51 protein-coding genes and 5 pseudogenes (2 of these 56 cut by a window edge) are annotated in these 56,022 nt (G+C 63.5%); 25 read left to right on the top strand and 31 right to left on the bottom strand.

Annotated elements, in window-relative coordinates:
* The 5 genes and pseudogenes from ACQ858_RS13365 to merR form a co-directional block, all read right to left on the bottom strand.
* A pseudogene (locus ACQ858_RS13365) lies at positions 1-452 on the bottom strand (efflux RND transporter permease subunit) (it extends 2,718 nt beyond the left edge of the window).
* Positions 449-2,107 carry an efflux RND transporter periplasmic adaptor subunit gene (locus ACQ858_RS13360; protein WP_431273210.1) on the bottom strand — a complete coding sequence of 553 codons (1,659 nt, stop codon included), beginning with the start codon at positions 2,105-2,107 and terminating at the stop codon, positions 449-451. The pseudogene ACQ858_RS13365 and the gene ACQ858_RS13360 overlap by 4 nt, the downstream one beginning before the upstream one ends.
* Positions 2,108-2,109: 2 nt before the next feature.
* Positions 2,110-3,432 (bottom strand): TolC family protein, encoded by a 1,323-nt coding sequence (locus ACQ858_RS13355; RefSeq protein WP_431273209.1) that lies wholly within the window; start codon positions 3,430-3,432, stop codon positions 2,110-2,112.
* Positions 3,433-3,573: 141 nt separating this feature from the next.
* Complete coding sequence (locus ACQ858_RS13350; protein WP_431273208.1) at positions 3,574-4,014, bottom strand: hypothetical protein; 441 nt, start codon at positions 4,012-4,014, stop codon at positions 3,574-3,576.
* 375 nt (positions 4,015-4,389) lie between these two features.
* Positions 4,390-4,800 (bottom strand): Hg(II)-responsive transcriptional regulator, encoded by a 411-nt coding sequence (gene merR, locus ACQ858_RS13345; RefSeq protein ID WP_431273207.1) that lies wholly within the window; start codon positions 4,798-4,800, stop codon positions 4,390-4,392.
* A 70-nt stretch (positions 4,801-4,870) separates the two neighbouring features.
* On the opposite strand from merR, the pseudogene merP reads away from it, so the two are divergent.
* A pseudogene (merP, locus tag ACQ858_RS13340) lies at positions 4,871-5,508 on the top strand (mercury resistance system periplasmic binding protein MerP).
* Complete coding sequence (locus ACQ858_RS13335; RefSeq protein ID WP_431273206.1) at positions 5,505-5,732, top strand: GDCCVxC domain-containing (seleno)protein; 228 nt, start codon at positions 5,505-5,507, stop codon at positions 5,730-5,732. Before merP ends, ACQ858_RS13335 begins: the two are co-directional and overlap by 4 nt.
* Before the next feature lie 237 nt (positions 5,733-5,969).
* Here ACQ858_RS13335 and ACQ858_RS13330 read toward each other — a convergent pair whose 3' ends face one another.
* Positions 5,970-6,722, bottom strand: coding sequence for a DUF4336 domain-containing protein (locus ACQ858_RS13330; RefSeq protein WP_431273205.1), 753 nt, complete (start codon positions 6,720-6,722; stop codon positions 5,970-5,972).
* A 469-nt stretch (positions 6,723-7,191) separates the two neighbouring features.
* Between ACQ858_RS13330 and ACQ858_RS13325 the strand changes: the two genes are divergently transcribed.
* The 4 genes from ACQ858_RS13325 (at position 7,192) to ACQ858_RS13310 (ending at position 13,786) form a co-directional block, all read left to right on the top strand.
* Positions 7,192-8,409: a tyrosine-type recombinase/integrase gene (locus ACQ858_RS13325; protein WP_431273204.1), complete on the top strand. Its 1,218-nt coding sequence runs from the start codon at positions 7,192-7,194 to the stop codon at positions 8,407-8,409.
* Positions 8,406-9,365, top strand: coding sequence for a tyrosine-type recombinase/integrase (locus ACQ858_RS13320; protein ID WP_431273203.1), 960 nt, complete (start codon positions 8,406-8,408; stop codon positions 9,363-9,365). Before ACQ858_RS13325 ends, ACQ858_RS13320 begins: the two co-directional genes overlap by 4 nt.
* Positions 9,358-10,353: a tyrosine-type recombinase/integrase gene (locus ACQ858_RS13315; RefSeq protein WP_431273202.1), complete on the top strand. Its 996-nt coding sequence runs from the start codon at positions 9,358-9,360 to the stop codon at positions 10,351-10,353. The genes ACQ858_RS13320 and ACQ858_RS13315 overlap by 8 nt, the downstream gene beginning before the upstream one ends.
* A 250-nt stretch (positions 10,354-10,603) precedes the next feature.
* Positions 10,604-13,786 carry an error-prone DNA polymerase gene (locus tag ACQ858_RS13310; RefSeq protein ID WP_431273201.1) on the top strand — a complete coding sequence of 1,061 codons (3,183 nt, stop codon included), beginning with the start codon at positions 10,604-10,606 and terminating at the stop codon, positions 13,784-13,786.
* Between the two features lie 29 nt (positions 13,787-13,815).
* On the opposite strand, the gene ACQ858_RS13305 is transcribed toward ACQ858_RS13310, so the two are convergent.
* Entirely contained in the window at positions 13,816-14,301 is a 486-nt protein-coding gene (locus ACQ858_RS13305; protein WP_431273200.1) for a hypothetical protein, read from the bottom strand.
* A 321-nt stretch (positions 14,302-14,622) separates the two neighbouring features.
* Between ACQ858_RS13305 and ACQ858_RS13300 the strand changes: the two genes are divergently transcribed.
* Positions 14,623-15,639: a hypothetical protein gene (locus ACQ858_RS13300; RefSeq protein ID WP_431273199.1), complete on the top strand. Its 1,017-nt coding sequence runs from the start codon at positions 14,623-14,625 to the stop codon at positions 15,637-15,639.
* Between the two features lie 162 nt (positions 15,640-15,801).
* On the opposite strand, the gene ACQ858_RS13295 is transcribed toward ACQ858_RS13300, so the two are convergent.
* On the bottom strand, positions 15,802-16,557 hold the full coding sequence (locus tag ACQ858_RS13295; RefSeq protein ID WP_431273198.1) for a hypothetical protein: 756 nt from the start codon (positions 16,555-16,557) through the stop codon (positions 15,802-15,804).
* 284 nt (positions 16,558-16,841) lie between these two features.
* On the bottom strand, positions 16,842-17,738 hold the full coding sequence (locus ACQ858_RS13290) for a type II toxin-antitoxin system prevent-host-death family antitoxin (protein WP_431273197.1): 897 nt from the start codon (positions 17,736-17,738) through the stop codon (positions 16,842-16,844).
* A 176-nt stretch (positions 17,739-17,914) separates the two neighbouring features.
* Here ACQ858_RS13290 and ACQ858_RS13285 point away from each other — a divergent pair, with 176 nt between their 5' ends.
* Positions 17,915-19,612: a phage integrase family protein gene (locus ACQ858_RS13285; RefSeq protein WP_431273196.1), complete on the top strand. Its 1,698-nt coding sequence runs from the start codon at positions 17,915-17,917 to the stop codon at positions 19,610-19,612.
* Between the two features lie 168 nt (positions 19,613-19,780).
* Here ACQ858_RS13285 and ACQ858_RS13280 read toward each other — a convergent pair whose 3' ends face one another.
* On the bottom strand, positions 19,781-22,507 hold the full coding sequence (locus ACQ858_RS13280) for a phosphoribosyltransferase-like protein (RefSeq protein WP_431273195.1): 2,727 nt from the start codon (positions 22,505-22,507) through the stop codon (positions 19,781-19,783).
* Between the two features lie 5 nt (positions 22,508-22,512).
* Positions 22,513-22,914: a hypothetical protein gene (locus tag ACQ858_RS13275; RefSeq protein ID WP_431273194.1), complete on the bottom strand. Its 402-nt coding sequence runs from the start codon at positions 22,912-22,914 to the stop codon at positions 22,513-22,515.
* Between the two features lie 517 nt (positions 22,915-23,431).
* Between ACQ858_RS13275 and ACQ858_RS13270 the strand changes: the two are divergent.
* The 4 genes and pseudogenes from ACQ858_RS13270 to ACQ858_RS13255 form a co-directional block, all read left to right on the top strand.
* Positions 23,432-24,136: pseudogene (locus ACQ858_RS13270) on the top strand (PfkB family carbohydrate kinase); the annotation flags it as partial.
* A gap of 80 nt (positions 24,137-24,216) precedes the next feature.
* Entirely contained in the window at positions 24,217-24,660 is a 444-nt protein-coding gene (locus ACQ858_RS13265) for a nucleoside 2-deoxyribosyltransferase (protein WP_431273193.1), read from the top strand.
* A 138-nt stretch (positions 24,661-24,798) separates the two neighbouring features.
* Positions 24,799-25,476, top strand: a complete 678-nt coding sequence (locus ACQ858_RS13260) for a DNA adenine methylase (RefSeq protein ID WP_431273192.1) — start codon at positions 24,799-24,801, stop codon at positions 25,474-25,476.
* The gene (locus tag ACQ858_RS13255; RefSeq protein ID WP_431273191.1) at positions 25,473-26,324 is read left to right on the top strand and encodes a hypothetical protein; all 852 of its coding nucleotides are present in this window, start codon (positions 25,473-25,475) and stop codon (positions 26,322-26,324) included. Before ACQ858_RS13260 ends, ACQ858_RS13255 begins: the two co-directional genes overlap by 4 nt.
* Here ACQ858_RS13255 and ACQ858_RS13250 read toward each other — a convergent pair.
* From ACQ858_RS13250 to ACQ858_RS13235, 4 genes are all read right to left on the bottom strand, one after another.
* Positions 26,256-26,945: a nitroreductase family protein gene (locus tag ACQ858_RS13250; protein ID WP_431273190.1), complete on the bottom strand. Its 690-nt coding sequence runs from the start codon at positions 26,943-26,945 to the stop codon at positions 26,256-26,258. The two genes, ACQ858_RS13255 and ACQ858_RS13250, sit on opposite strands and share 69 nt — an antisense overlap.
* Complete coding sequence (locus ACQ858_RS13245; RefSeq protein ID WP_431273189.1) at positions 26,929-27,606, bottom strand: 7-cyano-7-deazaguanine synthase; 678 nt, start codon at positions 27,604-27,606, stop codon at positions 26,929-26,931. Before ACQ858_RS13245 ends, ACQ858_RS13250 begins: the two co-directional genes overlap by 17 nt.
* A gap of 258 nt (positions 27,607-27,864) precedes the next feature.
* Positions 27,865-28,752 carry a hypothetical protein gene (locus ACQ858_RS13240; RefSeq protein WP_431273188.1) on the bottom strand — a complete coding sequence of 296 codons (888 nt, stop codon included), beginning with the start codon at positions 28,750-28,752 and terminating at the stop codon, positions 27,865-27,867.
* Positions 28,752-29,267 carry a hypothetical protein gene (locus ACQ858_RS13235; RefSeq protein WP_431273187.1) on the bottom strand — a complete coding sequence of 172 codons (516 nt, stop codon included), beginning with the start codon at positions 29,265-29,267 and terminating at the stop codon, positions 28,752-28,754. The genes ACQ858_RS13240 and ACQ858_RS13235 overlap by 1 nt, the downstream gene beginning before the upstream one ends.
* Positions 29,268-29,599: 332 nt before the next feature.
* On the opposite strand from ACQ858_RS13235, the gene ACQ858_RS13230 reads away from it, so the two are divergent.
* On the top strand, positions 29,600-30,451 hold the full coding sequence (locus ACQ858_RS13230; protein WP_431273186.1) for a metallophosphoesterase: 852 nt from the start codon (positions 29,600-29,602) through the stop codon (positions 30,449-30,451).
* 422 nt (positions 30,452-30,873) lie between these two features.
* Positions 30,874-31,395 (top strand): MltR family transcriptional regulator, encoded by a 522-nt coding sequence (locus tag ACQ858_RS13225; RefSeq protein WP_431273185.1) that lies wholly within the window; start codon positions 30,874-30,876, stop codon positions 31,393-31,395.
* 222 nt (positions 31,396-31,617) lie between these two features.
* On the opposite strand, the gene ACQ858_RS13220 is transcribed toward ACQ858_RS13225, so the two are convergent.
* From ACQ858_RS13220 to ACQ858_RS13180, 9 genes and pseudogenes are all read right to left on the bottom strand, one after another.
* On the bottom strand, positions 31,618-32,169 hold the full coding sequence (locus tag ACQ858_RS13220) for a hypothetical protein (protein WP_431273184.1): 552 nt from the start codon (positions 32,167-32,169) through the stop codon (positions 31,618-31,620).
* Between the two features lie 1,756 nt (positions 32,170-33,925).
* Positions 33,926-34,642: a cysteine hydrolase family protein gene (locus ACQ858_RS13215; RefSeq protein ID WP_431273183.1), complete on the bottom strand. Its 717-nt coding sequence runs from the start codon at positions 34,640-34,642 to the stop codon at positions 33,926-33,928.
* On the bottom strand, positions 34,639-35,571 hold the full coding sequence (locus ACQ858_RS13210) for an ABC transporter permease (protein WP_431273182.1): 933 nt from the start codon (positions 35,569-35,571) through the stop codon (positions 34,639-34,641). Before ACQ858_RS13210 ends, ACQ858_RS13215 begins: the two co-directional genes overlap by 4 nt.
* Positions 35,568-36,702 (bottom strand): annotated as a pseudogene (locus tag ACQ858_RS13205) (ABC transporter permease). Before ACQ858_RS13205 ends, ACQ858_RS13210 begins: the two are co-directional and overlap by 4 nt.
* A complete protein-coding gene (locus tag ACQ858_RS13200; protein WP_431273181.1) occupies positions 36,695-38,221 on the bottom strand; it encodes an ABC transporter ATP-binding protein in 1,527 nt (508 codons plus the stop codon). Before ACQ858_RS13200 ends, ACQ858_RS13205 begins: the two are co-directional and overlap by 8 nt.
* A 19-nt stretch (positions 38,222-38,240) precedes the next feature.
* Positions 38,241-39,344: a BMP family ABC transporter substrate-binding protein gene (locus ACQ858_RS13195; protein ID WP_431273180.1), complete on the bottom strand. Its 1,104-nt coding sequence runs from the start codon at positions 39,342-39,344 to the stop codon at positions 38,241-38,243.
* Positions 39,345-39,422: 78 nt separating this feature from the next.
* A complete protein-coding gene (locus tag ACQ858_RS13190; RefSeq protein ID WP_431273179.1) occupies positions 39,423-39,809 on the bottom strand; it encodes a VOC family protein in 387 nt (128 codons plus the stop codon).
* Between the two features lie 4 nt (positions 39,810-39,813).
* Entirely contained in the window at positions 39,814-40,815 is a 1,002-nt protein-coding gene (locus ACQ858_RS13185; protein WP_431273178.1) for an isopenicillin N synthase family dioxygenase, read from the bottom strand.
* A gap of 214 nt (positions 40,816-41,029) precedes the next feature.
* On the bottom strand, positions 41,030-41,263 hold the full coding sequence (locus ACQ858_RS13180) for a hypothetical protein (RefSeq protein WP_431273177.1): 234 nt from the start codon (positions 41,261-41,263) through the stop codon (positions 41,030-41,032).
* A 202-nt stretch (positions 41,264-41,465) separates the two neighbouring features.
* Between ACQ858_RS13180 and ACQ858_RS13175 the strand changes: the two genes are divergently transcribed.
* On the top strand, positions 41,466-41,903 hold the full coding sequence (locus ACQ858_RS13175) for a DUF1810 domain-containing protein (RefSeq protein WP_431273176.1): 438 nt from the start codon (positions 41,466-41,468) through the stop codon (positions 41,901-41,903).
* A gap of 9 nt (positions 41,904-41,912) precedes the next feature.
* Here the strand turns inward: ACQ858_RS13175 and ACQ858_RS13170 are convergent, their stop codons facing one another.
* The 4 genes from ACQ858_RS13170 to ACQ858_RS13155 form a co-directional block, all read right to left on the bottom strand.
* Positions 41,913-42,446 carry a murein hydrolase activator EnvC family protein gene (locus ACQ858_RS13170; RefSeq protein WP_431273175.1) on the bottom strand — a complete coding sequence of 178 codons (534 nt, stop codon included), beginning with the start codon at positions 42,444-42,446 and terminating at the stop codon, positions 41,913-41,915.
* A 119-nt stretch (positions 42,447-42,565) separates the two neighbouring features.
* On the bottom strand, positions 42,566-43,042 hold the full coding sequence (locus ACQ858_RS13165) for a CreA family protein (RefSeq protein ID WP_431273174.1): 477 nt from the start codon (positions 43,040-43,042) through the stop codon (positions 42,566-42,568).
* Entirely contained in the window at positions 43,039-43,590 is a 552-nt protein-coding gene (locus tag ACQ858_RS13160; protein WP_431273173.1) for an NUDIX hydrolase, read from the bottom strand. The genes ACQ858_RS13165 and ACQ858_RS13160 overlap by 4 nt, the downstream gene beginning before the upstream one ends.
* Positions 43,591-43,610: 20 nt before the next feature.
* The gene (locus tag ACQ858_RS13155) at positions 43,611-44,312 is read right to left on the bottom strand and encodes a fumarylacetoacetate hydrolase family protein (protein ID WP_431273172.1); all 702 of its coding nucleotides are present in this window, start codon (positions 44,310-44,312) and stop codon (positions 43,611-43,613) included.
* Between the two features lie 133 nt (positions 44,313-44,445).
* Between ACQ858_RS13155 and maiA the strand changes: the two genes are divergently transcribed.
* Complete coding sequence (gene maiA / locus ACQ858_RS13150) at positions 44,446-45,084, top strand: maleylacetoacetate isomerase (protein WP_431273171.1); 639 nt, start codon at positions 44,446-44,448, stop codon at positions 45,082-45,084.
* 11 nt (positions 45,085-45,095) lie between these two features.
* A pseudogene (gene pgeF, locus ACQ858_RS13145) lies at positions 45,096-45,847 on the top strand (peptidoglycan editing factor PgeF).
* Here pgeF and ACQ858_RS13140 read toward each other — a convergent pair.
* Entirely contained in the window at positions 45,779-46,075 is a 297-nt protein-coding gene (locus tag ACQ858_RS13140; protein WP_431273170.1) for a hypothetical protein, read from the bottom strand. The pseudogene pgeF and the gene ACQ858_RS13140 overlap by 69 nt on opposite strands.
* A gap of 103 nt (positions 46,076-46,178) precedes the next feature.
* Here ACQ858_RS13140 and phaC point away from each other — a divergent pair, with 103 nt between their 5' ends.
* The 4 genes from phaC (at position 46,179) to ACQ858_RS13120 (ending at position 51,030) form a co-directional block, all read left to right on the top strand.
* Positions 46,179-47,903, top strand: a complete 1,725-nt coding sequence (gene phaC / locus ACQ858_RS13135) for a class I poly(R)-hydroxyalkanoic acid synthase (protein ID WP_431273169.1) — start codon at positions 46,179-46,181, stop codon at positions 47,901-47,903.
* Positions 47,904-47,961: 58 nt separating this feature from the next.
* Positions 47,962-49,140 (top strand): acetyl-CoA C-acetyltransferase, encoded by a 1,179-nt coding sequence (locus tag ACQ858_RS13130; protein ID WP_431273168.1) that lies wholly within the window; start codon positions 47,962-47,964, stop codon positions 49,138-49,140.
* Between the two features lie 94 nt (positions 49,141-49,234).
* On the top strand, positions 49,235-49,918 hold the full coding sequence (locus tag ACQ858_RS13125; protein WP_431273167.1) for an RraA family protein: 684 nt from the start codon (positions 49,235-49,237) through the stop codon (positions 49,916-49,918).
* Positions 49,919-50,031: 113 nt separating this feature from the next.
* A complete protein-coding gene (locus ACQ858_RS13120; protein ID WP_431273166.1) occupies positions 50,032-51,030 on the top strand; it encodes a tripartite tricarboxylate transporter substrate-binding protein in 999 nt (332 codons plus the stop codon).
* 99 nt (positions 51,031-51,129) lie between these two features.
* Here ACQ858_RS13120 and ACQ858_RS13115 read toward each other — a convergent pair whose 3' ends face one another.
* Positions 51,130-52,005 (bottom strand): endonuclease/exonuclease/phosphatase family protein, encoded by an 876-nt coding sequence (locus ACQ858_RS13115; RefSeq protein ID WP_431273165.1) that lies wholly within the window; start codon positions 52,003-52,005, stop codon positions 51,130-51,132.
* On the bottom strand, positions 52,002-52,982 hold the full coding sequence (locus ACQ858_RS13110; RefSeq protein WP_431273164.1) for a LysR family transcriptional regulator: 981 nt from the start codon (positions 52,980-52,982) through the stop codon (positions 52,002-52,004). Before ACQ858_RS13110 ends, ACQ858_RS13115 begins: the two co-directional genes overlap by 4 nt.
* A 71-nt stretch (positions 52,983-53,053) precedes the next feature.
* On the opposite strand from ACQ858_RS13110, the gene ACQ858_RS13105 reads away from it, so the two are divergent.
* The 4 genes in view from ACQ858_RS13105 to ACQ858_RS13090 are tightly spaced (at most 14 nt apart) and all read left to right on the top strand, a layout consistent with a single transcriptional unit that may run on beyond the window.
* A complete protein-coding gene (locus tag ACQ858_RS13105; RefSeq protein ID WP_431276850.1) occupies positions 53,054-54,058 on the top strand; it encodes a Bug family tripartite tricarboxylate transporter substrate binding protein in 1,005 nt (334 codons plus the stop codon).
* A 2-nt stretch (positions 54,059-54,060) separates the two neighbouring features.
* Positions 54,061-55,305 (top strand): CaiB/BaiF CoA transferase family protein, encoded by a 1,245-nt coding sequence (locus tag ACQ858_RS13100; RefSeq protein WP_431273163.1) that lies wholly within the window; start codon positions 54,061-54,063, stop codon positions 55,303-55,305.
* Between the two features lie 2 nt (positions 55,306-55,307).
* Entirely contained in the window at positions 55,308-55,697 is a 390-nt protein-coding gene (locus ACQ858_RS13095; protein WP_431273162.1) for a cupin domain-containing protein, read from the top strand.
* Positions 55,698-55,711: 14 nt separating this feature from the next.
* On the top strand, positions 55,712-56,022 hold the beginning of the coding sequence (locus ACQ858_RS13090) for an acyl-CoA dehydrogenase family protein (protein ID WP_431273161.1). It continues 853 nt past the right edge of the window; the window shows 311 of its 1,164 coding nt (coding positions 1-311); it begins with the start codon at positions 55,712-55,714; the stop codon falls past the right edge of the window.

Below are 56,022 nucleotides of genomic sequence, written 5' to 3'. Positions count from 1 at the left end.
TGGGTTCCGCTGCGGTCGACCAGGGCGTACTGGTAGATCCAGCCGACACCGGTGGCGTCGGGGCCAAGTGACGCCTTGGCGCCAGCCGGCAGCCGCGACTGCACCTGGTTGAGGTATTCGAGCACGCGCGAACGAGCCCAGTACAGGTCGGTGCCATCCTCGAACAGCACGTAGACGAAGGAATCGCCGAAAAACGAATAGCCGCGCACCGTCTTCGCGCCCGGCACCGACAGCATCGTGGTGGTCAACGGGTAGGTGACCTGGTTTTCGACGATGCGCGGCGCCTGGCCCGGATAGGTGGTGCGGATGATCACCTGGACGTCCGAGAGATCCGGCAAGGCATCCAATGGCGTCCTGAGCACCGAGTACACGCCCCAGGCGCTCACCATCACGGTGGCCAGCAGCACCAGGAAGCGGTTGGAGATGGACCAGCGAATGAGCTTGGCGATCATTGCTTGCTTCCAGGTGCGGCGGTCGTCGCCGCCTTGGGCTCGGGCGCCATCGGGGTCACGCGGGTGAGCTGCGGCAGGTCGTCCTTGTCCATGAAGAACTCAAAGGTCACTCGGTCGCCGACCTGGACGTTGCGCGGCGCACCGCCGGGCGGCAGCTTGAAGTCCATCGTCATGGGGCCCCATTTCAGCGTCGGGATCGGGCCGTGCGACAAGGTCAGTGCGTCCTTCCCTATGCTTTCCACCGTGGCTTCACCTACATGCCTTGGAGCGCTCGCCGCCGCTGCGCCAGCCGGCGTGGCGGTCGCGGCCGGTACAGCGTTCAGGCGCGCCTCGACGCCTTTCAGGCTGGCCTCCGAGTCGATCAGGAATTGCGAGGACACCACGACACGCTGGCCGGCCTGCAGACCGCGCTTGACCTCGGTCTGGCCGCCGCTCTCGATGCCGATCTCGACGTCCACCGGGCGGAAGCGGCCGTTCTCCTCGGCCAGCATGACGACGGTGCGCTTGCCTGTCTGGATCACTGCCTCGGTCGGGATCAGCAACACCTTGTCGGCGCGCATGTCCATGAACTGCATGGAAACGAACATGCCCGGCACCAGCCTTCCTCCCGGGTTCGCCAGCTCCAATCGCGCCTTCAGGGTCCGCGTTGCCGGATTGACGTCGGGCAGGATGGCCTGCACTTTGCCGTCGAAGGTTTCGCCGGGCGCGGCCGGCGTCCTGGCCTGCACCCTGGCGCCCGGTCGCAGCAAGGCCGACTGACTCTCAGGCACCTCGGCGTTGGCCCAGACGGTGGAGAGGCCGTTGATGCGGAACAGCGTCGTTCCGGCCATCACTGTCATGCCTTCTCGTGCCGCCAGCTCGGTGATGACGCCGCCGATCGGCGCGACCAGCGTGATGCGAGGCTGTGTACGTCCGCTGCGCGCCACGAGCTCGATCTGTCCTTCGCTCATGCCAACCTGCCGCATGCGCTGGCGAGCGCCATCGATCAGTGGAGCCATGTCGGTTCCGCGCATACGCTGCACAGACAGGAACTCTTCCTGAGCCGCAATCCAGTCGGGAACGTAGAGTTCGGCGAGCGCCTGTCCCTTGGCCACCCGGTCAAGCGTGGCGCGCACATGCAACCGCTCGACGTAGCCGGTTGCCCGCGCCTGCACGATGACCTGGTCACGCTCGTTGAAGGCGATGCTGCCGACCGCTGCAACCTGCGGGGACAGCGTGCCCTCCGACACGACCGCGGTGCGCACACCGAGGTTCTGCTGCACGCGCGGGCTCACGGTCACATTGTTCTGGTCGCCGTCGCCACCGGCATAGACCGGGGACATCATCATGTCCATGAAGGGCGACTTGGCCGGCTTGTCGAACCTGTTTCCCGGCACCATGGGGTCTTGGTAGTAGAGGATCTTCTTGCCGTTCGCGGGGTCGATGTCGCCGGCCTTGAGGCCGGCGGCAATGTGCCGCCGGGTCGCGTCCTCGCCCGACTCGTTCGCCGGTGCGGGGGCGGCTGCGGCCGCAGGAGACGACTCGCTGCCCGCAGCCGTTGTGTTCGGCCCGGCCATGTTCATGCCACGCTGCAGGCCGATGGCGTAGATGCCGTAGCCGGCTGCGCCGAGCACGCCGGCAGCGGCCGGGCCGATCAGGAGGGGTTTGAGCTTCATGTTCATTTCTCCGTGCCGGTGGCAATGTGATCCTGCGCGGCGGCGTCGTGCCCGGCCGGGATCAGGTAGTTCAACCGGGCCCACAGGCCAGCCGTCTCCATCTCGAGCCGCACGCGATCCATGCGGGTGTCGATTTCCATCCGGCGTGCCTCCAGCACCGCGCTCAACGGGCCGCCGCCGCGGTAAGCCGCGATGGCCGCGCGCGTTCGCTCGGCGGCAAGAGGAATCAGGGCGCTGTCGTAGCGAGCCAGTCGATCGCGGTTGCCCTGCCACGTCTGCAGCCAGCCACGCGTTTCAGCGACGTGTTCTCGCGTGGCTTCCTCAAGTTGTGCGCGCATTTGTTCTGCGACCGCGAGCTTGGCTGCGACTTCGCGGTCTTGCCGATTCTTTTGGTCCAACTGCAGCGGGATCGAGACATTGAGCGAGACCATGTTGGAGTAGGCCGGCCCGCGTTGGCTGTACATCAGCTCCACGCTCCAGTCGGCGTGCTTGTTGCTCTGCGCGACGTCGGCATCGGCACGCGCGACCTCCTCTTGCTTGGCCATCAATGCCAGCTCCGGGTGGTGCGCCAACTGGGTGTCTAACCTGCTTGCGTCAACATGGACCTCTGTGAGATTGGGTGGCTCGCCGAGAGCCCTTTGAGCGTCTTCGCCGACCCAGCGCCCGAGCTTTGTCTTCGCGGTCGCAATCTGGCTGTCGGCTTGCCGGATGCGGTCATCGATCAGCGCGACGGCGGAACGGGCCGCGAAGGCGTCGGCCTGCGAACCGCGACCCCCACGGTAGGCGGCATCCGCGGCCTCCACTTGCAAGGCGGCCTCGTCTCGTTGAGTGACCAGCAGCTCGCGGATGCGTTCCTGGTAGTGGAGGTCCAGCCGGGCCGTGGCCGTATCTCGCTGCAGGCTCGCGAGTGCGACCGCGCGTGCGGCCCCGGCCGCTTCCGCCTCCCGGTCGAAACGGGCCGCCCTGGCCCTGCGCTTGTCATCCCGGGTGAACTCCTGCGTCACGCCGATCGAGCGCATGGTCATGAAGTCGCGCGTCGTGCTGAAGCTGTCTGGCCCGGTGACGGGGAGATTGTTGATCCCGGCCTTGAGCGTCGGATCGGGCAGTTGCGCGGCCGCAACCGCCATCTCGCGCGAGGCTGAGGCGGACGCGTCCTGCGCAACGAGTTGGCGCGACCGCTCCTGCGCCAAGCGAAGGGCGCGATCGAATGTCAGTATGGGTTCGGCGTGCGCGCTCAGGCCGGCGACGGCCAGGCACAGTCCAGCTACTGTGCTCGATAGGCGGGTTCGCCTTCCTCTACGTGCGGTTGGCAAAAGAGCAAACATGGAATCTCCAGACAACGAAACGATGGCTTCGTGTCGGGCTCGGTCCACAGGGGCGAGCAGATGCTCGCACGCGCAGACGAGCGCGACCGATACGCCGAGTCGACCTGATAGGGGTCGGTCAGCGCAGCGTCGTCGGAGGGATCAAGTTCGCAGGCAACAGTGCAGGATGGCGTGCGGTGGGTCCACCGAAGCCAATGCACCCAATACGGTGGCCGCAGGGCGCGGCGGCGTCGCTACATCGGTCGCGTAGGGCGTGATGAAGAGAGTTGTGAGCAGCACGACCGGCACCGTCAGCGTCGGCACATGGTCGCTTTGCTGATTGTGGCGGCAATGCTCGGCACAGAGATTGGCGGACGAGGAATCCATCGCTCCGGCCATGTCCATGTCGGCACAGGGGGTGGCCTGCTGATCCGACTGAAGCAGTGCAGCATTGCTCGCTGGCACCGTGCTCGAAATCATCTGCAATTCCGTAGCGGAGCCCGCGACAAGTCCGGGGCACGCGTAGGCGGCGATCGCCATCTGCGCAAAAAGCAGGGTGCCGATGAGCGCGCTGCCCACCATTCGCAGGATGCGGCGCGTCACGGATGCGCCTCCAGAACGGTCAGGCCAGCCAACGGCAGCAGGGGTTCGGAGGAAGTCGATCGCCGAATCACTGGCAGCAAGACATCACCCGCACAGGATGTGCTGACGAGCGTTCTGCAAGTGATCGAGCTGGCAAGCATGTGAAAGTGAGTGATTCCCGGATTGGGCTTGGGTTTCAGGTAATTCTAGTAGTTCCGCTCTGATGTCAGATGCCACGCTTCAGCCAGGCAGCCCGCTTGCCCGCAGGACGGTCGGCGATTCTGTACTTCAAGGGGATGGATGCCCAATATGTCGCAATGTGCACTCCGCCCGGCCTTCGGCGGCAAAGAATGCCTGACCGCCCGTGAAAGGGACGCGTACCTCCTTGACACCGAATCAGTCAGCGGCCAGTGCGTGGATGATCGGGCAGGTGCCCTTGGTCGACCCCGTAGCGCGTTGGGTATCGCATTGGTGCAGCAGCGCCGTCAGCGCTTTGCGCATCGCCTTCAGATCGGCGAGCTTTTCATCGATGACCTGAAGTTTGTGCGCAGCCAGGTCACGCGTTTCGGCGCAGGCGTGAGCCTCTTCGAGCTCGAGCAGGCTGCCGATCTCGTCCAAGGTGAAGCCGAGCACTTGCGCCCGCTTGATGAAGCGCACACGTTTGACCGCATCCGGGGCATAGTGGCGATGCCCGTTCATCGGCTTGTCCGGTTCAGCCATCAATCCGCGTCGCTGGTAATAGCGGATCGTCTCGACGTTCACACTGGCCTCGTCGGCCAGGCGCCCTATCGTTAGGTCAGTTTTCATCTGCACCCCTTGACTCCGTACCATGGTACGGAATCTAGACTGTCGGTCATCGAATAGGTTCACCGAGTTGATGGCAACGTTCAGAATCAGGGGTTCGCTTCTCGCCGGGGTGTTGGCGGCCATCGGCGCGTCGGTCTGTTGCGTCGGGCCGCTCGTGCTGTTGACGCTCGGCATCGGCGGCGCCTGGATCGCCAACCTGACTGCGCTGGAGCCGCTGAGGCCTTGGTTCATCGCTGCGACGCTGCTGTTCCTGGGCCTAGCGTTCCGGGCTCTTTATCTGCAGCCGCAGGTCTGCGAGCCCGGTGCCTTGTGCGCCGAGCCGATCGTCCTCAAGCGCCAGCGGCTGATCTTCTGGGGTGTCGCGCTGTCGCTCCTTGCGTTGTTGTCGGTGCCTTGGTTGGCGCCGCTTTTCCTCTGAAGGGGCTTCCCATGCGCACTTTGCTTGCCGCAGCGCTTGTCGTGCTGATGCCCTTGGCTGCACTCGCCGCAACGCCGCAGACTGCAGTGCTCGATGTCCAGAACATGACCTGCGAGCTGTGCCCGGTCACAGTGAAGAAGTCGCTGGAGAAGGTGTCCGGCGTGAGTAAGGCGCGGATCGACTTTGCGAAGAAGACGGCGACCGTGACCTTCGACGCCGACAAGACCAGCACCACGGCATTGGTCAAGGCCACGACGGACGCGGGCTACCCCTCGACGGTTCACAGGTGACTACCACCGCCCCCCAACTGGAGTCGGTGCTGACCTGCCCCGAGTGCGGCCACGCCAAGCGAGAGGTCATGCCGACTGACGCCTGCCAGTTCTTCTACGAGTGCGAGCGCTGCAAGACCGTGTTGCGACCGAAGGCGGGTGACTGCTGCGTGTTCTGCTCGTACGGTTCGGCCAAGTGCCCGCCCGTGCAGATGCAGCTGGGCTGCTCAAGCTGCAGCGCCTGATAACTGCCAACGGTGCGGCAGCAAGTCGTCAATCCGGCTGGCCGGCTACAGAGGCGGTCGGTCGAGCACATCGAGCAGATGCGTGTAGGGATCGTGACCGTTGAGCCGGACACTGTGCAACAGGCTCATCACCGGCGGCAGCGCGCTTGGGGGCGCTGACTTTCCTGGGTTTCATGGGCACCAAGCGCGGCTGGCGCTCAACGAGGTGTGCATTGAGCGTCCTCAGACGCTGCCCCCTCACCTCCTAAGGTGCTTTCCGAAGATCCGGCGGATGACCTCGTCTGCATCCAGGTCGAAGCAGCGCCCATGACTGAGCAGGATGCGGCGAGGCCGCCAGGCTTGAAGTTTCGCGATGGCCGCCGCTGCTTTTCTTCGTTGCAACAACAGCGGCAGGCGCATCCCGAAGAACACCTGCCCGCGTGGGTAGTACATCCCACTCATCCTCGTGAACGTTCGCCAAGGCTCGTCCATCTTGTCCAACTCGATGTTGATGATGGCGTCCGTCACGATGAGGGATTCTGATTCCCGGTGGAAGAAGATGAATTCCTTGAAGTAGCCACCCGGAAACAGCGTCTGGTCCAGTTCGTTCCGCCATTCGTCTGGCGGGTCCAGATCGAGGTCTCTCCCGAAACGGATCTCAACGTGTCGCGCTCCGCTCCTTCTGCGCACGCCCGGCGAAGCCCATGCGACGGCATCCGGAAAGGCCTTCAACCACTCTCCAATGTGGGCGTAGTGGAACTGGTTCGGGGAGACCAGATGCCGGACAGTCCCGAGCTGCTCAAGCTCGTCTGCAAGCTTGCGATCGAACTTCGTCGGTGAGTGAAGGAAAAGATCGCCATTCGAGAGGCGCACCACCGTCATGCGGGTGGTGAACGGTAGTGGCAGCCTGACGCCCGCCACGGTCAGGTATTCAAAGGGCCCGTCGACAACTCCGATGCTTGCCGTCACAGGCTTGTAAACATTGATCGGCTCGTAGAGTGTTGCGCCCATGTTGCCGTCCCGGATGCATCCTTCACGATTCTGGCAGCGCTTGACCCCGCTGCTGGGTCGGCGTGGACGCGCCATGCACCGAAACCGGCTCCGAACCCGGAAGTTCCCAGACCCCGGGCGAACGCTGGTGCCCATTGAAGATTAGCGCGACCAAGGACAGCGGTCTCGTCAGGGCGGATCGTGGAGTGCAGGCCACCCTAAGCAACGCCGTAGCCGGCTTCCGTCTCATTCAAACAATCACGCAACCCGAGAGCTGCCAGTCGCGAACGCCCGGAAATGGCCGTTCTGAGCCGTTGAGCCTCAAGCGTAGCGTCGCTCGTAACCACCACCAACATGTGGATGTCTATCCAGTGGTTTGGTCTCCGCTGGAGCTAAGCGGATACCCCTTGCATGCTCATGCAGCGCGACATTGACACAACATAGGTCAACGGATTCGACTGGCAGACCTTCCTCATCTTGGAGATCTGCCATGTTCGATACCCTCTTTTGGTTCACGTCCACTGCTGAACGTCATTGGGCGGGGCCGTTCGCGGCGGAGCGCGAACGCTACCTGCTGCACGGCAAGGCCGTGGGTGCGACTCATCTCACGCAGCAACAGCGCGCTCGCGTCCTGCTCCGAGTCGCGCAGGAGATGTCGCCCGACGACCGACAAGGGGTCGACATCCAACGCCTTCGAAGCATCATCGAAGCGTTGAGACCTCGCCCTACAGCGGCGATAGCAGCGCAGCTGATCAACGTAGCCCGACCATGGTTCAAGTTCCTCGGCTGGTGGCAGGAGACGAAGCCCCCTGTTGCGTTCGTCGACGAACTGGACGCGTTCGTGCGTTGGATGCGAGATGAACGAGGTTTGGCGCCTTCCACGATCGAGAAGTGGCGCGACCGTACAGCGGTATTCCTTCAGTGGTGCTCGCAGAATGGCCGGTGCATGGCGGTTCTCAAGCCAGAAGACATTGATGCGTACTTCGTGAGCAACCAAGGGAAATGGTCGCGGACATCGGTGCGCAATATCGCCACCATGCTCAGGACGTTCCTGCTTCATGCGGAGGCGAGAGGGGTCTGCCAAGCGCGATTGGCTGACTCGATCCAGTTCCCGCCTCTCTACCGCCTGGACACGCTCCCATTTGCTCTCGAATGGCAGGTTGTGCGCGAGTTGATTGCCAGCGTTGCAAGCAGTTCAGAAGTCGACCTACGCGATCGCGCGATTCTGATGCTGCTTGCGGTCTACGGCCTGCGACGGGGAGAGGTCGCTGCGTTGAAGCTTCATGATGTCGACTTCAAAGCGCTCAGGCTTCGGGTCTGGCGCCTCAAGCGTCGGCAGCCCCAGGTCTATCCACTGGTTACTTCCGTTGCGCAGGCTCTGCACCAGTACATCGATGTGGCGCGGCCCGCGGTGGAACATGCCGAGATCTTCATCAGAACGCGGGCACCTCGAGTGCCTATCTCGCCCCAGGCCATCAACTACCTGGTCTCCAAGAGGCTGCAGCCGCTGAGCGTCAAAGTTGCCCATCGGGGGCCCCATGCACTTCGCCACGCATGTGCGTCAAAGTTGCTTGCCGAGGGATTGACCCTAAAGGAGATCGGCGATCACCTTGGTCACCGCAACGCGCAATCGACCGCGGTCTACGCCAAGGTGGATCTGGCTGCGCTTCGGCAGGTCGGTGAGTTCCATCTGGGAGGCCTGCAATGAACACGAGCGAACTCATTGGGCACTACCTCACCATGCGACGCGCGAGTGGCGCGAGACTTGAGAGTGCCGAGCGCCTCCTCTACCAGTTTGCGAGGGAGACGGGTGATCTGCCCTTGGCGGACGTGACGCCGCAAGCCGTATCGGTGTTCCTGTGGGGCCGCGGCGAACTCAGCGCAACATGGAAGACACGCCGTGCGGTGCTAGGTGGCCTCTATCGCTTCGCGATGGCGCGAGGCCACGTCCAAACGTCGCCGTTGCCGGACCACTGCCCCAAACTACCTCCCCAGATTACCCCATACGTGTACTCGCGCGAGGAACTGCAGCGACTGCTGGATGCCACGAGTTGGTTCGCGTCGCGGTCAAATCGCCTTCAAGGCTTAACGTACCGTTCACTCCTGTTATTGCTCTACGCCACTGGGCTTCGCGTGAGCGAGGCACTTCGGCTCTGCTTGGCGGACATGGATCGGGCACAGCGAATGCTCACCGTTCGCGAATCCAAGTTCTACAAGACGAGGCTGGTGCCGATCGGCGAAGGCGCGTTCCAGGTCCTGAGCCGCTACGTTGATCGCCGATGCCGCGAATTGCCAATGCCACTCGGAACGTCGTCTGCACTGTTCGCGTCACGTTCAGGGCGTCCGCTGAGTTACCGGCGGGTGCTCACGGTGTTCCATTTGGTCCGCGCCGAAGCCGGGATAGGCTGCCCGCCAGGCGAGCACCGTCCGCCCCGATTGCATGACCTGCGACATACCGCGGCTGTTCACCGCGTGATCAGTTGGTATCAAGAGGGCAAGGATGTGCAACAACTGCTGCCTCGGCTTGCGACATACCTGGGACACGTGAACATCGCTTCGACGCAACGCTATTTGCACATGACGCCTGAATTGCTGCATGAGGCCAGCGCGCGCTTCGCCCAATACGCCGCACTCGACGCGTGCGAGGAGAACGACGATGCCTGATCACGCGATGCTGGCGCCTTGGGTGCGCCGCTTCCTCCTCGAACACCTGGTGGCCGAGCGCAACCTTGCGCGTAACACACAGGTGAACTATCGGGATTCCTTGGCCCAGTTGCTGCCCTTCGTGGCCAAGATCGGACGCAAGGATGTTGATCGCTTGCTGGTCGAGGACGTATCTGCCGAGCGGGTGCGCGCCTTCCTGGAACACGTCGAGCATGATCGCGCCTGTACCGTGCTCACACGCAACCAGCGTCTCGCTGCGCTTCACTCGATGGCGCGCTTCATCGGCGCGCGCTCGCCTGAGCATGCTGCGTGGTGCGCTGAGGTTCGATCGGTTCCCTTCAAAAAGGCGACCAAGTCGATGGTCGGGTACCTCGAAAAGCCGGAGCTGGATGCGTTGCTTCAGGTGCCCGACCGGCGCACTTCGATCGGAGCACGAGACTATGCGCTCTTGCTTTTCCTCTACAACACTGGAGCGCGGGCAGATGAAGCCGCGACCTTGAGGGTGGGCAATCTTCTGCTCGGTAGCTCACCGGCGGTTCGCATCCTCGGCAAAGGAAGCAAGTGGAGGGTGTGCCCGCTTTGGCCCCAGACCACCGCCGTCCTGCGCCCCTTGGCAAGGGATCGTGGCCCCGAAGACTCTGTGTTCAAAGGTCGAACAGGCGATCCGATGACACGCTTCGGTGTACATCGCGTCGTGACGACCTGCGCGGCACTTGCGGCGAACCACTTCCCCTCGTTGATCGGGAAACGCGTCAGTCCCCACATCATCCGGCATACGACCGCGGTGCATCTCCTGCGTGCTGGAGTCGACATCAATACGATCCGGGCATGGCTCGGACATGTATCACTCGATACGACCAACGTCTATGCCGAAGTTGATCTCGAGATGAAGGCCAGGGCACTGGCCAGCGTCGACATCACCGGGCTTCCCACCTCGCCGCGGCGACGACAAGCGCCGGCGGTCATGGACTTCCTGAGGCAGCTCTAAAAGGGTGACGATTGCCGGAAATTATGTGCGGCGTGGCCGGCTCCCACAGTCGGCCGGACACGACAGGACGGAGGCCGGGAACACATATCTTGGGCCGCAACATCATTCTTGTACTCGGCTCGGACCTGGGCGGAATAGCACATCGAAAACCGCGCGTGCGCGCGCTCCTGTGGTCGCTACAAGAAAACTGTAACAGCTGCACTAGACTCGATTCAGACGCGTAGAGTACTGGTTTTATGTACAGTATTCAATGGACGAGCCGCCCCCATTCGCCGAGCTGCACTGCCGCTCGAATTTCACCTTTCTGGTCGGGGCCTCCAGTCCCGAGGAACTGGTGGAGCGGGCCGCGGCCAAGCTCTATTCGGCGTTGGCGCTCACCGATGAATGCTCGGTCTCCGGCGTCGTACGCGGGCACCTGGCCGCGCGCGATGCGGGGCTGCACTTCATCTGCGGCAGCGAGATCCTGCTGACCACCCAGCGCGGCCGCGCGCATGCGCGTGTCGTGTTCCTCGCCCAGAACAAAATGGGGTGGGCGAACCTCTGCGAGTGCATCACACTCGCACGCCGGCGCGCCTCGAAGGGCAGCTACAGCGCGCTCGTCACCGACGTCGAGGGCAAGAACATCCAGGCGCCCCAACTGGCGGGCATGCCCGGCTGCCTGGTCCTCCTGCTACCTGAGGAAGATGCGACCATCGAGTCCCTCTTCGCGCAGGCCATGTGGTGCAAGACCTGGTTTCAGGAGCGTGCGTGGATCGTCGCGAGGAGTCCGCTGCACCTGGACGACGACATCCGGGTCTGCACGGCCTTGGAAGCTGCCCAGCGAACGGGCCTGCCGGTCGTGGCGAGCTCGAGTCCGCTCATGCACACGCGCAAGCGCAAGCAGGTTCAGGACGTTCTCACCGCGGTGCGCCTCGGAACGACCGTGGCCGAGGCAGGCTTCGCGCTGCGTCCGAATGCCGAAGACTATCTGCGAGGGCGCGCCATCCTGCCCAGGCTCTTTCCAGCGCCTTGGATCGAGGAGAGCGTGCGGATCGCCAGTCGATGCACCTTCTCGTTGGAGGAACTCAAGTACGAATACCCGCGCGAGGTAGTGCCGGCCGGGGAGACGCCCGCGTCGCACCTGCGCCAGCTGACCTACGCGGGGGCCGTGGAGCGCTACCCGGGAGGTTTGCCAGCCAAGGTGCGAGCCCAGATCGAGCATGAGCTGGCCATCATTGCGCGACTCGAGTACGAGCCGTACTTCCTCACGGTGGCCGACATCGTGCACTGGGCCCGCAGTCGCGACATCCTCTGCCAGGGTCGCGGCTCGGCAGCCAACAGTGCCGTTTGCTATTGCCTTGGCGTCACCTCGGTTGACCCGGAACGCATGAATGTGCTCTTCGAGCGCTTCATTTCCGAGGAGCGATTGGAGCCGCCGGACATCGACATCGACTTCGAGCATCAGAGGCGCGAGGAGGCGATGCAGTATGTCTACGAGAAATACGGTCGGCACCGCGCGGCGCTCACTGCGGTGGCGATCACCTACCGGACCAAGTCGGCGTTGCGCGATGTGGGCAAGGCGATGGGAGTTCCGTTGGACACCATCGAGCGCCCGGCCAAGACTGCCTATGGCACCGATGAAAAGTGGATCAGCGAGGCGTGCCTGCTCGAGAACGAGATCGATCCCAAGGATCTCAAAGTCATTCAGTGGCTCACGATCGCAGACACGATCCGCGGCTTTCCCAGACACCTGAGCCAGCACCCGGGCGGCTTCGTGATCGGGCGCGACCGGTTGAGCCGGCTGGTGCCGGTGGAGAACGCCGCGATGGAGAACCGCTCCATCATCCAGTGGGACAAGGACGATCTGGATTCGACGGGTCTCATCAAGGTCGACATCCTGGCGCTCGGGATGCTGACGGCCGTTCATCGGGCGCTGGACCTCGCGGGCGCCAAAGCCGGCGGCCCGCCGATGCGCCTGCAGGACGTGCCCGCGGAAGATCCGGCCACCTACGAGATGATCTGCAAGGCGGACACCGTGGGGGTCTTCCAGATCGAAAGCCGTGCGCAGATGAGCATGCTGCCGCGCATGCAGCCGAGGCGCTTTTACGACCTTGTGATCCAGGTCGCAATCGTGCGCCCCGGGCCGATCCAGGGCGGCATGGTGCATCCGTACCTGCGCCGTCGCGCGGGCGAGGAGGCGATCGAGTATCCGAGCGACGAGATTCGCAAGGCGACCGAGCGCACGCTCGGTGTGCCGTTGTTTCAGGAGCAGGTGATGCAGATCGCCATGGCGGCGGCGGACTTCACGGCCGGCGAGGCCGATCAGCTGCGCCGCGCGATGGGCGCCTGGCGCAAGCGCGGAGGCCTGGAGGTGCATCAGCGCAAATTGATCGAGCGGATGCTCAGGAAAGGCTACAGCGAGGAGTTCGCGCTTCGGATCGCCAAGCAGGTCGAGGGCTTTGGCAGCTACGGCTTTCCGGAATCCCATGCGGCGAGCTTTGCGTTGATCGTCTATGTGAGCTGCTGGCTCAAGCGCCACCATCCCGATGCGATGCTGGCGGCGCTTCTGAACAGCCAGCCGATGGGTTTCTATGCACCGGCGCAGCTCGTGCGCGACGCAAGGGAGCATGGCGTCGTGGTCCGGCCGGTCGATGTGACCGTGAGCGACTGGGAGATCACCTTGGAGGAGCCGACACGGGCCGAGGCGTCGCCGCGCTGGGATGCGACCTATGAACAGCCCTTGCGGGCGGTGCGGCTGGGGTTCTCACGCATCAACGGCATGCGCGAGGAAGCCGCGAAGCGCATCGTCGCGGCGCGGAGGCAGGCGCCCTTTGCCAGCGTCGAAGATCTGGCGATGCGCGCCGAGCTTGACGCTCATGACCTCGGATGTCTGTCGGCCGCGGATGCCTTGCTCGGTCTGACAGGGCGGCGGCCCGATGCCGTGTGGGCGGCACGCGGCGTCGACACCCGGCCCACGAAGATGTTGCGCGAGGCGCGAACGCATGAGGATCCGATCGCTTTTGCAGCGCCGGAGGAGGGCGCCGAGATCGCGGACGACTATGGCTCCCTGGGTTTGAGCCTGCGTCGCCATCCGCTCGCATTGCTACGGGCGCAACTGTCAGAGATGGGGATCCAGACGTCGGAGCGGTTGCGCGCCACAGCGAGGGATCGACAGAAGGTGCGCGCGAGCGGGATCGTCACGCACCGGCAGCGTCCGGGCACGGCCAAGGGGGTGATCTTCGCGACGCTCGAGGACGAGACCGGCACCGTGAACATCATCGTGTGGCCTCAGGTGGTCGAGGCACAGCGCGCCGTGCTGCTGGGCGCCAAGCTTCTGAGCGTTGAAGGCACCTGGCAGAGCGAGAAGGGCGTTCAGTCGCTCGTGGCGATGAAGCTGGTGGATCACACGAAGTTGCTTGGGACGCTTCGAGCCCAGAGCCGGGACTTCCGATGATGGCAGCACGGGTTCTCGCCTAGATCTAGCTAGAGCGGAATTGCACTTACCAGCTTTAGCGCGTCAGGCACGGCGATGAAGAACTGGTCATCGCTTCCAGCCCCCGAGATGCCATCGAACAGGTAGTGGTTGCACCAAAGTTCAAGAGCCTTTCGGTAATCGGTATGGGTACGGCAGTAGTTGAAGTAGAGTTCGTGCACGGCCATCGCAACGCCTCGAAAGTCGGCTAGCCTGAGCTGTCTCTTTGCCCGCCACTCAGTTTTGTAGGGCTTTACGCCTGCTTTTGCTGATTCCTCGGTCGCCTTACCTTCGTAGTTTGGTCGCGGATCAGGGAAAGCCCAGAATCCCCGCTTTGGGTCCAATGCGTTCGTGTTAGGGCCAAGCTTTCCCGCATGCCAATAGGAGTCGGCCAAATCGGGAAGGTGCTCCCGCCGACCGACGCGGGCCCAGATCTTTTCGAGTGCGTCATGTTGGGCAGCGGAATTGTTGAGATGAGGAAATGAGTTCGAGAGCATTCGTTCGATTGTGTCTCTGCGATGTGCCAGATCGTAGGCGCTGCACGGAGGGCAAGCTCCCACCGTCACCTACTCTTTGTCGGAGGCATGATCGCTTCGGGGTGGCAGTAGGCCTCCAAGATGCGGTCTTGGGGCGTCTCGGTCTATAGACCGGGTCATTGAGTATCGCGAATCGGTCAGCTATGCTGCCTCCCGTCCCGAGACGGACGAGGCTGGCAACGGCAGAACCTCTTCAGCCCGGCATCCGAAAAACGCTGTTGTCCCTTACAAGGGCTTCCCGATGAACTCCCCTCCATCTTTGCCGCGCTCGATGCCGAAGGTGTGATCCGCTTCGTGGGCGATGTTGCGCGCGGGGCCGACTGCGGCTGCCGCTGCGTCGTCTGTGGGGCGCGTTTGGTGGCGAGACAGGGCGATGTGCGCATGTGGAGCTTTGCACACGAAGCCAGCCAGGAACGCCCCGAGTGCTTCGCCGGCGCGGTTAATCTCCTCAGGCGCATTGCGATCGAACGGCTGCAGCAGCGCGCCTTTCCCGCGCTGCCACCCTTCAGAGCCACCGTGACCGTTCGCCCGCCGCTGCCGCAGCTACAAGAGACTGTCACCTGGCACGCAGGCGAGGGCAGGGTAGAGCAGTGGGGACAAAGCTTCCCGCAGCAAGCCCCCGTCGCGCTCCTGCGCCTTTCGAGCGGCACCGCTGTGCGCCTGTTCATCGAGGTGGATTCCGCTTCCTCGACGTGCCTGAGTGGGGTCGCGCCGCATGAGGGCATGCTCCTTATCAACGTGCCGCTCCCGCCCAGTGGGGAATCGCTGAAGGACCTTTCTGCCGCGATCCAGCACATCGACAACGCCGCAACGCTCCAATGGATTCGCCTCCCCGATGCAAACGCCAAAATTGCGGAGGTCAGTGAGCAGCTGAAAGTGCGGGCGAAACGCCTTCAGGACGAACGCCAGCAGATGGCGGCCCGGCCCATACAGCCGTGGGACATGCCGTCTCATTCCCCCGGCCCAAAGCCGGAACCGGTCGCCGAGCTCGATGAATCCCCGTGGGCCGCCTGGAGGAAGCCCCGATCGGGCTTCGTCTACTACGGATTTCAGGACGGATCTGCCTGGGTCCTGTTCGACCACAAAGACAGCCGTCACGTCATGGCGCCGTGGCCGAAGCTTGAAGACGGCTGGGATGAGGCAATGCCGGCGAGGGTCGGGGTGCCCGATCTTCAGCTCGGTGTCTACGTCCTCAAGGACCAGACCCAAGCCATGATCTACCTTGGTGGAATGCGCCCGAAGGTCCGCACCGCAAGCACCTGGGTGGAGCTTCTTGCCATCCGTCCATCTGGGCGGTGACGTGGACGCGAGGGAGAAATTCAGATCATCCGCCGCATGGAATCCATGGCCTGCAAGAGCGTGGACGAATCGTGGCATCGATTCTTCCGGCGGCTTCCCGATGCACCGAATTGACGATGCTCGGCCTATGCGTGGCCCCGGGGGCTGGGCCGGAGCCATCCACTACCTGTGCCGCTGCCTGACAAGGATCTGATCGGTGAGCTCGCATGCGAGCCGCTCGAGATGGACGCGCCCGCTGACCGCCTCGAGCAACTCGTGCTCACCGCAAACGACCTGTTCGCCATTGCCCGGGCTCCCGTCGATCAATGCCTCTGGGAACGTGAGGTTCCAGTAGGGCCAGCCGATCGGCGTGATCTCGATGCCATAGGCATCGGCCAGAGCGAACGCTGGGATCGCGATGGTCTCCAAGAATCGGTGGTCCGGGGAGGCGATTTGCGCGGGCCTGCTCGTCGTGAAGGTCAGTGCGAAGCGAACCATCCTTCCCGGGTTCAATTCGCCGGCAAGCACGGCAGCGTTCACGCTCTGCGGGGCGCTTCGAACACGAGAAGAAACCTGTTGGCCGAAAAATGCGAGAGCCTCTCCGTCCTCGCACAGCGCGAGAAGCAACTCGCTCTCTCCGGGGGCGTTTGAGTAGGCGGTGAGCAGTTCGCCCAACGCTCGATGGCGCCGATAGTCGGCGAAGAGGCGATGGCCGTTGTAGCCGAAGCGGTGCAGCGCTGCATGGCAGGCGTCCTGGACTGCAACCTCGGCACGGACGCCGGCGAGGGCTTTCAGATCGGCGATGCACTGACGCAGGACGCGAACAACCTCGGTCAAGGGCTGTCCCGTCATCGCCGCGATCGCCGCCGGAACAGGCTCAACGGTGCCAGCCCGATCTCTGATGATCGGCTGCAGGCCGGTGCTCGAAATGGTCGTCATGTCTATGTCTCTCGCTGGCTCGCCGGACGAGGTAGCGACCACCATCCCTTGACGCGCTCGCCAGTGGACCCCGATGCCCCAAGGTTACAGCGACACCCGACTTTTCGATTGGCCGATCAGAGGCGTCATTCCTGCGTTTCGCTGCTGTACCCGGCGTCGCGACTGCCGTCGCGCTGCGTGCAGCCCTCACGAAGGTCCCAACCGAAAAAAGTCAGCAACCGGAGTACCAAGCCCTATTCACGCGGCGCGATGCGTGCGGGGCCAACCCTCATTGACCCGTCTATTCAACGAAGACGTGCAGGTGCCTTTGAAGAGTCTCGTTGCCACGCAGGTCGATCGAGGATTGCCTGGGCGCCGTAGAGCTTTCCGTGGCGCTCCAAGCCGAAGAGAAACTCCGATGTCGATGTCACGGCAACCTCGTCAGGCAATCGAACGAGCAAGTTTTGTTTGCGAACCATGCTGTCCTCGAACACCAGGATGGCGCCAAAGTCCGCGTTCTCCAGTTCGCGCGCGAGCACTTCCGAGGACGCTTTCTCGCCGCGGCCCGTCGCCTCCGATAGAGGGTTGACGCCGCGCAGAACCTCGAACTCCTCGAACACTTCCGTGCTCGCGACCCGGACGCCAAAGGTCTCGTTTGCCCGGATCCAGTCGGCGACTTCTCGGGCGCCCGGCTTCTTCAGGCCGCGGACGACTTCAAACCGAATCATGTCCGGGATGATCACCGGCAGGCCGGGGATGAGGAGAGCATCAAGCGCAGATTGAGCGGACAACGTGATCAGCGGACTAGAGTCCGTGACGATGAGGGCAAGAGGCTTCATTTCGGCATTCCCGCGCAACATGCGCTCGAAAAGAGCATCCTGCTCAGGCCGGCGTTTCGGGGAAACGCGCGGCGGAGCCAAGCCGCGACTGCCTAGCTCGACGAGAACCTCGCCGTACGCAAGGCCCGTCGAGCGCGAGAGCTCGCGCCAGGTCAGCGACCCTTTCGCGTAGAGCCCTAAAAGCAGTTCGAGATGGAGCCGGTTCCGCGACTCACCTCCTGCAGGGGGTGCCGCCGGCGTGAGGATCCCCACAGGGCGGCCATTGCGGGTGATCGCGACGGGGCCTTCCCCGGGCAAGGATGCCAGGAGCTCCCCAAGCTTGGTCTTGGCAGCAGAAGCGGAGATGTCTCGAATGGTCGCCATGGTGCGATCCTAAGTTCCGATTGGGCATTTGATCAATGCGGGCAACCTGATCAACAGGTGCGCCTCTCGTGGTGACGCTTAGGGATCAGGTTCGAAGACGATGCGTTGGAGCAATGCATCTATCGCGATAAGTCTTCTTATCACAATAGCAACTTCAATCGTCTAAACTGAAGGCCATGAAAGTCGCTGGCCGGTTGGCAGGAGAAGTGGGGCAGGGAGCTGCAGGCGACGCGTTCCCACGCGCGTCGGAACTCGCGGCCTTGCGGGCCTGGTACGCAGGGCTCTCAGCGCGCGCCGCCGTTGCGCAATACCTCGGCCAGGACAAAGCCAGCGGACAGTCGTCCCGAGCGATGCTGGGGACGATTCGCCGTCGTCTGGCAAGCTATGCGCGGGCCAGGCACCGGGAGGATTTCGCAGCGCTGATGGAGCATCCCGCGGCCGAACGCGATGCGCATGCGTCGGCGGCCAAGGATGCGATCGAGATCTTGCGCAGCCTGCCCATGCCCGCACCCCTCGTGACGGACCCGATCAGCCGTTGGCTGCCGGCTCGCGCTGCCCGCGCGATCACAGCCTGCGGCATCAAGACCTTGGCCGATCTGACCGTGCGCGTTCCACATCGGCGCCGCTGGTGGACATCCGTGCCGGGCCTCGGCGCACGCAGCGCGAGCCAGATCGAGGCGTTCTTTGCTGCGCATTCGCAGTTGACCGAGCAGGCGAGGGTGCTGGTGGTGGTGCCTCGCTCTGAGACGCTGCCTTGGGAGCGCTTTGTCGCTCCGACGGAAGTCGATGGCTCCCGCGGCGTCTTCAGAGCACCCCAGGCAACCTGCACGCTCTCGGCCAAGAACGACTACGAAGCCGTGCAGACCTGGCTCGAACTGCAGGAATCCGCCGCCACCCAACGCGCGTACCGCAAGGAGGCTGAGCGCCTCATGCTTTGGGCCATCCTGGAGCGCGGCAAGGCCCTGTCGTCGCTGACGACGGAGGACGCGATCGCCTATCGGGCATTTCTGCGTCGGCCGACGCCTCGGGATCGATGGGTTGGGCCAGCTCGACCTCGGACTTCTCCGGAGTGGCGGCCATTTCAAGGGGCGCTTTCCGCACGATCGGTCGCCTACGCGCTGTCCGTGCTGGCGGCGCTCTATCGGTGGCTGATCGAGCAGCGTTACCTTCTCGCGAACCCATTTGCCGGCGTGAAGGTGAAAGGCGCTCAGCGAGGCGTGGCGTTCGATTCCTCGCGTGTTTTCACAGAGCACGAATGGTCCTTGATTCGCTCCAGTGCGGATGGCATCGAATGGATCGGCGGATGGAGCGAGGAGGGGGCGCAGCGCCTTCGCTTCGTTCTCGACTTCTGGTACGCGACAGGGCTGCGGCCCAGTGAAATGGTCGGCGCGCGTTTGGGGAACATTGAACAGGACGCTCAGGACGACCTGTGGCTCAATGTCGTCGGCAAGGGAAGCAAGCACGGCAAGGTCGCGCTGCCATTGCTCGCGCGCGGTGCACTCGATCGGTATCTCGCGCAAAGACGCTTGCCGGTCACAAGATCGAGGTGGAATCCTAGGACAGTCTTGGTGGCCGGGCTTGCAGAGGACGGCGGCGGGATCACTGCGGCTCGCCTCTGGGCCATCATGCGCCGATTCTTCCTGCAGGCGGCTCGATCGCTACGTGAGGTCAGTCCTTCAACAGCCGGAAAGCTGGAGCGCGCAACGCCGCATTGGATGAGGCACACCCATGCGACCCATGCCCTGGCTCGCGGCGTGGAGCTGACCACCGTGCGAGACAACCTTCGACATGCTTCGGTCGCGACGACATCGGTTTACCTGCATACCGATGAGGTGAAGCGGGCCAGACAGATCGGAAACGCCTTCCCGGCGTGAGCCATCGCCGCGGTAGCCGCGCGACGCCGGAGCCGAGCTTTTCGATATTGCCGTGCTGGCCTGTCGCTCTGAGATGAGTGGCGTGTACCTCTGCAATCGGACGAGCCGAGGCAGACTGTAGCTTTGGTTCTTGGCCGACTGGGCTGATCCACTCAGAGAGAACTCTTGCTATGTCTTTTTCCGACGTGGCAGAAGTGCCTCCCAACGCGTGCCATCAACTACACCGCTCTCCCAAATCAATGTAGTCGTCTGGGTTGGGACGTTGACTAGGGTGGCCAGGAGCATTCCCTTGTTGCCGTAGCCGAACTTTCGCTTCTCGACTTTTTCCGGAGCGACTTTGTTGCTCTCGAGAATCTCCCTGCCGATGTTGTTGCATCTTTCTACGAAGGCATCAACGTTCAACTGCCTCGGATTCTCTGCTTTGAGAGCTTTCTCGACGAAGGGTATGTCTGCCTCCGGAAGGTAAGGAAACACAATGGCGTCTAGGTTCAGCTTAGTGAGCTGCTCCCGGATCTTGTCTACGCCAGCGTCCCAAGCTGTGATGAAGAGGAAAGCGATCTTCGTCTTCAGTAGCCTTTCCTGCACTGCCCTTGGCTGAGGGTCACGCTTTTCATCCAAATCTTCGCGCAAATCTGCTCGTTCTAGCCATGCGGCAAGGACATCACAAACTTGGCTGCCCGACCCACAGCAATCGTCCACAAAGATGAGCGGCCTGTCGTCCGGTTCGCGAGCCCACTGATCCAGCGTAACCACCTTGACCACTTGAGGATGATCGGCAGCAAAGTAGCCCTGTATGACGCCCCCGTCCTTGGGATCGCCGAACGACACGGCGTAGGCATCGTGGAACTCGGGGTACGCTTGGAAGAGTGCGTTGAAGGCGGCGGTTGTCTTTTTGCGGTCAACGAGCTCAAAACGCTCGAGCATCGTAAGTGCGCAATCGATGTCGTTTGTGGTTTCGAACTGCTCTAGCCAGCGATATATGCCGTCTCTCAGATTGGGCTCACGACCCTGTACAGAGATCGTGTCGACTCTGTTCAGTTTGAATGCAGCGTCGCGGATGCGTTTGTCGATGGTTCCCAAACTCCATACCGAAGCCCTAGGCCGGATACTCCAAGCCTGACCGTGCCAGAATCCCGCCACGGCGGTCCGTTGCTTCAACGTGCGGATTTGCTTACCTTCCCTCTTTGACGCTTCGATCGTGCCTGACGGGAGCTTGGCATCGAATAGGCGATCCGCGAGTCTTTCGATGGCAACATAGACCGAATCAGCGAGCTCGGGCGTAGAGAACACATAGACGGTTGGTTGCCCCCTCAAATACTGATCAACCCAGTTGTCGGCGCCTTCCCAACTTTCGCGCAGCATGTAGGGGTGCTTGGCGGGAGGCAAGACTATCGCCCGGCCGATCCGTGGCTCGGCAGAGATCGATTGAAGGCTAAGCAAATTGATCTGTGCTGCCAGCTCACCTCTTGATACCGTCGACTGGCCGGTTACTCTTAGAACCGAAGCCACCTCATCACAGATCGCGGCCAGCAACTCGGGCCCACGCTGGACATGCCTCAGCTCGTCATAGAAGCGAGTGATGCCCACTGATTCCGATGAGTCTGCTTCGATCACTGAATTGGAGAACTGGAGTGCGCGCACCCAAATCCGACGCTCCCGGATGGCGGCTAAGGTGCCGGCCGCCAGATTAAGCCGGGCCCTCGAGTCCTCGTTTAGGGGAGAATCCGGATTCCGACTTAGCGACGCTTCAAGGGAGACTGCGCTCATGCTCACCAGCACGTCTTCCCCCGTCGAGTAAAGGAGGATCAGTAGATCCTTTGCTGAGGCGAGATCGCTGAGTGTGCGCACGACAGAGCGAAGCATCTGCTCTGTGGCAAGCACCTTCGGATGGCGTCGAATTTTGGTCGTCACTAGAACCTGTGCCAGTTGGAGCTCGTTCAAAATTGGCGCAGAACTCGCTGGAACACCAAAGATCCAAATGGGAGGCAGCTGCTCCTGCTGCTCTTCGGCGAAGACAAGGCTCTCGTTAATCCAGTCTGGAAGCGCTTCCAGCCGGAATGACTTCACAGCCAGCTTCTGAATCAGGCGGCGGATATCCAAGACAGATGGAATGCCAGAAAACTTTGCGTCGCGCACCAACGCGTCCAAAGTGGAGGCATCAAAAGGACCGTTTACCAGTCCTTGAAGCTGAGGGCGGCTCTCATCGATCCTTCGGCCGATCACCGTCAGGGAGATCTTGTCTACAGCGTGCTCGGCTGCATCCTCATCGTTTCCTCCTCCTAGACGCAGCACACCCTTCTTCACTAAGGTGAGGAGGAACTCTTTGACTGCTGGCGACCTAACTATGTAGTGCGCCAGAAGCTGGCAGAAGGATGGATCCGCACCGAACTCTGTTGGCCCGCCCTCAGCGGCGAAGTCTTTCACAGCCGTGGCGAGTTCTGACTGAGATCCGAGTTCCAATACCACGCTGTCGGAAAAGGCCAAATATCCAACGTGCGAGAACAGTGAACTCAGCCGCAACAGATGAGCGTCTTCTTCAGAGATCAGAGGTTTTTCATCGCCGCTTCGGGCCTGAGCGTTCAGCGAGTCGATGAGTTGCTTTGTCTGATGAAGCGCGCCTATGGCGTGTTCGAACCTCGTGTGCACGGCACCGGGGTATACCCAATGGGCCACTCCCATCTGTCGGAGGAAGCGCAGTCGTTGCAGCAATGGCGAATCCAGGACGGCGACTTCAGCGGGGGATAGCAAGACCGTTCCCCACAGCGCGTCGTTGATCTCCTTGCGTTGCAATCGGCTGGCGGCGCCCGCATTGAGACTCGCGGTGTACTGGCCCAAATACTGAGCGGCGAGCGCCTCAGCAACCTCTTGGAGGAACTGCAAAGATAGAGAAGACACCGACTTCAGGCAGGAGTGGACGCTGCAACGCCAGGGAAAACCTCGGTCACGAGCTCGTCGAGAGCCTGGGGCGCCAATGCGCTGTGCCTTATGTACTCCTTCGCCAGTTCATCGGACAAGCTGATGCGGTAGGCGCGCTTGGATGAATCCGGTTGGACTAGTCGACGCTCTCGTAACGACAGCAGAGCGTCTCTGAACGTCGCCGTAACTCCGTACAAGGGGTCGCAGCGGAACGTAAAGTTAGAGGTGACATTGAGCCCAGCTTCGCGACTACTCAACCAATCGTAGGCTGCCTCGAACCGTCGATCGATGACTGCCGCTTCCAGCACAAAGTTGGGGTCAGCCTTCAGCTTGATCGTGGCTAGAACGAGAGTTACGAACTCTTCCGCGGTCAGGATTCGGCTCATGGAGGTAAGCGGTGAGGCGCGGTGGATGCGCGGAGGCCCAAGACTGAAGCAGTGTAGCGCAGGCCTCCTAGGGCCGTGCTCGCGGCGGCCGGCCGATAGGTTACGCTTGGGTCTGCACCGTACCCCGGCAGCGTTTCGCATCCCCGGTCGGTGCCTGACCAATCAATGGCGCTGGGTTGCCATAGCATGGAGGCGGGATGTCTGGTTCAAGCGGATCTGGAGGCGGGGCGTCTGACCCTGAGGTGAGTTGCGACAGGCTGGTGATCAACACCATGCTTGCGTCGCCTAGGCCGGGTGCCGTCGGTCGCATATACCCTGGCCAGATCCTGGATGTGGCGATTCTCGGCGGTTCCGTGGTTGTTCTCCACGAGGACGCGCTTGTCGGGGGCTTGGCCTCGCCTCTCGTTCACCGGCTCAGGGCTTGCATCGAAGGGGGAACCTCGTATAGAGCCCGGGTGGTCTCGAAGAACGGTGCGCTGGTACGGCTCCAGGTGTCGGCGGCGTCGAACTAGCTCAGATGAACAGCATGCCTGATATCGCAGTTGTCGGTGGCGTGTACGAAGAGCGATGCCTACGTCCGGATTGGTACGAAGTGTACGGATCTGCTGGTCGAGCCTGTTCAGCGATAGCGGCCTTTGATGACCGGATTGGTGTTGCGCTGCATTGCTATGCAGATCAGAGGATCCAGGAAGCGCTGGAAGTCCGTAGCGCGTTGGAGCGGACGCAGCTGAATGTCAAAACCATTGCCGATACGATGAGGTTCGTCTATGTCCACGGCCTTGACCGCCCGCAGATCGAACACTTGACGACCGGACAGCCGTCGATCGTTGTACAGGCACCGAATGTGCTGCGTTTTGGAATGATGGAAGGCGAAGCGGTCGTCGACGGCGGTAACGTGGTGTACGACCCGCAAAGCGCGACAGCTCCTGCGCTCTTTCATGCCAATGGTTCGCGTGCCGATCGCTTGGCGGTAGTGCTCAACGAAAACGAAGCGCGCTCGATGACTGGCCAGCACAGCGCCGGAATCGATGAGCTGACCAAGTCTGTTCGTGATCTCAGCCGGGCCGAGGTTGTTGTCGTAAAGCGCGGGCCGCTGGGCGCTGTCGTTTTCGACGGCTGCCTCAGCAGTCTTGTGCCTGCACTGCACACGCAGAACGTATGGAAGTTGGGTTCGGGGGACATTTTCTGCGCGCATTTCGCGTTGAACTGGGCAGTCTACGGGCGTGGAGCAGTGGAAAGTGCGCAGGCGGCATCTCAAGCCACGGCGGCCTATTGCCAGACGGGGGCTTCCCTGATCCAGACGTGGTGCAGCACCTCGGTGCTACGCCGGTGGTCCCTTCTGCTCAATTCTTGGCCGGACGCGTTCCCAAGGTCTACTTGGCCGCGCCGTTCTTCACCCTCGCGCAGCTCTGGTTGGTCGAGCAGACGCGGACGCAGTTGCAGCAATTCGGTCTGGATGTTTTCTCGCCGTATCACGATGTCGGCGTAGGGTCGGCGGACGAGGTGGTGCAGGCTGACCTGGCGGGACTCCGCGAAGTGGACTTTGTGTTCGCTGTTGCTGATGGGCTCGACGCCGGAACGCTCGTTGAAATTGGGTACGCGTTGGCGCGCGGCGTTCCGGTGGTCATCTATTGCGAGAACGAAGGCGAAGAAGACTTGAAGATGATGTCGGGTTCCGGCTGCATCATTTGCAGTGACTACGTCAGCGCCATCTATCGTGCTCTCTGGACGGCAGTCTCGCTTTGAGGTCTGGGAACGTCCGTGCCTGCTAAGGCGCGGCTGACAAGAAGTCGCTCAAGGTCTTCGAAGCGACCAATCGGCGGACTGGGGTGCGCGTGAAGAAACGCCTTGCAATCATCGTCATTTCTGACGATGATTAGGGCCATGAGTTATCCAGGAGGCAAGGGGAAGTGCTACCAGCACATCATTAATTTGATGCCACCCCACACGACTTACATCGAATCGCATCTCGGTGGCGGCGCAGTCATTCGCAATAAGAAGCCTGCGGCCGTGAACATCGGCATCGACATCGACGCGCGTGTCATTCAGCGCTGGCAGGCTGAGCTGCCGAACGTCTGCCGGCTCGTGGAGGCCGACGCAACGGAATATCTGGAGAACTACCCATTTTCTGGTATGGAACTGGTGTACTGCGACCCGCCGTATGTCAAGGCGACACGCCGGCAAGCTCGCGTCTATCGCCACGACTTCGAGGATCAGGATCATCAGCGACTGCTCGATGTTCTCAAGGCGTTACCCTGCATGGTGATGCTCTCTGGGTACGACAACTCGCTGTACGCCAAAGTCTTGGTGGGTTGGAGCAAAACCACCTTTTCAGCTCGCACCCGGGTTGACATGCGTGAAGAATGCGTCTGGTTCAACTACGAGCCCCCAAAACTTCTGCATGACGGCACACACCTGGGCGCGACCTTTAGGGAGCGTCAGTCGGTCAAGCGTCGCAATCAGCGTTGGCTGGATCGGCTGGACAAGATCGCCCCCGTCGAGCGTAGCCATTTGTTGGCCTTGATCCGTGAGAGGTACAGTCAGGAGGGACCTCAGGCATGAACCAGATCGCTGGGATCTGCTCCGGACACCTCAGTGTCCAAGTCGAGCTACCTCCTGCAGATGCCGAGGTGATGCCAGGCGTCGCTTGGGGTGCGGTCGAGGCTTTTCCAACGCCGGCGTACTGGGCCTATCAAGTGCTGGCACGCCGTATTACATGCACAACGATTGCTCACAAGCTCGGCGGCAATTTGGTTGAAGAGGTCGCGGCCTGTCTTCTCGGTGGCTACGGCATTCCGGCCGAGGTTGGATTGGCGGCGTTCCGCCGCCTTCGCGATAGCGGCGCTTTGCACGCCCCGGCGGCCGAAGCTGAGATTCTGAATCTTCTCTCAACGCCGTTGGATGTGAACGGCCGGGCGGTACGCTACCGTTTTGCGGCGCAGAAATCGCGATACCTCGGGCGAGCTTTAAAGGTGCTCGCAGAGGAGGCTGCCCCCACTGGCTCAGGTCGAGCCCTGCGCGACTGGCTGACCCGACTGCCGGGCGTCGGATTGAAGACGGCTTCCTGGATCGCGCGCAATCTGATGGATGCCGACGACGTAGCTATCCTGGACATCCACATCGTGCGTGCAGGCGAGTTGGGCGGTTTTTTCGATCCGTCGTTGACGGTGGAGCGCCACTACCTTGACCTAGAGGCCAAATTCCTCGAGTTCAGCCATCACTTGCAGGTTAAGCCCTCGGAGCTTGATTCGGTGATCTGGCTCGAAATGAAGTTGTCCCCGAAGTCTGTCAGCCGGCTGCTGGCAAGCAAGCGAAGTGGAGAAGCGGCTAAGGCGAGGAGATCAGCGCGTCGTCGCCCGCGCTCCCACGAATGCAGCTCCGACACCGAACAGTCCCTGTTGTTCAAGTAGACGGCCTACCCAAGGCTCACCGGTCACACCTAGTGGGCAGAACGCCAGCGCGAGTGCATGGGCCGCGAGGCCCATGACGGCCAGAAGCGCTCCTGCGTCACGCCAGACCAGACTTGCAGGATGGTGGTACTTCGCGGCTGTCTTGCCAACTTCAGCGGCAAGCAGGATCAAGGTGGCGTTGGGGACTGCTAGGACCTGCTGCATTGCACGATGGACCTCGCGTGGGTCCAGTGCGCTCGGCACGTCAATCAGAGCATGGTCCGCACCGTCGTATCGGCGCCACGACGACGCATCCGATGCTGTAAAAACGAGATGGATCGGATGGATGGCACCCGCCGATGGGGCGGGTCTCAAGCTGATGTCGAAGCCGTAGATTGAGCCCTGCAACAGCTGAGCCCTGCAACTGAGATCAAGCCAAGCGCCGAGGTCTGCATCTGAGATCGCGCCAATCTGTCGTTCCGAACGACGCGTCCTCAGGAACTGTTCTACCTCGGCAGTGCATGACAACGATGATGCGACATTGTCCAAAAGAAGGCGCTTTCCAAGCGGCCAAACAATCGGGTGGCTCGGCTGCGGCGGCTCTCTGGGAGCAGGATTCCCGAGATCAGGCCAAATCTGCATCGATTGCCCGCAGGACGCTGAAGTATTTATTGCAGCCGCGGCAATCGCCGCACGGGACATTGGCCTTGTGACAGCTGTGTGCCCAAGCCAGGAACTCGCGAGGCACCCTCCCAGTTGCGATCAGCTCTTCAGTACTGAGCCCGATGGCCGGCGCTTCGACAACGATGCCGCCCTCCTGCATGGACACGAGCTTGCTAATGGCGCCCACGAACCCTGGCGTGCCGTCAAGATGAAGGCCATCGGACCTGACCGTGCCGATCAGCAACTTCTGGGCGCCAAGGGCGAGCGCTTTCATGACGGCAAAAGTGATCAGCATCTGGTTTCGATAGGGCCACCAGTCGGATGCTGGCGCGTGCTCGCTGGCGGCCGAGCCAGCCATGTCCCCGGAGCCCAGTGCCCTACAGTCGATCTCGACGATGTGGTGCTCGATGCCCAAATGCGCGCAGACGGCTGCGGCGGCAAACTTCTCGGCCGTCGCCGGCAGTTGCCCGTAGTCGACCGTGATGGCGATTTCAGGCCGCATCCACCATGCGATGCTGAGTGAGTCCATTCCGCCAGAGAGTAGAAGAGCCGTTTTCATGTTGTGCAAGCGGTTGAGGCAGTAGTGCAGATCCCGCTCGCGATTTCCGAGTTGGTTGGGCAGCGCGCCATACGTTTTCACTCCTCCCGCCAAGCGTCGCATGCGGCACCAGTCGCTCCATCCCGTCTGGCTTGTTGTGCCGACTACAGGTCTGGATCGCCGTTCATCAGAGTATCGCGGCTACGTCGCCCAAGACCAAGAGGCTGCTTCGCCTTGGTACGCCGGTCACTCGGGCCGATCGGGAGATCGGGCCATCCTGCAAATGGCAAGTGGCAGGCTCACGTCGGCGGGGCAAGCACGTTCTAGTGGGAAGAGCCCCTTAACGGAATTCGCCGCGCCTCAATCCTTCTTTACTTTGGCCGGGCGTTTCGAGTTCGTGACGTATTGAGTCTTTGACAGCGTGGCTTCGTAGAAGTCGTCATCTAGGAAGCGCAGCAAGTTTTTCAAGTCAGCCTTTGCTTCTGGGAGAACAAGTCTTTGGATGCCCCCGTCGACGGTCTCAACGGCTACCTCGATTCCGAAGGCAAGAGCTGCTGTTGCAATGTCGGCCACTGGAACCTCAGTCAAAATTTGACTCTGCTGGACCAGTGCGAGCTTTCGTCGAATCCACGTATCTGCCATTGCGACCAACGCGGACTTGTTGGCCCCGATCATTTCCATATCCGCGAACGCAGCGATGTCGGCATCCGTTGCTTCGACGAAGTACCCGCTGAGATCGAAGATCTGGCGAGCATTGTGAAAGCTGGCAAACCTTAGACGTTTGCCGGTCAATGAGGCGGTGAGCTTGCTGTCCACCGTCAACCCCAGGCCTTCGACCTTCTTGAACACGTTGTTAGATTGGAAGATCGTCAGCCCATTGGTAGATAGGACTCGACGACGGTCAAACGCCTGCAGGAGTACTGTTACCGATTTGTCGCTTTCCACTCGGCCTGAAAACAGAGCTTTGATCTTCTCAAACAAATCAATCGTGGGTGCGACCTCTGGAACAGACATCGGGTCCTGGATGGCCGAGCCAAGCTTGTCGATGTCGTCAAAGTCATCGATGAATAGCAGCTCACCGGCGTCGGGCTTGTACTTCCCATCAAACTCGTGCTGGTCAGAGCAAGCATTGAAAGCTTGCTCCTGCTGCTCGAGATAGGTCGTAAGTTCCGCTTGAACCTCTCGGGCCAGCGAAAACCGTTGGACGCGTGCGGCGGGATCGTTTACAAGGGCAAACAGGTTCAGCATCAGTCCGCTTTCAGAAGCATGGTGGTGGAAATGAGGTGGACACTTTTCACCTGTGCGGGAGACCGAAGTTCTTCGCGCGAGATCAAGGTGTAGACCATTCCGTTCTCGGACTCGATCTTGTAGAAGCGAATCGAGAACAGTCGGAGAATGGGATGCGCCGGGATGCTTTGCACGAACCAGCAGATGATTGCGAAGGCGGCCATAGCCACCACGATGTGTGCGAAGTCCATCCCCGCAGCACGGCCGACCAATGGGCTCACGTAGCTGAATAAAAAGATCAGCAACATGAAGTCCGAAGATTCAACCTTTTTTGCCCGAAAGGGCACCAACTCCGATCGGCGGCCAAGCTCCTTGAGAATGAGATAGGGAAGCAGGGAGCCCAAGAGGCCAATCACCAGCAGTTGGACAATCTCGGTGCTCCACCCACCATGCATGTCATAGCGAACGTATGCAAGGCTAAACAGCACGGGCGAGAAAGCCGACAGCACCAAGACTGTCCGAATGAAAGTATTCATGTGAACCCCGAATGTAACAAGACAACACAGCGATCTCTGGTGGAAGCAGTACTGTATACAAATACAGTCTTGCTTGCTGCAAGAGGTTCAGAGGTTCAGGCCGCAGGTTCCTTCGTTCCTCGCCGGCTCCCGCGTCGTACGCGAACCTTGAGGTCTGAACTGGCGCGGCGGTTCGAGAGCGCTCAGTTCAATCTTGATATGTACGGTCGGGCCATCCCTCATCAGTTCGATTGGATGTTGGCGGAAACGCTGCGCTGAAGACTTGATCTTGCGGGGGGCGTCTTGTTGTGGAGCTCACAGCTCATACTTGCCCATAGCATGGACAGCGATTCATGAAACTGCTCGTCGTCTCCGACCTGCACCTCGAATTCGGAGCGTTCCACGTGCCCGACGTCGAATTCGATGTCGCCATCCTAGCCGGCGACATTGCTGTACCGGCCACCAAGGCGATCAACTGGATTCGTCGGGGAGGAAACTTCGGCGAAGCGAAGCCGGTGGTCTACGTGCCTGGAAACCACGAGTTTTATGCCGATGTCTTGTCCAGTGGACTGGCCAACATGCAGCGTGCTGGGGCTGACACCAATGTGCACGCGCTCGACTGCGGCGAGGCTGTGATCAGCGGCGTCCGCTTCCTCGGATGCACTTTGTGGACCGACTTCGCACTTCGGATTGAAACGCCCGATGGCCTCGAGGTTGATGTCGATCGGGCGTCCAGCGCGGCAGGGACTGTGATGACGGACTATCGCGCGATCCGGATCCTGCAGAACCGTGGAACCGCGGCGGCGCCCACCAAGGAAAAGCCGTTCAAGCGCGCGCTTCGTCCCGTCGACACGATTGCGCTGCACCAGGCACATCGGAGCTGGCTGAGCGCCAAATTGAACGAGCCGTTCGAAGGGCCGACGGTCGTGGTCACGCACCACGCCCCTCACCGCGGATCATTGGCATCGCTCTACGCGTCCGACTGGGTATCCGGTGCGTTCGTGAGTGAGCTGCCGAAGCATTTCTTCGAGGTGCCTGTCCTGTGGGTGCATGGCCACACGCATACGAGCTTTGACTACCAGGTGGGAAATTGCCGGGTGGTGTGCAACCCGCGCGGCTACATGATCGGGCGCAGCAAGGCGTCGCCAGAGAATGAAGGCTTCAATCCTGCGCTCGTGCTCGATTTGGCCGGAGGAGGGCGCTGACATTGATCTTGTTTGCTACAAGCGCGAGTGCGCAGGCATCCTGACCGTGCACTCGGCCCACGGCTGGCGCCTGGATTCGTTTCTGTGCGAGCCGGACAAATCGGATTGCCGTTGCGTGGTACGCGTGTTCTGAGAGCCCTCGGTTCGGGCAATGACAGCCCAGTTCGGCTTTCATCAAGGAGTTTGGTTACGAATAACTAAATCTCTGGAAGGGTCGAGGCTCGAGAGACTGGGCGAGGCGTAAGCGTGAAACATTTCGCCCTAGGCGGAACGGGGAGCAACTACAGCGTTGATTCTGTTGGGAAAAATTCAACTCCTTCGAATCTCGTGAAACAGTCCGGTTTTTGCATTGCCGGCCTGCCCAAAGGCCGTCGCACCCTTTGGACTGCCGCTCATGTCGAACGTTAGACTCACAAAAAACTATGAAACCGCGTATTCCGATCCCGCCCGAGGTGCTTTCTGCCGACGGTGGACGTCTCTACCCCCTGCTGAATGAGGGATCGGACTTCACCGTAGTCATCGTTGCCCTGAGCTATTTGGATGCCTGTCTAACCTCGCTGCTGAGCAAGTGCTTCAGGGAGAGTTCAATTTCCGACGAATTGCTCGATGCAAACAAGGGAGCGCTGAGCACATTGACGTCTAAGACAAACCTTGCCTATGTGCTCGGGTTGATCGACAAACCGATGCTTCAAGACTTGATCGTCTTGGCCCGTCTTCGCAACCTGGTCGCCCATAGTCACTTCGAGCTGGCCTTTCACTCGAACGAGCTTCAGGACTTGTGTGGCCAACTCAGGTACATCGCGCAGCTCAAGGATGCAGGCACGGGTAACGCCATCTTCGACCCCGACCAATATCGTGCACCGAGGAACAAGTTCATACTTACCGCAATCACGCTGTGGAACAGAGTGCTGCTCACGGCCTTGGATACAAAGCATGCCGCGTAGTGAGCCTAACGGTTCCATCGAGCGGACATACCGACCTCCGCCCATGGCAAGCGCTTGACCGGCTGTACTAGGTCGGTGAAATCTCCCGGTATCAAGGTCCGCACCGGGGCCCACGAGCCAGTCGGCGAACACGGGGGACGCCCGAAAGCGGCTGTTGAGTTCTTCCAGGCCGGCGAAAACTCAGAACTGGAAACGGTGATGTAGCCAGCCGCCAGGCGACGATCAGGCCGGGGGCCGAGGACTGAGGAGCTCGTCGCGCTCGGTGAGGTAGGCATGGAGTTGCTCCAGCGTGGCGGTCATCTCGTTGCAGACCTTCTCCATTGACTCGACGGTGAGCTGGGCGTATTCCTGCATCATCCCGCCGTTTTTGATCTGCACCTTGGTGAACGTGTAGCCCTCGACATCGCTGTTCGTCCAGTCCGCGTGGACGACCAGATTGCGATGGGTCGCCGCCGCCTTCAGTGCGTCGATGAGACCGGTGAACGACGGCACCGCGCCGGGAACTGCTCCGTGCAGGTCTTCGCACATCCGGCGGTAGAGCTCGACCTTCTGCGCGTACTGCATCCCGTGGATCACGATCAGACCGACTGCGTCCGTTCGATCGTTGATCCCGATGCAGATCGCGTGGTCGAGCGACCTCTCCAGCGCGTTGAAGCGCCAAACCACGAGGCCTATATGCATGAGCGTTTCGACTAGCGTCGAGTTGCTGTGCGCGTCCGCCGTCTCCAGGTCGTGCTCGAGGTACTGCTGGAACGGTTCGAGGCGCTTTTTCATGGACGCCATTGTGGCCGGGGCTCGAGTCGGCCGTTGGGTTCCCCCAAGCCGGCGAACGTAGAACCGGAAATCGTGACGCATCCGGTTGAGCACACAGGAAATGCTGTCGCGGCCGCCGCCGCCGTACGACATCGAACCTGCGCGAGTGCCCGTCGCGCTTGATAGGAGAGAAGGGGGCTTGGTGACGCGCGACAGTCCCGCCGCCCACCCCATTTCAGATTCTCCAGGGTGGCCGGCGAACTAGAGGTGTGGGACGGTCCCACACCCGACACCCGACACCCGACACCCGACACCCGACACCCGACACGCGGCAAGTGCTGGCTGCCTACGCGGGAAAGTTGCTTCTAGACGACTGACCGCACATCGGGAGACGAAGGGGTGAGGAACGGTTCCTCACGCGTCCGAATTTCCGTGATCGGCCAACTAGGCGCCGGAAGGAATCGGGTGCGGAACCGTTCCTCACCCCTTCGCGTTCCCCTGTGATCCCGCCACGCATCACGAAAAAAGGTGTGAGGAACCGTTCCTCACCCACTCCGAATTGCCATGCGACCGGCCAGCCGGTGGCGGACGCAGTTCCCTGTGACCGCCAGTCATAACGAAAAAAATAGGGTGAGGAACCGTTCCTCACCCTCTTGCGCTGCTCCTTGATCGGCCAGGCCCAACGAAAAAAGGGGTGAGGAACGGTTCCTCACCCCGTTTTTTTCAGAAGGGCAGGTCGCCGGGCGCTTCCCATCCGGTGAACACCTCCGTGGCTCGATCGGACCCGACGGCGTGCCGCGCGCCTGGCCCCGTTTCGCTACCTCTTGCCCAGTGACGCGAGGATCTCCCCCGCCCCTGCTACTGTTCCCTTTGAGCCGTCAGGGCCGACTGCGCGGCTGTCGCACACTTCCCGAGTCAACCGAAGAAATGCTTGTCCGTTTCGAAGCACCCAGGGGCTGGGCCGGCCCCCTTTTTTAGCCTTGAAGGTGTTGGTTGCATTTATGAGGTGGGCGACCATCGACCTACCCATCATGGGGAGCTGACCGGCACTGATGGGCACGTGATTGCCCGTGTTGCCCTGGGCCGACTGAGCCGCCTTTACGGACGTCGCACATAGCCCGAGTTGATGGAAGGAGGCATCTGTTCGACCGTCGAACACCCCGACCCCGGTGAACTCGGGGCGGTCCCCCTTTTCTCTGAAGTAGCGGAGCATATCGGGTCCGTGGCTCAGCGTCGTCAGGGCTCCAACACCGGGGTCGAGCGATGTGTTGGACGGTCCAACACCCGGGTCGAGCGATGGTGTCGGACGGTCCAGGCGCGACCGCCGTGCTCTCGCAGCGAGTGGGCTGGTGTTTCCACAGAGGCGATGCGCTCCAGAACGGGCCTCCGTTGCAGCGGAACATCATGGGGGCAACTGTGGGGGCAGTTGAAAGCAAGGAATGAGCGATCTCTAGGAATGACGCGTAGCCTAGCCTGAAATGTGAATCCTTTCACACCGACCAACAAAACGTCCAAGGGCGTCCGGTTTCATCCACCGGACGCCCTTTGTCATTGGGGAACAGGGCGATTGGCGTCCGGAGGCATACGCTGAAGGGAAGGGTCTGCCAGGATGGCAACCCCTTTGATGACGCCAGCGCCACCGTTCTGCCAATGGACAGTGAACTCGCGTACCTTGGCCCCTGATTGCGGCAAGTACTCCGTGACGACGAACACAGCCTCGGTTCCCCCTCAACGAGTGCGGTGGACGACAGAAGTCTGACGACGGGTCCCAGTTCATTTAGCAGCCACTTGCCGTCGTTCGCAAGCGATTCGGAAAGACTGAGCTGCGCCACTGACGCACCAACTCCGTCGAATCGACCACCAGCCCGAGGTGCAGCGACACCATCGCGAGCGCCGCGTCTTCCAGGTGCGGATCGGTGCCGCGCACGAGGTCGCGCAGCACGATCACGCGGTAATTGCGGTTGCTGGCGTCGAAGGCCGTGTTGAGCACGCAGCAGTCGGTGAAGCCGCCGTTGAGCACCACCGTCTCGATGCGCTGGTTGCGCAGCAGGAAGTCGAGGTCGGTCGGGTAGAAGGCCGAGAGGCGGCGCTTGCCGTCCACGCGCATGTCGCCCGGCTCCACGCGCGTGACCCACTCGGTCCACTTCGAGCCTTCGATGGCATGTGCGTCGGCGTTCGGTATCTCCCCCACGTGCAGCGGAAAGGTGCGCCGCCACGCGGATGGAATGCCGTGGATGTCGTCCACCCCGCCGGGCCGCAGCACCGACCTGACGTGCACGATGCGCACGCCAAGCGCGCGTGCGGCGTCGTGGAAGCCGTCGATGGGCGCCACCACGTCTCGCGCACGCGGAGCGGGGCAGGGGCATTCGGGACTATCGTCGAGGTGGCCGCGGTGCATGTCGATGGACACGATCGCCGTGCTGGCAGGATTCAGGTAGTCGGCGAACCGCGCCGTGTCGAGCTCACGCTCGTTGTTGTAGACCCAGGCCTTCATCGGCGTTCTTCTCTCACATACGGCTGGCCCAACGCGCCGGGCTCCTCGTCGGCGCCGCGCCCCGAAAGCGCGACCCACGTCATCACGCCAAGCGTCACTGCGTAGGGCGTCATCATCACAAAGTACTGCGGCAGCTGTACGCCGGCCGCCGCGAGTTGCGGGATCAGCGCCTCGATGCAGCCGAAGAGCAGCGCGCCGGCCAGCGCCTTCCACGGCGACCAGCGCGCGAAGATCACCAGGCCCACGGCGATCCAGCCGCGTCCGCCGGTCATGCCTGCGATCCACAGCTTGGCGCTGACCACCGAGATATACGCGCCCGCGAGCCCGACGAGCGCAGATCCCGCGAGCACCGCCGCGAAGCGCAGTGCCGTCACGCGGATGCCGGCCGCGTCGGCCGCCTGCGGGTTCTCGCCCACCGCCCGCAGTCGCAGACCGGTGGAGGTGCGCGCGAAGAACCAGGCCACTGCGCAGAAGATGGGCGGTGTGAGCCACACCATGGCGTTCTGCTCGAAGAGCCTGCCCACGCCCGGCAGCAGCGACAGCGGCCACAGCGCCATCGCGCCGATCCCTTCGGTGGCATGGTTGGTCCAGTCGGCCATCGAGCCCGCCAGCGCGGTAAGCCCCTGACAGAAGAACACCAGCGCGAGTCCGGCGATGACCTGGTTCACGCGCAGCCAGATGACCATCACTGCGAACAGCACCGACACCATGCTGGCCGCGAGCATGGCCAGCACCAGCGACACCGCCGGCTGGCCAATCATGATCTGCGCACCGATCCCGGCCAGCGCACCCACCAGCATCAGCCCTTCGGCCCCGAGCGACAGCACGCCTGCGCGCTCGCTGATGATGAGACCGAGCGCCGCGAGCGCGTAGGGCACTGCGAAGTCGGGCGTGCTCGCGAGCCAGTTGAGGACGATACCGCCGTTCATGCGACGGCCTCCCCGCCCACGCGGCGCATCCGGTGGCGGATGAAGAAGTCGCTCGAGGCCACGCACACCACGATCACTGCCTGTATCAGTTGCACCATCGAGAACGGTACCTGGTAGAACACCTGCAGACTGCGGCCAGTGACGAACAGTGCCGCCACCAGCAACGCCACCACCGTGGCCGCCAGCGGGTTGTTGCGCGCGAGAAAGGCGATGAGGATGCCCGAGAAGCCGTAGCCTTGGTAGAAGGCCTGCGTCAGACGGCCCTCCTGCCCCGCGACCACCGCGAAGCCCGCGAGCCCGGCCATCGCGCCCGACAGCAGTACCGCGCCGTAGATGGTGCGCTGCACCGGCACGCCGCTGGCATGCGCCACGCGGGGGTTGGCGTCGACAAAGCGCAGGTAGAGACCGACTCGGCTCACGTTCGCCAGCCACCGAGGCCAGCAGCGCGACGACGCCCGCCAGCAGGATCGAGCTGCCGATGCCCGCGCCCAGCTCCGGCAGCCGCTCGAAGGCGCGGAACTGCGGCGAGTAGGGAAAGTTGTCCTTCGGGTCCTTCCAGCTGCCGTAAACCAGATGCAGCAGGAAGTTGGCCGCCATGTAGTTGAGCATCAGCGTCGAGATGATCTCGTTCACGCCCAGCTTCAGCCTGAGCCACGCGGGCCCCAGCACCCAAAGCAGGCCGCAGCAGATAGCAGCGATGAACATGAGCGGCAGGCGCAGGTTCTCGGGGCCGATCTGCCACATCGAGACGGTGGTGGCGCCGATAGCGCCCCAGATCATCTGGCCTTCGAGGCCGAGGTTCCAGAAGCGCGCCCGGAACGCGATCGACCCCGCGAGGCCGACAAGGATCATCGGTGCGGCCTGGAACAGCACGGCGCGAAAGTTCTGGCCGTCGAAGAAGGTCTGCATGACGAACTCGTTGGCCAGCTCGTCGGCCGGCACGCCCGCCGAGACGAGGATCGCGGCGGAGATGGCGAAGCCCGCGAGCAGCGCGGCCGCGAGGATCAGCGCCTGCCAGCGCCAGGCCATGTGCTGGCGGATCTCGAGTGCGTATCGGCGGCCGGCGAGAGGTTGGCGTTGCGCCTCGCGCGGCTGCTGTGGCATCTTGGCGAACAGAGATGCTTCAGCCATGGTCAACCATCGCCTGTCCGATGGCCTGGCGGTCGGCGGGCTGCGCGAACTCGCCCGCGATGCGTCCGCGCGTCATCACGCCCACGCGATCGGCCAACTGCAGCACCTCGTCGAGGTCTTCGCTGATGAGCAGCACCGCGGCGCCGCCGTCGCGCGCGGCGCGCAGGCGCGCATGCACCTCGGCGCTGGCGCGGACGTCCAGGCCCCGGCTCGGGCTGTGCGCGAGCACCAGCGTGGGCAACTTGTTGAACTCGCGCGCGAGAACCAGCTTCTGTGCGTTGCCTCCCGACAGCAGCGCGGCCTTCTGCTCGACCGAACGCACGCCCTGCACGTCGAAGGCACGCACCGCTTCCTGCGTGTCGCTCCGTATGCGGCCGCGGCGCAGGCGCCACACGGGGCCGTAGCGCCCCGTGTGCACGAGTCCGATGGCGTAGTTCTCCGCCACTGACAGGCCGCCCGCGAGCGCGAGCCCGTAGCGGTCGGCCGGAATGGCCGCAATGCCAATCCCGCGCCGCACCGACGCGGCCATCGTCTTCAGGTCGCCATGGCCTTCGAGCCGGATGTCGCCTTCGGTGGGCTCGCCTTGCTGGCCCATGATCGCTCCCGCCAGCTCACCCTGGCCGTTGCCGCCCACGCCGGCCGTGCCGTAGATCTCACCCGCGTGCAGGTCGAGGTCCACGCCGTCGAGCACGCGGCGGCCTTCGGGCGAGGCGGGCGTGCGCAACCCGCGTACCGAAAGGCGCACCGGCCCGCGCGGCGCTGCCGGTCCGCGAAATCCCGGCGTGGCGATGGACTCGCCCACAGTGAGCTTCACCAGCTCGGAGACGGACGCCTCGTCGGGCTTCAACGTGGCCACCGTGCGCCCGCCGCGCATCACCGTCACGCGGTCGGCATACGTCTTCACGTCGGCCATCTTGTGCGTGACCAGCACCACGGCGGCGCCCTTGCGCGCCAGCCCCTGCACCGTCTGCAGCAGGCGCGCGGCCTCTTGGTCGGTCAGCACGGCCGTGGGCTCGTCGAGGATCAGGATGCGGGCGCCCGCCAGCAGCACCTTGAGGATCTCCACGCGCTGCTGCTCGGCAATCGACAGCGCATCCACGCGCTTCGAGGGATCGATGTCGAAACCCAGCTCCGCGGCCTTGTTGCGGATGTCCCGCGCGATCTCGCGCAAGCGCTCGCTGTGGCTCTGGAACTCAGCCGGCGGCGGCGCTGTGAGCAAGACGTTCTGCGCCACGGTGAACGACCGCACCAGCTTGAAATGCTGGTGGACCATGCCGATGCGATACATCGCTGCGTCGCGAGGCCCGGCAAAGCGCACCGCGTTGTCGTCCACCAGCAGCTGCCCGGCCTCGGGAGCGTAGAGCCCCGCCGCGATGTTCATCAACGACGACTTGCCAGCACCGTTCTCGCCCAGCAGCGCATGCACCTCGCCCCAGCGCACGGCAAAGCGAGCCTCGGTCAGCGCCGCAAAGCCGTCGAAGGACTTGCAGATGCCGCTGAGTTCGAGCGCGTTGTGCATGGCGGCCTCCCGTCCCTGCTTACTTCTGCGTGATCACGCCCTTGACGAACCAGTCCATCTTCCAGAGGTCGGCGTCCGACAGCACCGCGCCCTTGGCCACGCGCTCCTTGCCGTCGCGGTCTGCGAGCGGGCCGGCATAGATCTGCTTGCCCTTCATGATCGCGTCGCGTTCGGCGGTGATGGCGCCAGCCTTGTCCTTGGGAACGGCCGGGCCGAAACCGGCGATGTCGGTGCCGCCGTCTTTCATCTCGATGAAGGCGCCGTACTGCGAGGGCTTCCAGTTGCCGGCCATGATCTTCTTGAGCTCCGGCGTCAGGAAACGGTCCCAGACCCACACCGACGAGCACAGGGTGGCCTTGGGCGCGAACTGGCGCAGGTCGCGGTGGTGGCCGGTGCCGTACACGCCGCGTTCCTGCGCGACGATCTGCGGCGTGGGGCTGTCGACGTGCTGGCCGATCACGTCAGCGCCCTGATCGATGAGTGCTGCTGCGGCGGCACGCTCCTTTACCGGATCGTTCCACGCGCCTGTGTAGATCACGTTGACCGTGGCGTTCGGGTTCATCTTCTGCGCGCCGAGGGCGAAGGCGTTGATGGTCCAGTTCACGACGCCGAAGGGGTTGGCCGCGACGAAGCCGAGCTTGCCGGTCTTCGATGTGGCGCCGGCGGCCATGCCGCAGAGATACTGGCTCTCGTAGGTGCGGCCGTAGAACGATTCGAGGTTGCTTGCGTTGGTGGTGCCCGAGCCGTTGAGGAAAGCCACGTCGGGGTACTTGGCGGCCGGGTCCTTGAAGCTGTCGGAATAGCCGAAGGCGGTGCCGATCACGATATTGGCGCCGCGCTGGATGAACTTCTCCGCCGCAGGCTTGATGGCCGATGCATCCTCCGGCACGTTCTCCACGAACTGGATCTTCTGGCCGATCTCCTTCTCGATTTTCACGCGGGCTTCGTCGAAAGCCTGGGTCCAGCCGCCGTCGTTCTTCGGCCCGAAGTAGAGCATCGCGATCTTCGGCTTGTCCTTCAGCGTGAAGCCGTCGGCGGCGGCGGGCAGCGCAAATGACGCGCTGCATGCTGCAAGCGTCAATACAAGGCCGAGGGCGGGACCGTTGGAGGAAGTGCGCAGCATTGAGCAACCTTTCGTGAGGAGCATGAAGAGAGAGGGGAGGAGGAAAAGCAAGAAAAGGAAGGAAAGCCGCGCGACCCGCTACATCATGAAATTGATCCGGAACACGTTGCCCTCGGGATCCAGCAGCACCGACTGGTACCAGTTGTAGTAAGTGACATAGGGTGGCTTGACGAGGGTGGCGCCAGCCTCGAGCGCGACCGGCACCATGCGGTCCACGTCGGCCTGGCTCTCGACGTCGATGTTCAGCAGGAACTTCACACCGCGCGTGTCGGAGAACTCGCTCAGGCCCAGGAGGTCGTAGGCATCGAGCGCGTTGAAGCCAAGGCTCGACTTGCCGGTGTCCAGCCCGCGGAAGATGGGCGAGCGGATCGCTTCGATTTCCTTGAAGCCGAACACGCGCTGGTAGAAGCCGCTGAGCGCGACCACATCCTTCGCGAAGACGTTGACGTAGGAGAGGTGGGCCATGCGTTCAGGCCGCCACTTTGGTGCCGCCGAAGGTCGTCTGCTTGACGAACTTCGAGGTGAGGTGATCGCCCGACGAGATGGGCGCGTACTTCGACTGCTCGCCCGGCGCGAGACAGCTCGGCAGGCACTCGACCATCGCGTCGTAGTTCGGCTGGTGGAAGAACACCAGCGACTGCCGACGGTTGGTGCTCGCGACCTCGAGGGGCGGGTTGATCACGCGGTGCAGCGTGGACACCCACTGGTCGTTGGTCCACTGCATCATGAGGTCGGCGATGTTGACCACCAGCCCACCTTCGACCTGCGGCACGTCGACCCACTGGCCGGCTTTGTTGAACACCTGCAGGCCCTTGTCGTCGGGCAGCACGATGGTGAGGCTGCCGTAGTCGCTGTGTGCGCCCGCGCGCAGTTGGCCGTGCAGCGGCTGCTCGCGCTGCGGCGGATAGCTCAGCACGCGGAACATGCTGATGTGCTTGTCGATCTTGTCGTCGAAGAAGTTCTCGGGCAGCGAGAGGCCGAGCGCGAAGACGCGCATCAGCGAGCGCGAGAGATCGCTCATCGCCTCGAAGTAGCTTTCGTAGGCCTCGCGGAAGCCGTCGATGGGCGGCCAGCTGTTGGGCTCGAAGTGCGGGCCGGCGGCGGGGCCGCGGTGGTAGTCGTCGTCGGGCACGTTCGACGGGCCGATCGAGAACGATTCCTTCAGGTCGCCGGGCGCGACCTCTTCGAGGCTGTAAGAGAGGCCTTCCTCGCCCACCGCGCTGTAGCCGCGCACCGCGTCCTCGCGCGGGCGGTCGACCTTGCGCTTTTCGCTCAGCGGCATGTCGAAGAACCTGCGCGAGAGCGACGACACGCGCGAGATCAGTTCGGGTGCGATGCCGTGGTTGGTGATGACGAGGAAGCCGATGCTGCGGCAGGCTTCGTCAACTTTCTTCGCAACCCGGGCCTTGCCTTCGGCGGTGCCGGCGAAGTAGGGCGCGAGATCGATGATCGGGACGGTCAGTAGGGTCACGGCAGGTTCCTCTGGCTTGGCATGCGTTCGCCATGCAACGTCTGTGCCAGTTGGACCAAATGGACAAGACGTTTCCGTCGCGTCAGCATGGTGCGCATTGCCGCGTCGCGAAGGCCGTTGCGGCGCACGGCGATGCACCACGGCGTTGCGGTGGTGCGCTGCCCCGCCTGTCGACTCACGAGCGAGAAGGGGCTCGGGCGCGACCGTGCCGGGATCAGTGCGAGAACGGGCGGAGCACTTCGGACGCCGCGGCCTCCAGGGCGCGAGCGGGCGAGAGGCCTTCCATGACGAGCACCTTCAACCGGCGATACACCTCGAGCATCAACTGCTCGTCGAATTCGCTCGAATCAGGATCGATGACCGGATATTCCTGCTCCAGGTAGCTGAGCGTCCAGTCGTACCGGTCCCTGACGTCCAGACGATCCTCATTGAACTGGAGCCTCCCCATGCGCGGGGAGCGCGAGCTTGACTGAATTCTCATGGCACCCCCGAAAAGTGGTCGGAAGACAAGGAAGCTAGGTGGGTACAGAATGTAATACCAAAGATAACAAATTGGCCAGCCCGCCCATCGGACGCCTTTCATGAAGCAAGATGGACGCGGCATACTTCGCCAACCGCAGACAGATGCCGCCTACAGGAGGTGCTCGTCCATGAACGACCCCTTCGACTTGCAACGCTTCGTCGATGCCCAGGCCGACGTGATCGACACGGCGAAGGATGAGTTGCGCGCCGGCAAGAAGCGCAGCCATTGGATGTGGTTCGTCTTTCCGCAACTGGCGGGGCTGGGCCACAGCGCGATGGCTCGGCGCTACGCCATCGCGTCGCTCGAGGAATCGCGTGCGTATCTCGCGCATCCCCTGCTGGGCGCGCGTCTCAGGGAATGCAGCGAGATCGTGCTGGCCATCGAAGGCCGCACTGTCGGCGACATCTTCGGAGCACCGGACGACCAGAAGTTCTGGTCGTCGATGACGCTGTTTTCGATCACGGCCGATTCGTCGACGACTGTGTTCAGCTCATGCCTGCAGAAGTACTTCGGCGGGAGCTCGGACCGCGGAACCCTGCTGCTTCTTCAGGGCGCCACGCCATAGCCATGCCCTTCAGTGCAGGTCCCCGTTGAGGTACGGCTCGGGATCCACCGCCACGCCCTGCTTGCGAATCTCGAAATGGAGCTTCACGCGGTCGGCGCCGCTGTTGCCGATCTCGGCGATCTTCTGGCCTTGTCGCACCACCTCGTTTTCCTTGACGAGGATCGTCTGCGCGTGCGCATAGGCGGTGAGATAGGTGTCGTTGTGCTTGACGATGACCATGTTGCCGTAGCCGCGCAGTTCGCCGCCGACATAGACAACGCGCCCGTCGGCCGACGCGACGATGGGGTCGCCCATGTTGCCGGCGATGTCGATGCCCTTGTTGCGCGTGCCGTCGAACGTCGAGATCGTCCGGCCGGACGCAGGGCGCAGGAAGGTGGCTGTCTTCGCCGGTGCCGGCGGTAATGCGGGGCGTCCCGCGGCGGGTGGCAGGGGATAGAAGCCGGGAGCGGGCCCCTGGTTCAGGGGCGTCGACGTGCAGGCGACCAGGGAGACAGTCGCCACCATCACGGCAGCGGCGCGAAATAAGAGGTTGTGTACTTTCATGGCGGCTCTTTCGAACGCGATGGACGCCGGGGGTTCCCGGCCTCACAACGGAAGGGCATTTTTAGCACGGCGCCGGATGCGCCGCGCCACGAGTCTTTGCCGCATCGGCGGGCGCGTTTCTACTTGACCGGGATCGGCGCCGCGCGATCGATGGGTACCGCGGTGACGCTGTTCTTCGGAGAACCGTCGACGAGGAAATCGGAATAGGTCAGGTAGACCAGCGTGTTGCGCTTCGTGTCCACCATGCGCACCACGCGAAGCCGCTTGAAGAGAATCGACTGGCGTTCGCTGAAGACCTCTTCGCGCTTGGGCAGCGGTTGCGTGATGCTCACCGGGCCCACCTGCCGGCAGGCGATCGACGCCTCGGACTTGTCCTCGGCCAGCCCGAGCGCACCCGAGACGCCGCCGGTCTTCGCGCGCGAGACGTAGCAGGTCACGCCGTTCACCTTCGGGTCGTCGTAGGCGTCGACCACGATCTTGTGGTCGGGTCCGATGAGCTTGAAGGCGGTGTCGACCTCGCCGACCTGCTCGGCGCGAGCCAGCATCGACGCGACCGCCAGGCCGAAGACGGCGGTGCCTTGCACGAGACGGCTCATACGATATCCAGTGTGTGGACGCGATCGAAGCTGCCGCGCCGCCGGTCCTCGAAGTAGTGCTGCAGCGCCGCCTTGACGGTGCGGAACGCGATTTCGTCCCAGGGGATCTCCTCTTCGGTGAAGAGCCGGGCCTCGAGCGTCTCGTGGCCTGGGTCGAAGCGGTCGCTCAAGAGCCGCGCGCGGTAGAAGAGATGGACCTGCCCGACGCGCACCACGCTCATCACGGCGAAGAGGCCTTCCATCTCGTACTCGGCACCGGCTTCCTCGTCGGTCTCGCGCGCGGCGCCCTGTTCGGTCGTCTCGTTGAGCTCCATGAAGCCGGCGGGGAGCGTCCACTTGCCCCAGCGCGGCTCGATGTTGCGCTTGCACAGCAGCACGCGATCGCCCAGCACGGGGATGGTGCCCACCACGTTCAGCGGGTTCTCGTAGTGGATCGTGTTGCACGCGGGGCAGACCGCGCGCTCTTTCGTGTCCCCGTCGTCGGGGATGCGATAGACCACCGCGGTGCCGCAGTTCTTGCAGTGCTTGATGGGAACGCGCAGGAACATTGGTCGTTCGACGCTCCGCCTCAGACCACCTTGACCGTCAGTGCCGGCAGGCCGGTGATCTCGCCGACCAGCGTGTCGCCGGCGACCACCGCGGCCACGCCCTCGGGCGTGCCCGTGAAGATCAGGTCGCCGGGTTGCAGCTCCCACGCGGCCGAGAGGTGCTCGATCGTCTCGGCGATGTTCCAGATCAGTTTGCTCACATTGCTGCGTTGGCGGTCCGCGCCGGCGACCTTGAGCGAGATCTCGGCCTTCTCGACGTCACCCGCCTTCGCGACCGGCACGATCGGCCCGATGGGCGCGCTCTGCTCGAAGCTCTTGCCGATGTCCCAGGGGCGGCCCTGCTTCTTCATGTCGTTCTGAAGGTCGCGGCGAGTCATGTCGAGGCCGACCGCGTAGCCGAAGATGTGCCTGTGCGCGTCCGCCGCCTTGATGTTCTTGCCGCCGGTGCCGATGGCCGCGACGAGTTCGATCTCGTGGTGCAGGTTCTTGGTGAGCGTCGGGTAGGCCATGGTGCCTGTGGTGCCGGCGTCGACCACCACCACCGCGTCGGCCGGCTTCATGAAGAAGAAGGGCGGTTCGCGGCCGGTGAACCCCATTTCCTTGGCGTGCTCTTCATAGTTGCGGCCGACGCAATAGATGCGGTGCACCGGATACCGGGCGGCTTGTCCGACGACGGGGATCGAGACGACGGGGTGGGGGCTGAATACGTACTCGGAGGCCATGGGGAAGAGAGTCCTTTTCTGCGCGTTCCTGCGAAAACGGCAGTGTGCCAGAGCGAGCGGCCGGCCGCCCTCCGGCCTTGCCCTGCCCACGTCGCTGGCCGGTGCCATCGGGCGGCGATATGCTTGCCGGGTCATGAAGCTGCACAATTATTTCCGTTCCTCCGCCTCTTTTCGGGTACGCATTGCGCTGAACCTGAAGGGCCTCGACTACGAGTACATCCCGGTGCACATCGCCCGCGGCGATCACAAGACCGGCCCGTTCTCGGCGATTTCGCCCGACATGCTCGTGCCGCTGCTCGAGGACGACGGGGAGCGTTTGACCCAGTCGATGGCGATCATCGAGTACCTCGACGAGGTGTACCCCGAGCCGGCGCTGCTGCCGCACGATCCGGTGGGTCGCGCCAAGGTGCGGGCGCTGTCGCAATCGATCGCCTGCGAGATTCATCCGCTGAACAACCTTCGCGTGCTGAAGTACCTCGTGCGCGAGCTCAAGCTCGACGATGACGCGAAGAACGCCTGGTATCGCCACTGGGTGCGCGAGGGCTTGTTGTCGTTCGAGCGCCAGTTGGCACTGTTGCCCGCGGGAACCTACTGCTACGGCAACACGCCCACCATGGCGGACTGCTGCCTCGTGCCGCAGATCTTCAACGGACAGCGCTTCGATTGCGACTTCAGCGGCCTGCCGCGCACCATGGCGGCATTCGAGGCCTGCATGCAGCTTGAGGCCTTCCAGCGCGCGCAGCCTTCGCAGTCGCCTGACGCCGAAGCGTGATCCGAAGCGTGATCCCTTCCGACTGGATCGTCCCTGACTGGCCGGCGCCGCCCGGCGTGCATGCGGTATGCACGACGCGCGCCGGTGGCGTCTCGAGCGGCAACTACCAGGGCCTGAATCTCGGGGACCATGTCGGCGATGACCCGGCTGCCGTGCGCTCCAACCGCCTTGCGCTCGTCGATGCGATCGGTGCGCGGCCCGTATTCCTGCAGCAGGTGCACGCGACGGATATTGCCGTTCTGGGCACCGGGGCGATCGATGGCAGGGTCGCCGATGGCTGCATCACCGTCCAGAGCGGCATCGCCTGCACCATCATGGTGGCCGACTGTCTGCCGGTGCTCTTCACCGATGAGTCCGGTCGCTGCGTCGCTGCGGCCCATGCGGGTTGGCGCGGCCGGCCGCCGGCGTGCTCGAACGCACGCTCGACGGCTTCAGCCAGGAGGGCGGTGCGCAGCGCGTGATCGCGTGGCTCGGCCCGTGCATCGGCCCGGATGCGTTCGAAGTCGGCGATGAAGTCCGCACCGCTTTCGAAAGCGTGTCACCCGTTGCGCGGCAGTGCTTCCAGCCTGCGGGAGCGGAAGGGAAGTGGCTGGCCGACCTCGCAGGCCTCGCGCGTCAGCGTTTGCGCGCAGCGGGCGTCACGCGGCTGTACGGCAACGACAGCTCGGAGTCGTGGTGCACGGTGCACAACCCGTTACGATTTTTCTCGCACCGGCGCGACCGCATCAGCGGACGTTTCGCCGCATGCATCTGGCGCGACTGAGGCAGCGGCGTGCGCGCGAATGGCTGCGTCACGTTCGGCAACTTCGCGTTCTCTCAGCGCGCGTCGGCGTGCCGGTGTGCTCATCAGGTAAATCACCAGTGCCACCGGAATCAGGCCGTAGAGCAGGAAGGTGAAGACTGCGCCCAGGATCGTGCCGTTGGTGTTGGTGGCCTCCGCGACCGCCATCATCACGGCAACATACAGCCAGGCAATCACGACGAGGTGCATAGGTGATGTTTTCAGGAAGATATCGAACGCCGCGCTGGTGGGGCCTTCGTGAATGCAGCATACTCAAAACCCGTTCGGAAGAGGTGAGGAAGCAGGAGACACCATGAAGCAAGAACACGCCGCGGCAGCAGACACCTTCGCGCCGTTTCAACAGGCGCTTTCGCAGGGATGGACCAAGGCACTCGAAGCATTCCAGTCGCTCGGCGCACACGGCAATGGACACAGCCCCCGCTGGGACCTCCCCAAGCTCTCGCTGGACTCCGAAAGGCTCCAGGCGCTGCAGCAGCAGTACCTGAGCGAAGCCGCTGCACTCTGGCAGCAGGACATCGTGGCCCGCACCAGCGGCGACAAGCGTTTCGCCGGCGAAGCGTGGACCCACAACCCCCTCTCGTCCTTCGCCGCTGCGGTCTACCTGCTCAATGCGCGGACCCTGATGAGCATGGCCGAGGCCGTCGATGCCGACGACAAGACCCGCGCGCGCGTGCGCTTCGCCGTCGAGCAATGGATGGCCGCTTCGTCGCCGAGCAACTATCTCGCGTTCAACGCCGAGGCGCAGAAGAAGGCGATCGACAGCCAGGGAGAAAGCATCGCCAAGGGCATCCAGAACCTGATGCGCGACGTGCAGCAGGGCCACATGAGCATGACCGACGAGAGCGCCTTCGAAGTGGGCCGCAACGTCGGCTCGACCGAAGGCGCGGTGGTCTTCGAGAACGACCTGTTCCAGCTCCTCGAATACAAGCCGCTGACCGCCAAGGTCTATGAGCGGCCGCTGCTGCTGGTGCCGCCGTGCATCAACAAGTTCTACATCCTCGACCTGCAGCCGGCCAACTCGCTGATCCGCTATGCGGTGGAGCAGGGGCACCGCGTCTTCGTGGTGAGCTGGCGCAACCCCGATTCGTCGATGGCCCAGTACACCTGGGACCAGTACATCGAGGATGCGGCCATCAAGGCGATCCACGTCACGCAGGAGATCACCGGGCAGGACAAGGCCGGCGGCAAGATCGACACGCTCGGCTTCTGCGTCGGCGGCACGATCCTGAGCACTGCGCTGGCCGTGCTTGCTGCGCGCGGCGAAAAGCCGGCGTCGTCGGTCACGCTCTTGACGACCCTGCTCGACTTCACCGACACCGGCGTGCTCGATATCTTCATCGACGAAGCGTTCGTGCAGTTCCGCGAAATGCAGATGGGCAACGGCGGCTTGCTGCAGGGCGGCGAACTCGCATCCACCTTCAGCTTCCTGCGCCCGAACGATCTGGTGTGGAACTACGTGGTCGGCAACTATCTGAAAGGCGAGATGCCGCCGCCCTTCGACCTGCTCTACTGGAACAGCGACGCGACCAACCTGCCGGGGCCGATGTACTGCTGGTACCTGCGCAACACCTACCACGAGAACAAGCTCGCCCAGCCCGGCGTGCTGACGGTGTGCGGCGAGACGATCGATCTCGGCAAGATCGATGCGCCGGTCTACATCTACGGTTCTCGCGAGGACCACATCGTGCCGATCGGCGGCGCCTACGCGTCGACCCAGCTCCTGTCAGGCAAGAAGCGCTTCGTCATGGGCGCTTCGGGCCATATCGCCGGCGTGATCAATCCGCCCGCGAGCAAGAAGCGCAGCCACTGGATCCGCGCGGACGGCAAGCTGCCGAAAACGCAGGCCGAGTGGTTGAGCGGTGCCACCGAGCATCCCGGCAGTTGGTGGACCGATTGGTCCGACTGGCTCAAGACACACTCGGGCAAGCAGATCGCTGCCCCGAAGTCCTACGGCAAGGGGAGCGCCTACAAGGCAACCGAACCCGCGCCGGGTCGATACGTCAAGGCAAAAGCCTGATCCTTTTGTTTTTCTTTTCCCCCAATGGGGGTGATTCTTTAGCACTGGAGAGCACACCATGGAAGACATCGTCATCGTTTCGGCCGCACGCACCGCCGTCGGCAAGTTTGGCGGATCGCTGGCCGGCATTCCGGCGACCGAGCTCGGCGCCACCGTCATCAAGGAGGTGCTCACACGCGCCAAGGTTGCGCCCGACCAGATCGGCGAAGTCATCATGGGCCAGGTGCTCGCCGCCGGCTGCGGCCAGAACCCCGCACGCCAGGCGCTGCTGAAGAGCGGCATCGTCAAGGAAACGCCCGCGCTGACCATCAATGCGGTGTGCGGCTCGGGCCTCAAGGCCGTGATGCTTGCCGCGCAGGCGGTGGCGACCGGCGACAGCGAGATCGTCGTGGCCGGCGGACAGGAGAGCATGAGCCTCGCGCCGCATGTGCTGCCCAATTCGCGCAACGGCCAGCGCATGGGCGACTGGAAGCTGCAGGACACGATGATCGTCGACGGCCTGTGGGACGTGTACAACCAGTACCACATGGGCATCACCGCCGAGAACGTGGCCAAGAAGTACGACATCAGCCGCGCCGCGCAGGACGAACTCGCGCTGGGCAGCCAGACCAAGGCCGCGGCCGCGCAGGATGCCGGCAAGTTCAAGGACGAGATCGTCGCGGTCAATATCCCGCAGAGGAAGGGCGATCCGATCGTCTTCGACAAGGACGAATTCATCAACCGCAAGACCAACGCCGAAGGCCTCGCGGCCCTGCGTCCCGCTTTCGACAAGGCGGGCGGCGTGACGGCCGGCAATGCCTCGGGCCTGAACGACGGCGCCGCAGCCGTGCTGGTGATGACTGCCAAGAAGGCCGCCGCGCTCGGCCTCAAGCCGCTCGGCCGCATTGCGAGCTATGCGACAACCGGCCTCGATCCGGCCTACATGGGCATGGGCCCGGTGCCGGCATCTCAGAAGGCATTGCAGCGCGCCGGCTGGAAGCCGCAAGACCTCGACCTGCTCGAGATCAACGAAGCCTTCGCGGCGCAGGCCTGCGCGGTGAACCGCGAGATGGGCTGGGACGTGAGCAAGGTCAACGTGAACGGCGGTGCGATCGCCATCGGCCACCCGATCGGCGCGTCCGGCTGCCGCATCCTGGTGACGCTGCTGCACGAGATGCAGCGCCAGAACGCCAAGAAGGGCATTGCCTCGCTGTGCATCGGCGGCGGCATGGGCGTGGCCCTCACGATCGAGCGCTGAGCGCCGCCGTAGTTCCTGTCGAAAGCCGCGCCCCGTCCGGGCGCGGCTTTTTCTTTTCGCAATGACATTCACAAGCATGAAGGAGACAAGAAGAATGAACGAATACGACAGCACCTTGTTCCGGCAGATCCGGGACGAGCTCTTCGTCGCCGCCGTGGGCGACGTGCTCGACACGATGGGCTATCACCATCAGTTCCTCCCGGCTGGCATCGCGCCGCTTGCGAAGTCGATGCGCATCGTCGGGCGCGCGATGCCGGTGCTCGAGGCCGATGTGATCAATGACGGACAGAAGTCGGCAGGCCCGCTGTCGGGCAAGCCCTTCGGCCTGATGCTGGAGGCGCTCGACGATCTCAAGTCCGGCGAGATCTACATCGCCACCGGGGCCTCGCTGCGGTATGCGCTCTGGGGCGGGCTGATGTCGACGCGCGCGCAGCACCTGAAGGCGGCGGGCGCCATCCTCGACGGCTACGTGCGCGACGCCAACGAGATCGAGCAGCTGGGCTTCACCGTCTTCTGCCGCGGCACCTATGCGCAGGACCAGGGCGTGCGCGGTCAGGTGATCGACTACCGCTGCACCATCGAGATCGACGGCGTGCGCATCGCGCCGGGCGACCTGCTCTTCGGCGACCGCGAGGGCGTGCTCGTCATCCCGCGCGCGGTCGAGGCCGAGGCGGTGCAGAAGGCGCGCGAGAAGGTCCGCACCGAGAACAAGGTCGCCGACGCCATTCGCAACGGCATGAGCGCGTGCGAGGCGCTCGCGACTTTCGGCGTGATGTAGAACGATCTTCCGGCATTTAGGGAAATCAGAAGCCCGTCTTCCGAATTCGCTGATTGCGCAGCCGCCGGCCGGCGGCCACGATGACCGTTTCCGATCATTACCAAGGAGGCATCATGAAACGGAACTCGGCACTCGAGGCGCTCGCGGGGGCGGCATTGGCGTGCGGCCTGGTCGGCCTGCAGGCACCCGCGGCGGCAGAGGGCGCGTGGCCCGACAAGCCTGTCACGCTGGTCGTGCCCTATTCGGCCGGCGGTCCCACCGACGTGGTGGCGCGTATGCTCGCGGTCCCGATGGGCAAGTCGCTCGGCCAGACGGTGGTGGTCGAGAATACGGTCGGCGCCGGCGGCACCATCGCACCGGCGCGCGTCGCCAGGGCGGCGCCCAACGGCTACACGATCCTCATCCACCACATGGGCATGGCGACCGCGCCGGCGCTCTACAAGAAGCTGCCCTACGACCCACTCAAGGACTTCGAATACATCGGGCAGGTGATCGACGTGCCGATGACGCTGCTGTCGCGCAAGGACTTCCCGGCGAACAACTTCCAGGAACTGCTGAGCTACGTGAAGGCGAACAAGGACAAGGTCTCGCTCGCCAATGCCGGCGTCGGCGCGGTGTCCCAACTGTGCGGGCTGCTGTTCACGAGCCAGATCGGCGTGGACCTCACGACGGTGCCGTACAAGGGGGCCGGCCCTGCGCTCAATGACCTGATGGGCGGACAGGTCGATCTGCTGTGCGACCAGACCACGCAGACCGTGCCGGTCATCAAGGACGGCAACCGCGTGAAGGTCTTCGGCGTGACCACGCCCAGGCGCCTGCCGAGTCTGCCCAATATTCCCACGCTCGACGAACAGGGCCTGAGGGGCTTCGACGTGCGCGTGTGGCACGGTGTCTATGCGCCGAAGGGAACGCCCAAGCCGGTAATCGACAAGCTCAATGTCGCGCTGCGTGCCGCGCTGCAGGACGACATGGTCAAGCGGCGCATCGCGGACCTGAGCTCCGAGATCGTGCCGATGGACAAGGTCACGCCCGAGGCGCTGCGAACGCACCTCGCGTCCGAGGTCGAGAAGTGGGGCAGGGTGATCCGTGCCGCCGGCATCCAGGGCGAATAGGAGCTCACCCCCAGCCTCCCCACTTCGTGTGGCTCTGACACCCCCTTCCAGGGGGCAACACCGGCGGCCCGGCAAAGCCGGTTCCGCGGTGTTTCCCGGCTATGCCGTCAACTCGATGAAGACTGGCTGGTGATCGGACGCCTGGGTTTGCAGGTCGACTTCGACGCGGCGAACCTGCGGTGCCAGCGAGTCGCTGACGAACACGAAATCGCAGGCCATCGGGTCGGGGCCGTAGGTGCGGTCGAACAGCCGGAAGGTCGGGTCATGCGGCCGGTCCGGGTGGGCGAGCGGCCACGCATCCTGAAGGCGCTTCTCCGGCGCTCCGCCGGTCCGCGATGCTGCATCGGCGAAGGGACGCTGGATCTCGTCGTAGCCCGTGTCGCTCGCCGGCATGTTGAAGTCGCCGCAAAGGATGGCCTGTGCGGTGTGCAGCTTGGCCTGGAACGGCGTGCCGATGGTGTCGGGCACCGGCGGCGCGGCGGCCAGCGCACAGGCCTCGACGTGCAGTTCGCGCAGAGCCCTCGCCTGCGCGAGACGCTGCGAGGCCGAGTAGTACTCGAGGTGCGTGGTCATCACGCGCAGCGCGCCCAGTTCGGGGCAGCGCAGCGTCACGGTCGTGCACATGCGCGGCATGCTGGTCGCCGTCGGGTCGGGCGGCCAGGGCAGCGGGTGATGCTGCACGCGCGCAACCGGCAGGCGGGTCGCGATCAGGTTGCCGAAACGCTGGCGCTTGCCGTTGGCATCGAATTCGTCCGTCGCCGCGCCGAAGAAGACCTGGAAGCCCGACAGCAGGGACTTCACCTCCGCTGGCTGGTCGCCGGGTCGTCCTGGCATGCCGCCGAATCCGCACGCGATCTCCTGCAGGCAGAGCACGTCGAAGTCGGCCATGGCTCGCGCGCCCTCGACGATGCGCCTCACGCTGACGACCCCATCGAGGCCGCAGCACCATTGGGCGTTCCAAGTGACAAGTTTCATGGGGCTCCCCACGACGGTTGATGGGTCCGTCCGATCGGCCCGGGTTGACGCCGCCGCTTCACGCTGCTTCGCTTCGGTTCGAAGTTCTTGCGCAGTTCTTCGATCGTGGCCGCGGCACTGGCAATGAATCGATCGAGGGCGGGGCTCATCCGTGTCGGGTTCCAGACGAGCAGGGCCGGGGCGATGGCCGGTGCGCCCGTGAACGGCACGAACCGGACGTTGTCCACGTTCGAGCGCGCGAGCGAGCGCGGCACCAGTGACACGCCCAACCCTTCGGCCACCATCGCGACGATGGTGAGCCACTGGCGCGCGGCATGGACCGTTTTCGGATGCACGCCGGCGCGGCTGAAGATGGCGACGACGTTGTCGTAGTTCGCCGGTGAGACGTCCCGCGAGAACATCACGAAACGCTCGTCGGCCAACTCGCCCAGCTCGACGGCCTTGGCGCCGGCGCAGCGGTGCGTCGCCGGCAGGCAGAGCACGAACTCATCTTCGATGAGCGGTAGGGAGCGCAGCTGGGGCGGCACGACGAAGGCATTGAGAAAGCCCGCGTCCAGTTGCCCGTGCAGCAGGCCCTGGAGCTCTTCCGTGGTCGACATCTCGCGCAGGATCAGTTCGATGCCGTGCGCGTCGGCGTTGAATCGTTGAACGATGGCCGGCACACCGCGATAGACAAGCGAGCCGGTCATGCCGACCTCCAGCCGGCCCCGGCTGCCGCTGGCGACCGCCAGCGCGATGGACGAGGCGCGCGCCACGCGATCGAGGATCTGGCGGGCTTCTTCCAGAAACGCCGAACCGGCGGGCGTCAGTTCGACACGCTTGCTGCTGCGCAGCAGCAACTGCACGCCGAGCTCTTCCTCCAGCGCCTTGATCGCAAGGCTCAGCGGCGGCTGGGTGATGGCGAGGCGGTCGGCGGCGCGGCCGAAATGGAGTTCCTCGGCCAGTACGGTGAAGTACCGCAGGAAGTGCAGCTTCATGCCGAGTGATTCTAGAAATGAATCGATCGAGCCGCAAAGTGAATTGGACGCAAATGATGGCCCTCTCCAAGATGCGAGGCGTCGCGATCAGACGACGGATATTCAGGAGACAACCCCATGCAGCTTTTTCGAAGGGCCTTCGCGGTGCTCGCCCTCGTGTCGGCCCCCTCGCTTTTGCCCAGCCCTATCCCTCCGCGCCGATCACGATGGTGGTGCCGTTCGCGGCGGGCAGCGGCACCGATGCCGTGGCACGCATCGTGGCGAAGCGCCTGGGTGAGCGGCTGAAGCAGCCGGTGCTGGTGGACAACAAGGCCGGCGCCAGCGCGCAGATCGGTGCGCAGTTCGTCGCCAAGGCCGGGCCGGACGGCTACACGCTGTTCATGACGACGAACACCTCGCACTCGGCCAATCCGGCGCTCTTCGCGAATCTCAAGTACGACCCGATCAAGGATTTCACGCCGATCGCGCGGGTGGGTGAACTGCCTTTCGCGGTGCTGGTGGATGCGAAGTTCCCGGCGAAAAGCATGAAGGAGCTCATCGATGGCGCGAAGGCCAGCCCCGGCAAGCTCTCCTATGCCACGCCGAACAGCACCTCGCTCGTGGCGTCCGAGACCATCCGGCGAATCGCCGGCATCGACGTGCTCGGCGTGCCGTACAAGTCCAGCCCGCAGGCACTGACGGACCTGATCGGCGGGCAGGTGCAGATGTACGTCGCCGATCTTGGCTCGAGCATGTCGATGATCAAGGCGGGCAGCGTTCGTGCATTGGCCGTGACGACCCGGGGGGCGCTGACATCGTTGCCCGGAGTCCCGCCGGTGGCCGAAGCGGTCAAGGGCTTCGACCTCACTTCGTGGAACGGCGTCTTCGGTCCGGCGGGCATGCCGGGGCCGGTCGTGGAGAAGCTGGATGTCGAACTCCGGCAGGTGCTGGCGGAGAAGGAAGTGCAGGAGCAGCTCGCGCAGCTCGGCTTCGAAGTCTGGCCCAGCAAGGGCCCGGACGATTTCGCGAACTACGTGGCCGACCAGCTCGCGCACTGGACCACGCTCATCAGGCAGGCGGGCATCCGCCAGGAGTAGTCATGACGCAGGAAGACAAGGCGTTGCGCGGCGGCCCGCTCTCGGGCGTACGCGTGCTCGACATGACCTCGGTCATCATGGGACCGTATGCGACCCAGATCCTGGCCGAACTGGGCGCGGACGTCATCAAGGTGGAGAGCCCGGAGGGGGACAACATGCGCCACGTCGGACCGATGAACAACGCCGGCATGGGGCACATCTTCCTGCACGCCAACGCGGGGAAACGCAGCATCGTGCTCGACCTGAAGCACCGCGGCGGACGAGAGGCCGCGCTGAGGCTCGCCGAGGGCTGCGACGTGCTCATCAGCAACGTGCGCCCCAAGGCCATGGCGCGTCTCGGGCTGGACTACGAAGCGGTGCGGGAACGCAATCCGCAACTCATCCACGTGAGCTGCTGCGGCTTCGACCAGGACGGACCCGACGCGGCGCGGCCGGCTTATGACGACCTGATCCAGGGCGCCACCGGGCTGCCCTGGCTCATGCAGCAGTACGGTGCGCCGGAGCCGACCTACGCGCCGACGACGCTCTCGGACCGGGTTACGGGCCTGCATGCGGTCTATGCGGTGACGGCCGCGCTGTATGCGCGCAGCCGCACGGGGCACGGGCAGGCGGTGGTGGTCCCGATGTTCGAGGCGATGTCGCAGTTCATCCTGGGCGACCACATGGCGGGGCTGACCTTCGACCCGCCGCTCGGCACGCCCGGCTATGCCCGACTGCTGACACCGCATCGCAGGCCCTATGCCACGCGCGATGGATGGCTCTGCGTGCTGATCTACAACGACAAGCACTGGCGCAGCTTCTTCGGCGCGATCGGCGAGTCCGACGGGCTCGGCGCCGATCCGAGGTTCGCGACGCATGGCGCGCGCGCCGCGCATATCGACGCGGTCTATGCCGAGGTCTCGCGCATCATGCGCGCGCGCACGACCGAGGCATGGCGCGCGCTGCTGGATGCGGCCGACGTGCCGAACATGTCGATGAACAGCCCGGCCGACCTGCTCGCGAATCCGCAGCTTCGTGCCACCGGGTTCCTGCGCGACACGGTGCATCCGACGGAGGGCGCGATGCACGCGATGGCGCATCCGACGAAATGGTCGGGTACGCCGCCCGCGCGCCAATTCACGCCCGCACCTCGGCTGGGCGAGCACACCGCGGCGCTGCTGCGCGAGGCCGGCTATTCGCAGGCGGATATCGACGAACTTCTGGCGAGTGGCGCGTGCGCCGCCGCGCTCCCCGAACCGACGCATTGACCATGAACCCCAAGTACCTGATTCGCAGCGAAGACGTTCCCGCCTACCAGCCCGCCAACCACCACCTGACGAGCAATCGGCGACTGATCGGTCCCGAAACCGTGGGCGCGCGGCAGATGGAAGTTCTGCTGGGCACCCTGCACAAGGGCGGTGGCGCACTGCCGCACGCGCACCCCGGCATCGAGCAGGCCTGCCATCTGCTGGAGGGCACTGCGCATGTCGAGGTGGAAGGGGAGGCCTTCGACATGGAGCCCGGAGACACCTGCTTCTTTCCGGCGGATGCGATGCACCTCTTCCAGGTGACCAGCGACACGCCGGTCAAGCTGCTGGTGATCTACAGCCCACCCTACGGCGAATCGCCGGAGAAGCTGTGCCGGCCCGCCCACGATTGAATCAGGAGACGGACATGAATTTCAGCCTCACGTCGCAGCAGGAGCAGATCCGGGACGCCATCGAGAAGGTCTGCGCCCCCTTCGATGCCGACTACTGGCTGCGCAAGGATCGCGAGGGCGGCTTCCCGGACGACTTTCACCATGCGCTTGCGGAAGCCGGCTGGCTCGGCATCGCGATGCCGGAGGAACATGGCGGGGCCGGGCTCGGCATCAGCGAGGCGGCGCTGATGATGCACACCATCGCCGCGACGGGCGCGGGGCTGTCGGGTGCGTCCGCAGTGCACATGAACATCTTCGGCCTGCATCCGGTGGTCGTCTTCGGAAC

Origin of the sequence: Variovorax ureilyticus, from assembly GCF_050632185.1 — a bacterium.
GTDB classification, from domain to species: Bacteria; Pseudomonadota; Gammaproteobacteria; order Burkholderiales; family Burkholderiaceae_C; genus Variovorax; species Variovorax ureilyticus_A.
Note: the sequence above shows the minus strand (reverse complement) of the source record. Positions and strands in the feature narration are given on the sequence as shown.

Bases quoted from the DNA above. Each gene is read 5' to 3' on its own strand.
- ACQ858_RS13240 (WP_431273188.1), bottom strand. From the start codon at position 28,752: ATGCTGAACCTGTTTGCCCTTGTAAACGATCCCGCCGCACGCGTCCAA.
- ACQ858_RS13325 (WP_431273204.1), top strand. From the start codon at position 7,192: ATGTTCGATACCCTCTTTTGGTTCACGTCCACTGCTGAACGTCATTGG.
- ACQ858_RS13320 (WP_431273203.1), top strand. From the start codon at position 8,406: ATGAACACGAGCGAACTCATTGGGCACTACCTCACCATGCGACGCGCG.
- ACQ858_RS13255 (WP_431273191.1), top strand. From the start codon at position 25,473: ATGAACCAGATCGCTGGGATCTGCTCCGGACACCTCAGTGTCCAAGTC.
- ACQ858_RS13210 (WP_431273182.1), bottom strand. From the start codon at position 35,571: ATGAACGGCGGTATCGTCCTCAACTGGCTCGCGAGCACGCCCGACTTC.
- ACQ858_RS13155 (WP_431273172.1), bottom strand. From the start codon at position 44,312: ATGGCCTCCGAGTACGTATTCAGCCCCCACCCCGTCGTCTCGATCCCC.
- ACQ858_RS13230 (WP_431273186.1), top strand. From the start codon at position 29,600: ATGAAACTGCTCGTCGTCTCCGACCTGCACCTCGAATTCGGAGCGTTC.
- ACQ858_RS13285 (WP_431273196.1), top strand. From the start codon at position 17,915: ATGAAAGTCGCTGGCCGGTTGGCAGGAGAAGTGGGGCAGGGAGCTGCA.
- ACQ858_RS13105 (WP_431276850.1), top strand. From the start codon at position 53,054: ATGCGAGGCGTCGCGATCAGACGACGGATATTCAGGAGACAACCCCAT.
- ACQ858_RS13220 (WP_431273184.1), bottom strand. From the start codon at position 32,169: ATGAAAAAGCGCCTCGAACCGTTCCAGCAGTACCTCGAGCACGACCTG.
- ACQ858_RS13100 (WP_431273163.1), top strand. From the start codon at position 54,061: ATGACGCAGGAAGACAAGGCGTTGCGCGGCGGCCCGCTCTCGGGCGTA.
- ACQ858_RS13260 (WP_431273192.1), top strand. From the start codon at position 24,799: ATGAGTTATCCAGGAGGCAAGGGGAAGTGCTACCAGCACATCATTAAT.
- ACQ858_RS13305 (WP_431273200.1), bottom strand. From the start codon at position 14,301: ATGCTCTCGAACTCATTTCCTCATCTCAACAATTCCGCTGCCCAACAT.
- ACQ858_RS13275 (WP_431273194.1), bottom strand. From the start codon at position 22,914: ATGAGCCGAATCCTGACCGCGGAAGAGTTCGTAACTCTCGTTCTAGCC.
- merR (WP_431273207.1), bottom strand. From the start codon at position 4,800: ATGAAAACTGACCTAACGATAGGGCGCCTGGCCGACGAGGCCAGTGTG.
- ACQ858_RS13290 (WP_431273197.1), bottom strand. From the start codon at position 17,738: ATGGCGACCATTCGAGACATCTCCGCTTCTGCTGCCAAGACCAAGCTT.
- ACQ858_RS13120 (WP_431273166.1), top strand. From the start codon at position 50,032: ATGAAACGGAACTCGGCACTCGAGGCGCTCGCGGGGGCGGCATTGGCG.
- ACQ858_RS13160 (WP_431273173.1), bottom strand. From the start codon at position 43,590: ATGTTCCTGCGCGTTCCCATCAAGCACTGCAAGAACTGCGGCACCGCG.
- ACQ858_RS13095 (WP_431273162.1), top strand. From the start codon at position 55,308: ATGAACCCCAAGTACCTGATTCGCAGCGAAGACGTTCCCGCCTACCAG.
- ACQ858_RS13250 (WP_431273190.1), bottom strand. From the start codon at position 26,945: ATGCAGATTTGGCCTGATCTCGGGAATCCTGCTCCCAGAGAGCCGCCG.
- ACQ858_RS13310 (WP_431273201.1), top strand. From the start codon at position 10,604: ATGGACGAGCCGCCCCCATTCGCCGAGCTGCACTGCCGCTCGAATTTC.
- ACQ858_RS13110 (WP_431273164.1), bottom strand. From the start codon at position 52,982: ATGAAGCTGCACTTCCTGCGGTACTTCACCGTACTGGCCGAGGAACTC.
- ACQ858_RS13330 (WP_431273205.1), bottom strand. From the start codon at position 6,722: ATGGGCGCAACACTCTACGAGCCGATCAATGTTTACAAGCCTGTGACG.
- ACQ858_RS13190 (WP_431273179.1), bottom strand. From the start codon at position 39,809: ATGGCCCACCTCTCCTACGTCAACGTCTTCGCGAAGGATGTGGTCGCG.
- ACQ858_RS13355 (WP_431273209.1), bottom strand. From the start codon at position 3,432: ATGTTTGCTCTTTTGCCAACCGCACGTAGAGGAAGGCGAACCCGCCTA.
- ACQ858_RS13235 (WP_431273187.1), bottom strand. From the start codon at position 29,267: ATGAATACTTTCATTCGGACAGTCTTGGTGCTGTCGGCTTTCTCGCCC.
- ACQ858_RS13200 (WP_431273181.1), bottom strand. From the start codon at position 38,221: ATGCACAACGCGCTCGAACTCAGCGGCATCTGCAAGTCCTTCGACGGC.
- ACQ858_RS13215 (WP_431273183.1), bottom strand. From the start codon at position 34,642: ATGAAGGCCTGGGTCTACAACAACGAGCGTGAGCTCGACACGGCGCGG.
- ACQ858_RS13170 (WP_431273175.1), bottom strand. From the start codon at position 42,446: ATGAAAGTACACAACCTCTTATTTCGCGCCGCTGCCGTGATGGTGGCG.
- ACQ858_RS13130 (WP_431273168.1), top strand. From the start codon at position 47,962: ATGGAAGACATCGTCATCGTTTCGGCCGCACGCACCGCCGTCGGCAAG.
- ACQ858_RS13125 (WP_431273167.1), top strand. From the start codon at position 49,235: ATGAACGAATACGACAGCACCTTGTTCCGGCAGATCCGGGACGAGCTC.
- ACQ858_RS13180 (WP_431273177.1), bottom strand. From the start codon at position 41,263: ATGGGGAGGCTCCAGTTCAATGAGGATCGTCTGGACGTCAGGGACCGG.
- ACQ858_RS13115 (WP_431273165.1), bottom strand. From the start codon at position 52,005: ATGAAACTTGTCACTTGGAACGCCCAATGGTGCTGCGGCCTCGATGGG.
- ACQ858_RS13175 (WP_431273176.1), top strand. From the start codon at position 41,466: ATGAACGACCCCTTCGACTTGCAACGCTTCGTCGATGCCCAGGCCGAC.
- phaC (WP_431273169.1), top strand. From the start codon at position 46,179: ATGAAGCAAGAACACGCCGCGGCAGCAGACACCTTCGCGCCGTTTCAA.
- ACQ858_RS13360 (WP_431273210.1), bottom strand. From the start codon at position 2,107: ATGAAGCTCAAACCCCTCCTGATCGGCCCGGCCGCTGCCGGCGTGCTC.
- ACQ858_RS13195 (WP_431273180.1), bottom strand. From the start codon at position 39,344: ATGCTGCGCACTTCCTCCAACGGTCCCGCCCTCGGCCTTGTATTGACG.
- maiA (WP_431273171.1), top strand. From the start codon at position 44,446: ATGAAGCTGCACAATTATTTCCGTTCCTCCGCCTCTTTTCGGGTACGC.
- ACQ858_RS13165 (WP_431273174.1), bottom strand. From the start codon at position 43,042: ATGAGCCGTCTCGTGCAAGGCACCGCCGTCTTCGGCCTGGCGGTCGCG.
- ACQ858_RS13315 (WP_431273202.1), top strand. From the start codon at position 9,358: ATGCCTGATCACGCGATGCTGGCGCCTTGGGTGCGCCGCTTCCTCCTC.
- ACQ858_RS13225 (WP_431273185.1), top strand. From the start codon at position 30,874: ATGAAACCGCGTATTCCGATCCCGCCCGAGGTGCTTTCTGCCGACGGT.
- ACQ858_RS13140 (WP_431273170.1), bottom strand. From the start codon at position 46,075: ATGCACCTCGTCGTGATTGCCTGGCTGTATGTTGCCGTGATGATGGCG.
- ACQ858_RS13295 (WP_431273198.1), bottom strand. From the start codon at position 16,557: ATGACGACCATTTCGAGCACCGGCCTGCAGCCGATCATCAGAGATCGG.